A 55081-nucleotide genomic window follows, 5' to 3' on the forward strand; every position below is an offset into this window, starting at 1 on the left:
GGAAGGATCCTCGGGCGTCGACGAGGCGTTCGCCCGCGGGTGGGCGCCCGGGATCGGCGCGGAGATCATGGGGCGCAACAAGTTCGGTCCTCATCGCGGCCCCTGGGAGGACGAGGAATGGAAGGGCTGGTGGGGCGACAACCCCGTCTTCCACACCCCTGTCGTGGTGCTGACCCACCATCCTCGGCCGGTACTCGAGATGGAGGGCGGGACGACCTTTCACTTCGTCGACGCCGATCCAGGGTCCGCGCTCGAGCAGGCGCGCGCCCTGGCGGGCGACCTCGACATCCGGATCGGTGGCGGCGTCAGCACCATCCGACAGTTCCTCGCGGCGGACCTGATCGACTCCATGCACATCGTCGTGGTGCCGATCGTCCTGGGCCGGGGCGAACGGCTCTGGGATGGGCTCGAAGGACTCGAAGACCGCTTCGAGATCGAGGCGACCCCTTCTCCGCGCGGAGTGCTGCATATGGTCTTCACGCGGAGGGCCCGGTAGGGCACAGCGAGCGGTGACCCCTACGAGCGCTCGGGGCACGTCCTTGACTGGTCGATGCACCGGCAGTGACCGCCCGTGCGATGGATCAGTGGTGGTACTGGTGGACGACGGCGTGGCCCTTGCCGCGGCTGATCAGCCACCGGTTCACGGGGGTGGTGATCAGGAAGGCCAGGACCAGCGAGGCGGCAAGGGACATCCAGAACAGGACAGAGGCGATGCCGGCGTCCATGGCGCCCGGGATGGTGAGCATCGCGGTGTTGTCGATGATCTCCATCACCGCGATGGAGATGGTGTCCGCCGCGAGGGCTACCTTCAGTGCGCTGCGCCAGGGCACCCCGGCACGGAGAACTCCGCGCATCGTGAGTGCGTAGCCGAAGACGAACGCCAGTGCGACGGACAGGACGACCGTCACCAGGTCGTGCAGGCCGAGGCTGGTGCCGATCACCATGCCCAGGACCTCACCGATGGCACATCCGGTCAGGCAGTGCAGGGTGGCTGTAGCGGCCATCGACCAGGAGGTCGCCGACGGCCCTCCGTCCTGGCCGTGGTGATCGTGATGGGCGGAATGCAGGTGCTCGCTCATTCTTCCTTCTCCTTCAGCTGGTGCCGTATCCGGCGGCGGCTTGGAATTCCGCCGGCGCCGTCCTATACCCCCACTGGGTATAAGCATAGCGCATACCCCCCGGGGGTACCAGCCCTGCCCTGTCTTCGTCCAAATCCGCCCGGGACGACGCACGCCGGCATCTAACCTCCCGGAGCGCCGGGTGAGGGAAGAGCCTCGAAACGCCGTCGGTATTCCGTGGGCGTGGTCCTGAACGCTGCCGCGAAGTTCTGCCGCATCGTGACAGCGCTGGCGAACCCGCTGGCCGCAGCGACCCGGTCCATCGGCAGGTTCGTCTCCTCGAGCAGCCTGCGACTCTCGTCGAGCCTCCTGCTGCGCACCCATGACGCAGGGGTTGTCCCCGTGCTCGCACGGAAGGTCCGGACGAAGGTACGCCGACTCAGATGCGCCCGTGCCGCCAACTGTTCGATGGTCAGCGGCTCGGCGAGGTTCTGGAGTGCCCACTCGACCACGGCCGAGATCGGGTGCTCGCGACGCTGGGGTGGAAGGGGACGCTCGATGTACTGGGCCTGGCCCCCTTCGCGGTGCGGTGCCACGACAAGCGCACGCGACACCGAGTTGGTCGCCGCCGCGCCGAGATGCCTGCGCACCAGGTGCAGGCAGGCGTCGATGGCCGAAGCGGTCCCGGCCGACGTGATGACGTCCCCGTGATCGATGTACAGGACGGATGCGTCCGTCCGGACGTCCGGACGCCGCTCCGCCAGGGCATCCACGACCTTCCAATGCGTGACCGCCCGCCGCCCGTCGAGCAACCCGGTGTCAGCAACGGGAAGAGCGCCCATGCAGAGCCCCGCGATCGTCGCACCCCGCTCGTGGGCTGCCCTCAGGACATCCTGCAGTCCGTCCCCGGCGACCCTTCCGTCCTCGAACCACGAGGGCACGACGACGATGTCGGCATCACCGGAGACCCGCGGTCCCGCGACGCCGCCGATGAGGTAGCCCTCCGCGGTCCGGACAGCCCCCGCCCTGTCCGAGAACAGGGTCGTCGTCCACTGCTCGTACCCCTGCCGCCTGACCTCGTCGAAGACCATCTGCGGCACCGCGAGATGGAACATCGGCACGCCGTCGAAGGCGTAGATGGCGATGTGCACGGATCCTCCGATCACTGAAGCGCTGCCGTCGAGCGCCTGTCCGGCACGGGGACCGCGTCCCGACCAGGGCTCCCGGGGCCGATGACATGTTGGCGCAAATCCATCGTAGGTCAGCAGTCGTGCCACTCCCACAGGACGGCGGCGGGGCGAAGAATGAAGGAATGCTGTCACCGGACGGCACCGGAAGCCAAGGAGAACCCCTCATGACCGCACCCCGTCGCGCACTCGTCATCGTCGACGTCCAGCAGCAGTACTTCGACGGCCCGCTGGAGATCCAGTACCCGCCGCACACCGAGTCGCTGCCGAACATCGTGCGGGCGATCGACGCCGCCACCGCTGCAGGCATCCCCGTCGTCGCCGTCCAGCACAGTGCGGGAGAAGGCGCTCCCGTCTTCGATCCGGGGTCCCCTGAGTTCGCACTCCACCCCGAGGTGGAGCAGCGCAAGGCAGAGAGCTGGAAGTTGCTCACCAAGCAGTACGGCTCCGTGTATGCCGGCACCGATCTCGCCGACTGGCTGGGAGGGCAGCAAATCGACACGGTCACCCTGGTCGGTTACATGACGAACAACTGCATCCTTGCCTCCTCCGTCGAGGCGGAGTTCCTCGGCATCAGCACGGAGGTCCTGTCGGACGGCACCGGCGCCATCAACCTCGCCAACGAGGCGGGCTTCGCACCCGCACAGGCCGTGCACGAGACGCTGATGGCCCTTCTGAACTCCAACTGGGCCAAGGTCTCCACAACCGGGGCATGGACCGAGGCGCTCGCGGCCGGACAGCCGCTCGCGGGAAGCGACCTGGGCAGCTCCGCTCTGGCCGGCGCCGAGCGCGCTTCGCGGACGGACGCCATGCGGGTATGAGGCAGCGGCGGCGCGCCGGACACCACAGCCGCCGTCAGGGCCTCGGCAGCGGCTCCACGGGATTGGGCTGGTCCAGCACGGCTGCCCGGGGGGCTTCGGCGCTGCGGAGCTCGTCCAGCCGCACGCACACCACGCCTGCGACGATCAGGAGTCCGCCGAGCAGCTGCAGGGCACCGGGCAGCTCGCCGAGGATCAGCCATGCCGCGAGCACGGCGAACATCACCTCGGTGAGCGCCACGAAGCTCGCCACCTTGGACCCGAGGCGCTGGGCGGCGAGGATACCGCTCACGTACGCCGCCACCGTCGCCACGAGGACCAGAACGGCGACGGGCACGATCCAGCTGTAGGTGCCTCCGGCCAGCGAGACGTCCGCGAACACGAACCGGAACGGCATGATCCCCGTCAGCCCGAGGACCAGGATGCTCGCGGCCGCGACCACCATTCCCCCGCCGGCCATCACGAGCGGAGGGAGCGATTCGTCCACCCGCGCGGACATGAGGAAGTACACGACGAGGCACACGGCGGCGGCGATCCCGAAGAGGATGCCGACCGGGTCGAGCCGGGTGTCGCCGGTGAGGTCCAGGACCAGCAGGAGTCCGAGGATGGCCGTGACGGCCCCGACGATCGTGAGGGTCTGCGGCGCCTTCCGCGAGCGCAGCCACAGGAAGCCGACGAGCAGCACGGGCGCCAGGTACTCGAGCAGGAGCGAGACTCCGACGGACATGCGCTGGACGGCGTTGAAGTAGAACAGCTGGCACAGGGCGATGGCGGTGGTGCCGTAGATGGCGATGGTCAGCGCATTGCCGCGGAGCGTGGCCCAGCGTCCGCGCATGGCGATCAGCACCGGGACGAGCAGCACGAGGGCCGCTCCTCCGATCCGGAGGCCGACAGCGGCACCGGGGCTCCAGCCGATCTCGAGGAGGGACTTGGCGAACGGGCCCGAGACGCCGAACGTGGCTGCCGAGACGAGTGCCATCCAGAGGCCGGCGGCGGGGCGCAGGGTCACGTCCACTCCTTCGGATCGATGATTGGTGTCATGGGTGACAAGTAGTTATGGTCGTGACACTAGAGGTGCGCGATGTCAGGAGTCAACATGTCTTTCACCTATGACACGGAAGTGGCGCTCGCGTCAGCCGCCGCACTCATCAACACCGCCAGGGAGGACGCCGACCCGCTCGACACCCTCGAGGGGCTCGACCGCTTCCTCGCCGAGCAGCGCTTCTCCGGTTCCCGGACGCACACGGAGGCCGAACTCCAGGCGGTCCGTGCCCTGCGTGACGAGCTCGAGGTGATCTGGTTCGCGGAGGAGGACGACGCCGTCGGGCTGGTGAACGCGATCCTTCGCCGCACCAACGCACTCCCCCAGCTCGTCCGGCACGACGAGTGGGACTGGCACCTCCACGCCACCGCGCCCGAGGCTCCCCTCGAGGAGCGCATGGCCACGGAGGCCGCCATGGCCCTTGCCGACGTGATCCGCGGACACGAGCTCGACCGCCTCCACTCCTGCGCGGCCGAGGACTGCGACGGCGTGGTGCTGGATCTGAGCCGCAACCGGTCGCGGCGCTTCTGCGACACCGGCAACTGCGCCAACCGGACCCACGTGAAGGCATACCGCGCCCGGAGGGCCCGGAGCGCGTAGGCACGGAAACGTATCACTTCGATAACGTTCTCCTGAAGTCTTGATGAAACGCTTGTCAGTGGATATGTTGTCTTCGCCTACATATTGTCGATGGCAACGTCGACCGGGCGCTACAGCGTTGTTTCAGCTCGATCCAGCCGGAAGGGACACCAGAGGCGACCCGCCGTCATCGCCGGCTCGTTCCTCTGCACACCCCCATCGGTCGGGTCCTTTTCAAAGGCACTACCCATGACCACGATCAAGAATGTCTCGGCCTTCCTGCTGGCAGTCGGTGTCGCAGCGGGAATGTCGGCCTGTGCGCCGGCAGGATCGACCGCCCCCGAAGCCGAGGGCGACGACGCCACCACCACCTGCAACGTCGGTATCTCCATGCCCACCCGAAGCCTCGAGCGCTGGATCAACGACGGCGAGGGACTCAAGGAGAAGCTCGAGGCGGCCGACTGCACCGTCGACCTCCAATACGCCGACAACAAGACGGACCAGCAGATCAGCCAGATCCAGAACCAGGTGGCGGGCGGAGCGAAGATCCTCGTCGTCGCAGCGATCGACGGCCAGACGCTCGGCCCCGCGCTCGAGGACGCCGCATCCCAGGACGTCAAGGTCATCGCCTACGACCGGCTGATCAACGGCACAGAAGCCGTGGACTACTACGCCACGTTCGACAACTACAAGGTCGGCCAGCTCCAGGGCCAGTTCATCGAGGAGAAGCTCGGCCTCGCCGACGGCAAGGGCCCCTTCAACCTCGAGCCCTTCGCCGGCAGCCCCGATGACAACAACGCCGCGTTCTTCTTCGCCGGCGCCTGGGACGTCCTGCTGCCCTACGTCGAGTCCGGCAAGCTGGTCGTCCCCTCCGGGAAGTCCCCCGCCGACAACGACGGCTGGAAGGCCATCGGAATCCTCGGCTGGGGCTCGGATGATGCCCAGGCCGAGATGGACAACCGCCTGCAGTCCTTCTACACCGGCGGCGACAAGGTCGACGTCGTCCTGTCCCCGAACGACAGCCTCGCGCTGGGCATCGAGGCCTCCCTCGACGCCGCAGGCTACAAGCCCGGCACCGACTGGCCCCTCATCACCGGGCAGGACGCGGACGTCGCCAACGTCAAGGCCATCCTGGGAGACCAGCAGTCCATGACCGTCTGGAAGGACACCCGCGAACTCGGGAGCCAGGTCGAGTCGATGATCACGGCGATCGTCGCCGGCGACGAGGTCGAGGTCAATGACACCGAGACCTACGACAACGGCAGCAAGGTCGTCCCGTCCTACCTCCTGGATCCCGTGGTGGTCACGAAGGACGACGTCGAGCCGAAGCTCGTGGAGTCCGGCTTCGTCAAGGCAGCAGACATCGGTCTCTGACCTCCGGGAGCGGGGTGCGGCCATGGCCGTGCCCCGCTCTTCCCCTCCAGCGAAGCGAGAACAGCATGAGTGACGTAATCCTCGAGATGGACGGAATCGTCAAGGAGTTCAGCGGCATCAGGGCCCTCGACGGTGTCTCGGTGAGCGTGGAGCGCGGCGAGGTCCACGCGATCTGCGGCGAGAACGGGGCAGGGAAGTCCACCCTGATGAAGGTGCTCAGCGGCGTCTATCCGCACGGCAGCTTCGACGGGACCATCACGCTCGACGGACGGCCGGTCGCCTACAGCTCCATCAACGACAGCGAGCGCGACGGCGTCGTCATCATCCACCAGGAACTGGCCCTCAGCCCCTACCTGTCCATTGCAGAGAACATCTTCCTGGGCAACGAAGTCCAGCGCGGCGGGGTGATCGACTGGAACAAGACGAACCTCATGGCCGCCGAACTCCTCGCGCGCGTGGGGCTGCAGGAGAATCCCGCGACGAAGGTCCTCGAGCTGGGAGTGGGCAAGCAGCAACTCGTCGAGATCGCGAAGGCGCTGTCGAAGGAGGTCAAGCTCCTCATCCTCGACGAACCGACCGCAGCCCTGAACGACGACGACTCCGCCCACCTGCTGGGCCTGATCGAGCAGCTGCGCACCCAGGGCATCACGTCGATCATCATCTCCCACAAGCTGAAGGAGATCCGCGCCATCGCCGATACGGTCACCGTCATCCGTGACGGGCAGACCATCGAATCCTTCCGGGTCACGGACAGCGACGACATCGAGACCCGCATCATCCGCGCCATGGTAGGGCGGCCGCTGGACCATCAGTTCCCGCCGCGGGAACCGGACATCGGCGAGGAGAAGTTCCGGGTCGAGGAATGGACCGTGCACCACCCCATCGACGTGGAGAGGGTCGTCGTCGACCGCGCGTCGTTCTCCGTGCGCGCCGGGGAGATCGTCGGCTTCGCCGGGCTCATGGGAGCCGGCCGGACGGAACTGGCGATGAGCATCTTCGGACGCTCCTACGGGAGCGGGATCTCCGGGCGGGTCTACAAGGACGGCAGGGAGATCCAGACGCGGACCGTCGGCGAGGCGATCCGGAACGGGATCGCCTATGTGACCGAGGACCGCAAGCGCTACGGCCTGAACCTGATCGGCAGCATCACGGTCAACGTCTCGGCCGCTGCCCTCGGCAAGCTCGCCAAGCTCGGCATCATCGACCGGAACAGGGAGTACGCCGTCGCGGACGAGTACCGCAAGCAGATGAACATCAAGACGCCGAGCGTCTCCGCCGTGGTGGGCAACCTGTCCGGCGGGAACCAGCAGAAAGTCGTGCTCAGCAAGTGGATCTACTCGGGGCCCGACGTGCTGATCCTCGATGAACCGACGCGGGGAATCGACGTCGGCGCCAAGTACGAGATCTACGGAATCATCAACGAGATGGCGGCCCAGGGCAAAGCGGTGATCGTCATCTCCAGCGAGTTGCCCGAACTGATCGGCCTCTCGGACCGCATCTACACCATCGCGGAAGGCAAGCTCACCGGCGAGCTGGACCGCGCCCATGCCAGCCAGGAGGAACTCATGCGCCACATGACCGCCGCCCGGATCCAAGGAGCACAGGCCCCATGACCACCACCACACCCGAGCAGGCCACCGCGCCCGTCCCGCCACGGCCGGAGCTCGCAAAGAAGAAGCGGCGCGGGGTCGACATGCGCCAGTACGGCATCCTCGCCGCCCTCGCCGTCATCATCCTGCTGTTCCAGGTCCTCACCGGCGGCCGCCTGCTGTACCCCGGCAACGTGAGCAACCTGATCCAGCAGAACGCCTACGTGCTCATCCTCGCCATCGGGATGGTGATCGTCATCATCGCCGGCCACATCGACCTGTCGGTGGGATCGATCGTCGCGACGGTCGGTGCGGTCGCTGCACTGTCGATGAACAGCTGGGGGCTCCCGTGGGGTGCCGCCGTCGCGTTGTCACTCCTCGTCGGCGCACTGATCGGCGCGTGGCAGGGCTTCTGGGTCGCCTTCGTGGGCATACCGGCCTTCATCGTCACACTCGCGGGCATGCTCGTCTTCCGCGGCGTCGCCCTCGTCCTGCTGACCGGCGGAACCATCAGCGGACTGCCGCGGGCCTTCAACTCCATCGGCTCCGGCACGCTTCCCGCCACCGGCACCCCGGATCTCATCACGCTCGGCATCGGCGCCCTGGCGTCGCTGGCCCTGGTGGTCCAGCAGCTCAAGGGACGCGCCGACCTGCGCCGCCTGAACCTGCCCCGCGAGCGCACCGTGTCCTTCGTCCTCAAGATCGCGATCGCCGTCGTCGCCATCATGTACCTGTGCTACCTGCTCGCGTACAACCGGGGCACACCGATCATCCTCGTCATCCTCGCGACCCTCGTGCTGCTCTATTCGTTCCTGCTCTCGCGCACGGTGTTCGGGCGGCACGTCTATGCCATGGGAGGAAACCTCTACGCGGCCATGATGTCCGGGGTGAAGACGAAGTGGGTCAACTTCTTCATCTTCGTGAACATGGGCTTCCTCGCCGGCCTTGCCGGCGTGGTCAGCACGGCCCGTGCGGGCAGCGCCGTGGCATCCGCCGGCGGAAGCTTCGAACTCGACGCCATCGCCGCCGTCTTCATCGGTGGAGCCGCGGTGCAGGGCGGCGTCGGGACGGTCGTCGGCGCAGTGATCGGCGGCCTGGTCATGGGCGTCCTCAACCAGGGGCTGTCCATCCTCTCGGTCGACGCGGCCTGGCAGCAGGTCATCAAGGGCCTGGTGCTCCTGCTCGCCGTCGCGTTCGACGTCTACAGCAAGCGCCGGAACGGCCGCTAGGTGTCCTGAGCCGGAGCGCCGGCTGCACGGCGAAAGGATGAAGACCTCCCGGTGATTGCATGCCGATCACCAGGAGGTCTTCATCCTTTTCCACGCATGGGGTGGGTCGGCCAGTTGCAGCGGTGTAGTGGCACGAGCCGATCTTTCGTGACTCGCCCCACGCATGCAGCAGCAGTACGGGCCACGCGGCGACGCCGCCGTGGACGAGACACGGTACCGCTAGGGCACCAGCTCGTAGAAGCGGAAGAACCCGAAGTCCTCGATCGGCAGGATCCTGACGTCGGTGAATCCTGCGTCCAGAGCGTACCGGCGGAGCGTGTCCGGTCGCATGACGGTGCCGGTACCGGCGCTGTCGGGGTGCGCCATCCCGTCGGGCAGGCAGATCAGCAGACTGAAGCCATACATGAGCCGTTCCAGCTCATCGCCCGGAGGAGCGAAGGATTCGGCCTCGGCCTCGTCCATGACAACCACGGTGCCGTCCTGCCGGAGCGCTCGTCGCGCTGCCGCCAGCACCTTGACCGGGTAGGGCATGTCATGGACGCACTCGAAGGCGAAGATCGCGTCGAACCGATCCGAGGGCAGTTCCGTCGCATCGGCGTGCTCGAAACCGGCAGCACTTCCCGTGACGGTCGCATTGGTCCGTGCGAGCCCTATCGACTCGGTGTCGATATCGAATCCGTGCACCCGCGCCCTCGGAAACATCCGGGCAAGCGCGATCGTCGACCAACCGGCGCCACACCCGATGTCGGCGATCCTGGTTCCTTCCGCCTGCAGTCGGGCCATCAGCGACGGCGCTCCGCCCAACGCATCGGCCAGTCTCGACTCGAACCATGGCCGATTCATGTCGGCCTGGGACTCTCGGGCATCAGCGCCGAACTCGGACCACGAGACCCCGGTGCCCGTCCGGTAGGAACGCTGCAACGCCGGAAGCTGGACGGCCGCACCGGCGAGCATCCGAGCCAGCGGTGCGAGATAGTTGAGGCTGCCCGTGTCGGTGAGGACTTCGGCCGAGCCCGGCGGCAGGGTGAAACGACGGCTGTCGTCCCCCGTGACCGTGAGCAGGCCCGTGATGGCCTGTTGCTCGAGCCACTCGCGAACATAGCGCTCGGACGTGCCGGTGCGCTGCGCCAGCTCGGACGACGACGCAGGCCCCTCCCTCGCAAGGCTCCGGTACCAACCGAGCCGGTCGCCGAGGTGGATGGCGAGTATGTCGATCGTGCCGCGCGCCGCATTCAGGATGCGTTCGGCGACAGCTTCAGCATCCGGGTCCGGGCCCATTCTTCCTCCGACGGCGGTGTGTTCGTGGAGCTCAGGATGTACCTGTTGCGGACAGCGTGCAAGGCATGGGCTCCCTCACCTGCCGCGGTGGTTCCGTGGGAGTCCGACGGAACTAGTCCGGGCCCTCCGCCCGGTCGATGCCCTCCACGCCGTCCCCCTGGAAGCCGTCCTCCGAATAGCCCCCATCGGCGAGGCCCTGTTGTACCTGCTCCTCCGAGGATGCGGGAAATGCGGACCCGTACTCCGGCAGGTAGATGCCGGAGTACGGCGCCAGTCCCGGACCTGCGGGGAGTGTTTCCTGCCCTTCGGAGAAGCCATCCTCCGAGGCGGGATAGTTGCTGCCGAGCAGGCTCCTCGTCAGCGACGCCGCGTCCGCCATGAGCTCGTCCACTGCCGCGAGGAGATGGTCGTCCTCCACCGGGACGCCCTGCAGTGCGGCGGCGAGGACCGCGCGCCGCACCAGCTCCCGCGTGAAGGACGCCGTCGTGCCCTCGATGTGCGCTGCGGCAGAGCCGATGACCCCGGGGCTGAACGGGAGGTTCCGGGCGTAGAGCCGCAGCAGCTCCGCCCGCTCGTGCTCGGCAGGCAGGGGCACCTCGACGGCCAGGTCCACGCGGCCCGGGCGTTGTGCGAGCGCGCGCTCGAGCATGTCGACGCGATTGGTGGTGAGGACGAAGGTGACGTCGGCGTCGTCGTCGAGCCCGTCCATCGCATCCAGCACCTCGAACAGCAGCGGCTGGGGGCCGTGACCGAAGCTGCGGTCCTCGGCAATCAGGTCGCAATCCTCGAGCACCACGATCGACGGCTGCAGGGCGCGTGCCATCCGGGCCGCCTCCCCCACGTGGGCGAGGGTGCCGCCGGACAGCAGGATCGCCGTCGTTCCCGTACTCGCGCTCAGCAGGAAGCGGACGGTGTGGGTCTTGCCCGTGCCCGGCGGACCGTACAGGAGGATGCCGCGCTTGAGGTGCTGGCCGGCCGCCACCAGCGCTTGGCGGTGGGCTGCGATGCCGAGAGCATGCTCCGTGACCCTCGCCAGGAGCCCCTCGGGAAGGATGACGTCGTCGGCCGTCAGGGTAGGTCGCGCGTGGAACGTCACGCCGGCGCTGCTCGGGCCGAAGTCCTCCATTGTGAAGGACAGGATCTGGCCCTTCAGGACACTCTCGCTCTGCATCCGCCGCCGGAACTCCGCGAGGAAGTCGGCGGTCACCGCGGGGTCCGGGCAGAGCACCTCGAGGGAGGCGGATTGCCGTCCGTACCGCGGATCCGCCTTGCGCTGCAGGAGCGCGATGGGCACGCCAGCGCGGCGGAAGAGCCGGAGGCCGAGTGCCACCGTCTGCCGTTGCCGGTCCGGCGCGACCGGCAGGTTCGCGTAATCCGGCTGCGCCAGCGGGAAGTTCGGATACAGCGCGGACTGCTGGAGCATGTCGCTCAGCGACATGTGGTGGCGCTGGTCCCCGCCCCCGATGCCGACGAGCCGCCCGTCGGGCCCCGTGAGGGACACGAGGATGATGTCCGCGTCGACGTAGCGGCTGCCCGACACGTCCTCCACGACGACGGGGACGCTGCCCGCTTCCGCACCCAGATGGGCGCTGAGGGTGTCGAGGAGTTCCCTGCCGCGCGCGGTGGAGGGCTGCGCTTCCTGCGCGAGGCGGACCAGAGTGCCGAAGGTGCTGATGAATCCTGCTACGTCATCCTGCATGAGGGGAGGCTAGCAGTAGCGTCAAGAGGGCGTGCGGGTCAGGTGTCCTGCTTCGGCAGGCGCTCCCCGTAGCGGGGCTCCTCGCCGGTCCCCCGCTGGGCGGCGTCGGACCCGGGCTCCGCGGCGGACTGTGCGGGCGGTGCCTGCCGGTCCGGCCTGGCGGACGAGCGGTTGATGCCGGAACCCTTGCTCAGGTGCTCCGAGTTCGGCGTCTCGGCCATCATGAGCATGGCGCAGATGACGAGCGAGGCGATGAACGCGATACCCGCAGCCGTCAGGCCCAGGTCGACGCGCAGTTCCTTGCTGCCGCCGCCGGTGGCGAAGATCGACGTCGCGACCCCGGCCACCACGGCCAGAACCGCGGAGAAGACGAGCGGTGCCTTGATGCCGTGGCGGAATCGTCCCTGCGTGGGCTTCCCCGGCTGGCGCTTGGCCACGGGCACTCCTTCCGGTGGTGCGAGATTTCTACGAGACGTAGAGGCTCTAGTTTACGGGGTCCGGCTCGCCCTCGGCGCCGGAAACGGATGGTGCGCTGAAGGCTGAATCGTGCCGGTAGCCGAGGGCGGCGATACAGAGGACGACGGCGGTCAGCAGCGCACCTCCACCTGTCACGCCGAGCAGGGCATGCGCGCCGAGTTCCTCGACGAACGGGAGGATGGCGCCCGTGGCCAGGCCGACGACTCCAGCCGTGATGAGGTCCCGGGCGGCGACGTGGCCGCGGACCGTGAGCCCCCGTACCAGCTCGGCAGCACCGGCGACGGCCAGTGCGACGGCACCCGCGAAGGCGAAACTGCGGTCATCGCGGAAGACGAGGCTGGCGATGCCCGCGCCGAGGAGCAGGCCACCGCCGATCTCGGTCAGCAACCTGAACCGGGGACCCCAGTGCGTCCTGCGGTGCGTCCACAGGTAGGCCCCGCCGTTCAGCAGGAGATACAGCCCGCCGGCGAAGGACATCACCGGCGTCGACGGGTCGCGCCAGAAGATGGTGACGAGCCCGAAGACTGCGCTCACCACGGCGCGGACCAGGAAGGGCTTCCATACGGAAAGCTGGGCCTCGCCGGCGCCGGGGACAGGCGATGCAGCAGCCATCAGGGGCCCTCCTGGACGGAGTACGGGAGCCGGGGGATCATGTCCAGTTCAGCCCTCCGCCCCCTGGCCCGGACCGCGGGTGGAACGGGTGAACCCGCCGGGACCACCGACCGCCGCCGGCGCGCAATAGCGGCGGGCAGCCAGCTGCACAGCGCCCAGTAGGCAACGCCCACCACGAGCGAACCTCCCACGGCCAGGACCGGGCTGAGCGCGAGCAGTACCGGATAGACGAGCCAGTGGGTGAGGTAGATGTACAGGGACGCCGCGGCCAGCCAACCCACTCCGCGGCGCAGGACCGTCGGCACCGGCAGCGCCGGCACCCAGATGAGCAGCAGGATGCCGGTGGCGACGGTGACCTCGTGGACGGTACTGGTGGCGCTGCTGGAGAAGCCGGGAACACTGAGTAGCGTCAGCACCGAGACCGTCCACCGGTGCAGGCCGGTCCGGGCGCAGGCGAGGGCCCAGCCCAGGGCGAAGAGCCAGAACACGGGCGCCGGCTTCGGCAGCCCCGGGTCCACGATGTCGTAGCGGCTGATCAGCCCCACCGCCACCAAACCCAGTGCGAAGCCGAAGGGAGCCAGGCGCTGGAGCCGGTCGGCCCACGGCACGGCCAGAAGTGCCGTCACGCCGATGAGGATGTAGGTCAGCATCTCCACGAACCAGAAGTGCCACTGGGTCGTGAGTTCCTGCGGTCCCACCATGCCGTTGAGCAGGAAGACGTTCGCGACGCTGTAGTCGTCGGTGAGCAGGTAGGCCACCGCGATGAACGCCACGCAGGGCACCACGATCCGGGTCAGGCTGCGCAGGTGGCGGCGCAGCCGCGGAACGCGTTCGCCGCCCAGCTGGAACCGCGCGAAGTTGTACCCCGCCACGGCGAAGAGGAGGTGGGCCGTCTGGAAGTGGAAGAGATGCACGTGCGTCGCCACGATGCACACGATCGCCACGGCGCGCAGCACGATCGACGTCTCCAGGAAGGACACGACGCGACGCCGGGGCTTCCGGCGGCGCTCCAGCTCACGCACGGACAGCAGGTGCCAGTCGGCCGGAAGCCGTCCGATCACCTGTTCCAGCCGCACCGACACGGCCACATAGGAGAGGGAATCACCGTCGAGGGAGACGAAGGTGTCGCCGCCGTCGATGTCGGTCCGGTCCAGCGCCTCCGCGAAGATGCGCCGCACGTCATCGCGCTCACCGCTCCGGGATTCCGGGGCGGCAGGGGGTGCCTGCGCGGCCAGCCGGCGCACGGCCGGGTAGTCGACCTTGCCGGTGGCCAGCCGTGGCAGGTGCTCCACGGGATGCATCTCGATCACCGCACGCGGCAGGCCTACGCTGCCGGCAAGGACCTTGGTCAGGAGCGAGGAGTCATGCTCGCCCTCGACGGCGACGACGAGGCCGTCGTCGGATCCGGCGGCCCCCGCCGGAACGCCCAGTTCCGCCAGGATGCGCTCGACCTGCCCGAGGTCGATGCGCAGGCCCGCGAGCTTCACGAACCGGCTGCGGCGCCCCACGACTTCGTAGAGTCCGTCGGCGTTCCGGCGGGCGAGGTCGCCCGTGCGCAGTTCATGGATCTCCCGGCCCAGGGCGAGGTCGGCGGGCCGTTCGGCATAGCCGAGCATGACGTTGGGACCGCTGTAGACCAGTTCCCCGTCGTTCAGGTCCTCCACCGGCTCGATGCGGAAGGCACCGCCCGGGACCGGCACCCCGATGGCCCCCGGATGCTCGGCGGCGAGGTCCGGCGGCAGGTAGGCCATGCGGGCGGTCGCCTCCGTGGCCCCGTACATGACGAACAGGTCCCAGCCGCGGCGCCGTCCGGCTCCGGCCCAGTAGCGCACTTTCTCGGGCGCCAGCCTGCCGCCCGCCTGGGTGACGTAGCGCAGGTGCGGCAGGTCCGTGTCCTCGAAGCCCACGCGCTCCAGCAGGTCGAAGGTGTAGGGGACGGCCGCGAAGGACGTCGCCCGGCTGTCCCGGAAGAGGTCCCAGAAGCAGGGGTCGACGACCGAGAGGTCTGTGAGGACCAGCCCGGCCCCGCGCAGCAGGTGGCTGTTGACCACGGACAGGCCGTAGCAGTAGTGCAGGGGCAGGGTTGTCGCGGCACGGTCCTCCGGTTCGATACGGAGGTACTCGGCGATGGAAGCGGCATTCGCCGTGAGGTTGGCGTGCGAGAGCCGCACGAGCTTCGGGGAGCCGGTGGACCCCGAGGTGCTGAGCAGCAGGGCAAGGTCGGGATGCAGCTCGTGCCGCGACCCGGGACGGCGTTCCTCGAGGACCGGGACGCCCTCACCGGGGCGCAGCACCACGTCGGGGTCGTAGGCCGACACGAGGGATTCCAGTGCTGCCGGCTTGTCCGCCGGCACCAGGAGCAGGGGATGGCCGGCCGACAGCGCGGCCAGGTATCCCACGAGGGAGTCCAGGGCGTTGCGGGCGGCCAGCAGCACCAGCCGGCGCTCCGTGCCCAGACGGGCGGCGAAATCGTCGACCCGCCCGGCGAGCTCGCGGTACGTGAGAACGCCGTCGTCGGTGATGACGGCGGGGCGCCCGCCGTGGCGGGCGAGGTCGGTGAAGGCGATCTGGGCGAGTTCGGGCTGCGCGGTCACGGCGCTGCCGTCCCGGAAGGAGTCGACAAGGGGGAAACCTGACGTAGCGGAAGGGGTTCGGACGATGGCCCTGCCAGCGAGCTGCTCGCCGGCGGGGACGTGATGGCCTGGTCGCCCAGGAGCAGCGTGGGGGTGGTGCCTGGGGTGACGGAGACGGCGACCGCCGTTCCCACCGGGTGGCGTACGGTGTGGGGCTGCCACGAACGCAGGGTCCGGCCGGAGGCCAGCCGGACATGGTGGAGAACGAACGCGCCGTGGTACTCGACCGCGCTGACACGTGCGGAGGCGTTCGGGTCCGGCTGCAACGCCACCTCGTGCGGCCGCAGCACGACGTCGACGTCCAGGTCGCTGTTAGCCCAGCCCGGGACCGTCGAGACGATCCCGATCTCGCAGGTCAGCAGGGCCCGGTGCACGTGCGCCGGGAGGAAGTCGGCATCGCCCATGAAGGAGGCGACGAAACGGGTCGCGGGCTGCTCGAACACCTTCTCCGGCGTATCGGCCTGTTCGATCACACCGTTGCGCATGACGACGACGCGGCTGCCCACGGACAGGGCCTCGGTCTGGTCATGGGTCACGAGCACTCCCGTGGTGCCGGTCTCGCGCAGGGTCGCGACGGTGTCGCGGCGTACCTGCGCGCGCAGGGACTCGTCCAGGCTGGAGAAAGGCTCGTCGAGGAGCACGACGGTGGGCCGGGGCGCCAGCGCACGGGCCAGGGCCACCCTCTGCTGCTCGCCGCCGGACAACTCGTGGGGATACCGGTGCGCGAGGTGGGACAGCTGCACGAGGTCCAGGACCTCACCCACCCGCGTCCGTCGTTCGCTCCGGCCCAGCCGGTCGAGGCCGAACTCCACGTTGCGGGCCACGGTCAGGTGCGGGAAGAGGGCGTGGTCCTGGAACACCAGTCCCACCCTGCGTTGCTCGGGTTCCACGAAGCGGCGCCCGTCGGCCATCACCTTGCCTGCGACCCGGATGATGCCGGCGTCCGGCCGTTCCAGTCCCACGGCCAGACGGAGGGTCGTCGACTTGCCGCAGCCCGACGGGCCGATCAGGGTCACGAGTTCGCCGGCCGTAACCGTCAGGTCCAGTGCGTCCACGCCCACGGACCGGCCGTAGTGCCTGGTCACCCCCTCCAGCGACAGGGCGGCAGGGACGCCGTCGGCGGGGGGCCGGGCTTCCGTCGTCGAGGGAGTCATGCGCCCGCCCTCCCGCGGGTCTCGGCCCGGCGGGCCTGGCGGACGAGGACGACGACGGGCAGGATCGCGGCGGTGACGATGACCAGCGCGGGCAACGACGCCTTCTCCCAGAAGTTCTCGCGGGCGAGTTCGTAGACCCACACGGACGCGGTCGTGAAGCCGAAGGGCCGCAGCAGCAGCACGATGGGCAACTCCTTCACGGCATCGATCATCACCAGCATCAGGGCCACGGCCACCCCGGGCCGGGCAAGGGGGGCATGGACGCGGGTCAGGATCCGCCGCGGAGCCGCGCCGAGGCTCAGGGCCGCGAACGTGACGGTCGGGGGTATCTTCGCGAGGCTTGCGTCCACCGCCTGGTAGGCGGGGGCGAGGAATCGGATCACGTAGGCGTAGAGGATGCCGAGGACCGACCCGGTCACGAGGATCCCCGTGCCGCCCGGGACGCCCGCGCGTTCGAGGGCGGTATCGACCGCCGCGAACGCGATCAGGACCCCGATGCCCACGACGGCGCCCGGGACCGCGTAGCCGAAGGTGGTCAGCTGCGCCGCGGAGGCGGCGATCCGCCCGCCGCTGATGCGCCCCGCGTGGCCCACCGCCACGGAGAGCACCACGCAGGCCAGGGCGGTGACCGACGCGACGAGCAGGGTGCTGAGCAGGTACTCGCCGAAACGGGGGTCCGTCAGGACGCCGGACTTCCCTGCCTCGCCGACCGCCCAGACGAGCAGTTGCAGCACGGGGATCAGGAAGCCCGCGGCGAGAGCCGCGATGCACAGCGCGCTCGCCGCACAGCCGCGCGCGCCGCGGAGCCGCTCGGGCTGCAGGCCCTGTCCCCGTCCGCCCTGCTGGTGGTACCGTGCACGGCCGCGCAGCGCCCGCTCACCGGTCAGGACGGCCACGGCGAACAGCAGCACCAGGACCGCCAGCTGCGTCGCGGCATGGAAGTCGAACGTGCCCTTCCAGACGAGGTAGACGCCCACGGAGACGGTCTGGACGTTGAAGTACTGCACCGTCGCGAAGTCGGTCAGGGTCTCCATCATCACCAGGGACAGCCCCGCCGCCAGTGACGGCCGGGCCAGCGGGAGCAGCACCCGGCGCAGCGTGCGCCCCCGCCCGGCACCCAGGGTACGTGCCGCATCGTAGGTGCCGGCGGACTGCTCGATCAGCGCCGCACGCACCAGGAGGTAGACATAGGGGTACAGGGACAGGGACATCACCAGCACCGCGGCCGGCAAGGAGCGCACCTCGGGTACCCAGACGTCGGGGCCCAGCACGGCGCGCAGGGCCGACTGCACCGGTCCCGAGACGTCGAAGACCGAGAGGAAGACGAAGCCGAGGATGTAGGCGGGCACGGCGAGGGGCAGGACGAGCAGCCACACCAGCACGTTCCGCAGCGGAAAACGGTACGCGGTCACCAGCCATGCCAGCCCGCCACCCACCAGGAGTGTGCCCGCTGCCACGCCCACCATCAGGGCCAGGGTGGTGAGCACCATCGCGAGGATCCCCCGCGGCGGGGCGGTGTCCCCCACGCTGCCGACGCCGTCGAGCACGACGGCCAGGACGGGCGTGGCGACGAGCAGTGCCACGACGACGACGAAGGCGGACCACGCCGGGCGGCCGGCCCCGGACGTACGCCCACGCGTCGGGGTCCTCGCCTCGGCGAGGACCCCCGTGCCGGTCACTTGTATCCGGCCTCTGCGAGCAGATCGACGGCCTCGGCGTTGAGGTCACCGTAGGCCTCCGCGTTCAGCGGCATGCGCTTGAAATCGCCGAATTCCGCGATCAGCGGTTCCGGTTCCGCCGCGGGGTTGACCGGGTACTCGTGGTTCCCGTCCACGAAGGGGTTCTGCCCGTCGGTGGCGAGCCATTCGATGAGCCGCTGCGCGTCCTCGGCGTTGTCCGAGCCCTCGACGACGCCGGCACCGGAGATGTTCACGTGGGTTCCGGCCCCCGCCTGGCTCGCCCAGAACAGGTCCACGTTCAGGTCCGGGTTCTCCGCGAGCGTCCGGGCGAGGTAGTAGTGGTTGTTGATGCCCACGTCACAGGATCCGGCATCGATGGCCTCGAGCAGCAGGACGTCGTTGCCCATGATCTCCACGTCATTGGCAACCCAGCCCTGAACGATCTTCAGTGCCTCCTCCCGGCCGTGGAGGTCGATCAGGCTCGCGACGAGGGACTGGGTGTAGGCGGAGGTGGCGTCACGCATGCACAGCCGTCCCTTCCACTTCGGGTCGGCCAGTCCGGCATACGTCTCGGTGGCGTCGAACTCGGCGGGATCCACGGCATCCGGGTTGTAGGTGACCGTGCGGGCGCGCATGGCCAGTCCGTACCACTGGCCCTGCGGGTCTCGGAGGTCCTCGGGTACGGCGTCGTCGAGCACCGGCGAGTCGAGCTCGGCCAGTTCGCCCTGCCGGGCCGCGTTCCAGAGGTTGCCGGCGTCCACGGTCAGGAAGATGTCGGCCGGCGTGTCCGCTCCCTCGGCCTTCAGACGTTCGAGGAGTTCGGCGTCATCACCGCTGATGAACTCCACGGTGATCCCCGTCTCGTCGGTGAACTGCCCGAACGCGCCCTCGAGGTCGTAGTGGCGGGCGGAGTAGATCTGGAGATCGGCCGACTGTCCGCCGATGATGCCGCAGCCGGTCAGTGCGGCCGAGAGGACGGTGAGCCCTGCGGTGGCGGCGATCAGGGGGCGAGGGTGCATCGGGGCTCTTCTCGGCGAGGGGCAGTACGGCGACCCCGGTGGGAATTTGGCAAGGAAAGCCTAACTTAATTCCTCGCCCGGTTCCCCCTCGTGTAGCAGAACGGATCCGCTGCCTCAGGATTGCCGCCGGCCCACCATCTCGCCGATCCACAGCGGGGCGAACGGGGACGTGCAGTTCGGTGGAGTGGGGTAGTCCTTGAGGACCTCCAGTCGCTCCCCGATCGCGAGGGCCCGCTCCCGGTGGCCGGCGTGCTCGATCCCGATCTGCGCCAGCGTGGTGTTCATGGCCCACTGCAGCCGGTCGGGGGCCTCCTTCATCTCCGCCTCGATCTCGTCCAGCAGGCCGTCGAGGTCGAGGCCCTGCGGGTTCTTCACCACCCGTTCGCTCGTCAGCGCCCATCCCGCGCTCGCCACCACGGGATCCGCGTCCGCCCTCCACTCGACCCGGAGCTGCTCGGCGTGCGGGCTCTTCTTCACGACATAGTTCACGAGCCAGTCGTGCACCTTCGGGACGCGGGCCTCGCGCAGCATCGTGTCCAGCTCGTCGTGCCCGAAATCCTTCGGCCGGCAGATCAGCAGCGACAGCAGCCGCGCGGGCGTCTGGCCCGTGGCCCAGAGGTCGCGGGCCAGCTCCTGCTGGGTCTTCAGCCGCCGGGCCAGCGCGCGCAGGGCCGACAGGTTCACGCCGTGGTCGTCGCCGTGCTTCTCGTTCACCGCGCGCATCCGGGGATCCTCGAGCGCGGACAGTTCTGCCAGCAGCTGCTCCACCGTCTCGGACATTCCCTGCCTCCGGTCCTCCTGGACGCCGTTCTGCGGCCCCTCATGACAGCGGCCCCTCATGACAGCGGCCCCTCATGACAATCGTCCCGCCCGCACGGGGATTGCGCCACCGGTCGAGACACGACGGCTATGCGGCGCCCGCGGCCCCGCCGCGCGTCGCACCGGTCACCATCCACCGGTCGTCCCGCACACGCCACCCAAGGGTGGCGGCCCTGGCCAGCATGTAACCGACACCGAAGGCGAGCCACAGCCATACGATCCCCTCCGCGCCCGTGAGGTCCGCCCGGGCGACGAGGACCAGCAGCGGCAGGTAGGCCACGAGGTTCACGACACCGGCGACGGCCAGGTAGCGGGCGTCACCGGCGCCGATGAGGACGCCGTCGAGCACGAAGACGAACCCGCAGACCGGCTGGGCCGCGGCCAGCACCCAGAGCCCGGCGGCGAAGGCTGCCTGCACGGCGGGATCCGGAGTGAAGATCCAGCCCAGGAACGGTGCCACGGCCGCCAGCAGGCCTCCGGTGATTACGCCGAACCCCACCCCCCAGGCGATCATCCGCCGCGTCAGCGCGTGGGCCAGGGGCCGGTTCCCCGAGCCGAGTTCCTTGCCGATGAGCGCCTGCGCGGCGATGGCGAGGGCGTCGAGTGCGAAGGCGAGGAAGGTGAAGACGGTCATGACCAGCTGGTGCGAGGCGAGGCTGAGGGATCCCTGCGACGTCGCGACGAACACGGTGGCGAGGATCGCCACCCGCAGGGACAGGGTGCGCAGCATGAGCCACGAGCCCACGCCCGCCGTGGTGCGGATGCCGCGGAGGGAGGGCCGCAGGGGCACCCGTTCCCTCCGTGCGGCCCGCACGATCAGGACCACGTACACGGCCGCCATGCCCCACTGGGCGAGACTCGTCCCGAGGGCGGAGCCTGCCACCGACATCCCGGCGCCGTACACGAGCACGTAGTTCAGGACGATATTGACGCCGAACCCCGCACCCGCGACGACGAGCGGTGTGCGGGTGTCCTGCAGCCCTCGCAGCACACCCGTTGCGGCGAGCACCACGAGCATGGCGGTGAGGCCGGGCATGGACCAGCGCAGGTAGTCGACGGCGAACGCGTGCACCGCACCGTCGGCACCCATCAGGGAGGCGAGCCGGGGAGCCGTGGCCCAGCCGAGGGCGGACAGCAGGACTCCGAGCACGACGGCGAGGCCCACGCCGTCGCGCCCTGCCGCGAGCGCGTCCGGCAGGCGGCCCGCTCCGAGGAGGCGTGCGACGGCGGGAGTCGTCGAGTAGGCGAGGAAGACCATGAGCCCGACGGCGGTCTGCAGCACCGTGGAGGCGAGCCCTACGCCAGCGAGCTCGGCCACTCCGAGGTGCCCGACGATCGCCGAGTCGGCGAGCAGGAAGAGCGGCTCGGCGATGAGGGCGCCCAGTGCGGGCACGGCGAGGCGGAGGATACTGCGGCTGAGCAGGCGGTTGCCGGGAAGTGTCTCGTGCACCGGTCCAGCCTAGGCGGGGCGGCGGCAGGGCCTAAGCTGGAGGAACCCGAACCGGCCGCACGGACACCAGGGGAGTCATGAAGCTCGGCACCAGGCAGTACCTGGCAGGACTGGTCCTGCTGTTCCTCAGCACGCTCTTCGTCCCCCAGGCAGTGTCCGATTTCGCCCGTGCCGAGTCCACCGGCACGCAGGCGCCGGCGGCTGCACCCCTGCTCCTGGTGATCGGCCTCCTCATCATCCTTGCCGCGGCAGCCTGCATCGGCCGGGGCTATTGGCTCACCCACCGGCACGGTGCCCCGCGGAAGCGCAATCCCGAGGACGATCCCGACGAGCCGCTGTTGCGCCCCGGCTACGGCCCAGCCCCCTCGGAACGGGATGCGTGGCGCGAGCATCCCCTGCGCCGCCCCGACCGGGACGCCGACGGCCACTCGTAGACATGCCCGGAACGGCATGCCGCCGCAGGATGCCTGGGAGGAAGTTCCTCTCCTGTCCAGTCCCGCTGCTCCCTATTTCCTTCTTGTCCACCGGGCGATGCCCTTCGTACGGTCGTAACCAGGAGCGGGCACAGCGTGACGCGGACGTCGCGCCCGGCCCGCTGCCCATCGACGGGGACGTATAGAGGAGGACCACCGCATGATGCCGAATGCCAGCACCCGGACCGCAGCAGTCCCGCTGACCCTCGCCCTGCTGCTCGCCGTCACCGGGTGCACCGACGGCGGCACCACCGACTCGGCGTCGGATGCCCCGGCCCAGGTGCAGGGCACCCCGGACGGCTCGTCGGGCGGGACGGAGTCGGGCGGGACAGAGTCGGGCGGATCGTCGGCGGGTGGGACGGAGTCGGGCGGACAGCAGGTGGACATGAGCATCCCCGATATCGTCGAGACAGTGCAGCCCTCGGTGGTCACCATCTTCACGGAGGACGGCCTCGGCAGTGGCGTGATCTACACCGAGGACGGCCTCATCCTCACCAATGAGCACGTGATCAGGGGCAACGAGGACGTGGAGGTCGCCTTCGCCGACGGACAGCGGGTGTCAGGGACGGTCGAGGCCACCGACGCCGTCTCCGACCTGGCGCTCGTGCGCGCCGACCGCACCGATCTCCCCGCGGCGACCTTCCAGTCCGGCCTGCCGCGGATCGGCGAACTCGCCGTCGTCATCGGATCACCCCTCGGTTTCGAGAACACCGCGACCTCGGGCATCATCTCCGGCCTGCACCGCGAGATCCCGGGGTCCGCGTCGACGAGCCAGTCGCTCGTGGACCTCATCCAGACCGACGCCGCGATCAGCCCGGGCAACTCCGGCGGCGCCGTCGTGAACGGCCGCGGCGAGATCATCGGCATCAGTGAGGCGTATATCCCGCCCTCCCAGGGCGCCGTGGCGCTCGGCTTCGCGATCCCGGCTCCCACCGCCACGGAGGTGGCCGAGGAACTGCGCGAGGACGGCACGGCGGAACACGCGTTCATGGGGCTGACCCCGGGGGCCATCACGCCGCAGATCGCCCAGCAGCTGAACCTCGAGGACACCACGGGTGTGGTGGTCCTGTCGGTGTCGCAGGGCGGACCGGCGGACGACGCCGGGATCCGGCCGGGTGACATCATCACCCGGATCGGTGACGAGGACCTGTCGGCGCCCGAGGATCTTCTCGCGGCGCTGCGGCAGCGCGACCCGGGCGAGACGGTCACCGTCGAGACCCGCCGTGGTGCGGAGACGGAGACCGTGGACGTGCGGCTCGCGGACCGACCCCCCGCGGAAGGCTGACGGGACGTTCAGAGGATGTTCCACGCCTTCCAGCCCGGGAACACCTCGTGCTGCATCTCGTGCGCGAGGAGCTCGAGGTCCAGGAGATCCTGGTCCGTGAACGGGCGGGGGGAGGTCGACATGACGCACAGGGTCCCGATCAGCCAGCCGCCCGGGCCGCGGAGCGGGTAGCTTGCATAGAAGCGGATGTGGGGCTCCCCGGCGACGAAGGGGTGGAACCGGAAGCGCCCGTCCTGCGTCGTGTCCGTCATGACCAGCGGGCCGCAGGAACGGATGGTCGCGTTGCAGAAGGCCTTGGTCCGCTCGAGGTCCTGGTCCGCCTCCCCCACCGCCGACTTGATGAACTGGCGATCGTCCGCGATCAGCGCGAGAGTCGCCAGTTCACACCCGAACCGTTCCGCAGCCCGCCGGGTGATCCGGTCGAACCGGTCCTCGGGAGGGGTGTCCAGGAGGTGGAGCTGCGCCAGCGACCGGAGCCGCTCGTCCTCTGCGGTCTCCGGGTCGAGGAGCACGGAGCCGGCGGCGCCCAGCTGACGGAAGATGTCCGCCGCCGGCTCGGATGACAGCTCCGTCCCGGGCCGGCCGCCCGCATCCGCGCCCTCCCCGGACGCTTCGCGGGCCGCTTCGGCGAGGAGTTCGCACTCGAGGGGTGGAAGCTCCGCCTCTCCGCGGAGGTACGCCTCGATCTCCACCTGCGACCGGGACCCGCCCAACGCGAAGTACTGGATCCACGTTTCGGCGACGGACAGGCAGGCCCGCCGCAACGCGTCGGCGGTGAGTTCGCGCCGGTGTCCTTCGTTCATCGCTCCCCGTTCCCTCCGAGTCCGCCCTACTCGAAATGCGTCTTCGCGGGCCCGTGGCCGAGTGACTGCAGGACGGAGGCCGCCACGTCCCGGAGCTTGATGTTCCTCGCGCTGGAGGCCGCCTTGAGGATCGACATCGCCTTGTCCTGCGAGCACCTGTTCTGCCCCATGATCACCCCCACCGCCAGGTCGATGGTGGTCCTGCTCTCCATGGCGGCACGCATGTCAGCGCTCGAATCCGTCAGTTTGGCGATGCGCACCGCCAGGCGGAGCGACACCGATGCCTCCTCGGCGAACCTCTGCGCGGCGTCGATCGCCTCCTCGCTGAATGCATCCTTCAGGGGCGAGTAGAAGTTCAGTGCCGCCGTCGCCTCGCCCTCGAGCGGGATCGGAACGCCCAGGGCGGACTTGATGCCGTGCCCGCTGATCGCCCTGCTGTATTCGGGGAAACGCTCCTCGGTGTCGAAATCACTGACGTAGTGGATGACGCCCCTGCGGGCCGCGCGCAGGCACGGTCCGTCGTCGTACTCGTACTGGACCTCGTCCATCTTCTGCGCGTCGATGCCGTTGGTCGCGACCGTCGTCTTCGTCCGTGCCCGCAGCAGGGTGACCCCGCACAGGACCTCGTCGTCCTCGGCCGACAGGGTGGAACCCGCGATCTTCACCAGTTTCGTCAGGAAGTCCTCGACATCGTCGCTGTCGAGGACCATGTCCTGGAGCAGGCCCGGAACCGCCGGGCCCCTGTCTCTTGCGTGATCAACCAACGGGAAAACCTTTGCGTCAACCCTTTTCAGCCACGCGCGATGCCGGGCAAGGGAAGGTGGTGAACCGCCTGCTGCTAAACGGTCAAGGAAATATTACCGAATTCCGCAGGCTCCCCGGTGATCGTTGCCGACGTCCCCACCCCGGACGGTCGACTGTCAGCCGAGGCGATCTCGAGGCAGCTCAGCACGGGGCGTGAGGAGCACGGCGCACACTGGAGGCACGCAGCAGATGGCCCGGGCCCGTCCGCGGACCGACGTTGAATACATCGAGGTGCTTGCACGGACATGGGGCCGTCGGTCAGGGGTGAAGCAGCCGGCTTCCGACCGACAGTCCGCCTCACGGCTCCAGACGCAGCCCGAGCGCGGCATGCTGTCCGCGGTAGACGGCGGTGCGGAGTTCGATCGCGTAGGGTTCGAGGGCCGGCATCCCGAGCGCCGCGGCGACAGCGATCTCCGCCTCGATGTCGTAGGGCACGCGCACGAACTGGATGCCGAAAGGCGCCGACCGGCCGCCCTCCGGCTCCCCCTCGAGAATCACATAGGACGCCTGCGGCTCGTCCAGCGGGTTGCCGACGCTCCCGACGTTGACGAGCGTACGGCCGCCGTAGGTCGAGACGAACGCGTCGTGGATGTCGCCGTAGCAGACCGTGTCCGGCCGGGGCCCGTTCCCGGTCAGTTCCGTCATCGCGAACATCCCCTCGAAGTCGTCGTCGGTGTGCCGCGCGTGCACGCGGTGGTAGACGCTCTTCGCCGATGCATGGAACATCCGGATGCGCCGCCCGCTCAGCACGATGTCATGGGAGAGCGGGAGTGACTGCAGCCAGCGGCGGTCCTCGGGCGTCAACTCGTTGTGCCACCACCAGCCGGCGTCGTCGCGCCACTCGGGTGCCTCACCGGGCAGGAAATCGTCCCAGTTGCCGCGCACCGTGACGACGCAGTGCAGGCGGCTCAGGCGCACGCACTCGGAACCTCGGGGCCCCTTGCCCGCGACGTCGCCGAGGTTGTAGACGGTGCTGATGCCACGGTGCCGGAGATCCTCCAGCACGGCCGTGAAGGCTGTGACGTTCCCGTGGAGATCGGAGATCACCGCAACGCGTTCCATGCTGCTCAGGCTATCCGCAGCCCGCCTGCCGCCGCACCCGCCGTCCTGGAGGAGGGAGGAGCAACTGTCCCACGGCGAGCCCGGCGTGACGCTCGCCGGCTTCCTGCTGACGGGCGACGGGCACGTCGCGGTTCTGGTTCGAGTCCTTCCAGAACTGGCAGAGCGAATTCATGGTCATCGCCCTGATGATCGGGGCGTCCGTGTACCTGCGTGAACGCGGGAGTGTGGAGTCCAAGCCGGTGGCCATGGCCCACAGCGACACGGATACCTGATCGCCGCTATCCTCGTGGTGCCACGCCGCCTCCGCCGAAGGGCCGTTCGATGCCGCACCACCAGCAGGGCCCTCCTGCCGCCCTCCGCCTCACGGAGGCGGAGCTGGCGGTACGGCTCCGTGCCGCGGGCTGCGTGTTCGCCGAGGACGAGGCCCGCCTGCTCGCCGCGAGCGGCGCCACGGATGAGGCCCTGGCTGCGATGCTCGAGAGCCGCGTCGACGGGTTTCCGCTCGAACACATCCTGGGCTGGGTGGATTTCCGCGGGCTGAGGCTCGAGGTGGGGCCAGGAGTGTTCGTACCGCGCCAGAGGTCGGCATTCCTCGTCGCCTGCGCCGCGGACCTGACGACGGCGGGCTCGACCGTGCTGGACCTCTGCTGCGGCTGCGGAGCGCTCGGAGTGGCGCTCGCGGACGTCGTGCAGGACCTGCGGCTGCACGCCTCGGACATCTCCGGGGCCGCCGTCGCCCTGGCGCGGCACAACGTCGCCGGCCTCCACGCGGAGCTCTACGAGGGCGATCTGTTCGACCCGTTACCCGTGTCCCTCAAGGGGACGGTGGACACGCTGCTCTGCAACACGCCGTACGTACCCTCCGCGCGCGTGCAGACCCTTCCGGCCGAGGCGAGGGTGCACGAGCCCCTGATCAGCCTCGACGGCGGGGAGGACGGACTGGAGGTGCAGCGCAGGGTGGTACGCGAGGCACCCGACTGGCTGGTCCCGGGTGGGCACATCCTGTTCGAGGTGGGAGAGGACCAGGAGCAGGAGTGCCTCCGGCTCCTCCGGGAGGGGGGCTTCCAGGCATGGTCCCGGACCCTCGAGGACGAGGGTGCGACGGTGGTGATCGGGCGTCGTCCGGCATGATCCGGGCACGCCCGAGAAACCGGCAGCGGCTCCGGACGGGACAAGCCCGCGTCACCGCTCCCGGCGCACCGCCCGACGGGCGGGCAGCTGCGGTTGTTGGACCCGGCACGCTGCGGTCCCGGACGGACCGTCCGGCCTCGTGACGGCCGCGGGACGGCCATGGCCTGCTGCGGTGCAGGTGCTGAAGGTGGAAACGCTCCCCGACCCGCCAGCCGCGGCGCCGCTGTACGGGGCGCGGCAGCAGGCGCGGGGGCCCACCCTGGCGCGGTCGTCGAGGAGTTCGTTCACGGCCTGCGCCACGCAGTCCCGGTCGGCGTCGGGGAGGGTCATCATCCCGTGGAGGTAGGCATCGACCTCGAACTGTCCGATGGACCCTCCCATGTTCAGGAAGTGGTCCCAGACGAGCATCAGGGGCAGGTCCGCGTGCCTCATCGCGGTATAGGTGAGCAAGCCTTGCATTGGCGGATTCCTTTGGGCGGCCCGGACGGGGGCAGGAAGCCGCTCGGTAGCCGCCACCCGGCGGGCAGCGCGGCAAGGTATCCCCGGCGGCCGGCTTCCTGACTGCCCGGGGAAGCACCGGCGCGTGCCGGGAACCCTTGTTCTCTTCATTCTGGCAGCAGCACTGCACCCTCTGCAGGACTTTTCTCCGACTGGACGAGCCGGCAATCAGCGGGTATTCCCGTTCATGCCAGCGGACGCAGAGCGGACAGTACGACGACGACGCCGACGCCGTAGTCCGCGTCCCAACGCTCCTGGAGGGAGCCGTCGTCGTACACCACCGTGACCGTGAGGTACCCGTCACCCGGCACTGCGCTGAGCGGCAGATCGTCCCCGACCCCGGAGAAGATCTCCTGCTGGATGCGTTCGAGCTCCTGCCGGCTCGCCGGGCCCCGCCTCCCCTCGTGAAGGCGGGGATCCTCGAAAGGCAGGGCGTCGTAGAGGGACAGCGGGACCGGCGCACCGGTCCTCGTGAAGATCGTGCCGTCCCACGTGCCCGTCACCGCGTAGGCGCCCCAGGTGACGCCGGATGCCGTCTCGGACTGCCCGGCGAGTGCCCAGTCCCAGTTGCCGATCGGAGGTCCGCTGCACTGCGGCGGATAGGACTCCATCACACCACCCAGGCAGAACCGGGGCAGGGCGTCTCCGACCTGCAGCACGGTACCCTGTCCGATCAGTTCGCCCTCGGCGGCCCGGGCCGCGGGTGCCGAGGCGGAGGCCGGCTCGGCGGACGCAGGCTCGGCCTGCGGGGCGACGCCGGGCTCGGGAACGGGGACGGGCTCGGCACCGGGGTATCCCGGTGTCGCGCAGGCAGCGAGGACGACCGCCGCAAGGGCGGCCATGCCCCGTCCGGCCGGCCATGTCATGCTCCCATGATCGACCCCTGGCGGCAGCAGGGAGCGCCGCTGCCGGAATCGGCGCCCAACCGTGACCGGGAGCACCGGGGATGGCGGCCGTTCCGGTCCAGGGGACGCCGGCTTCCGTCCTCGATGCAGGCACAGGTCCGCTCAGCCGGTGATCTCGAGGCTCCTTCGACGTACTATCTCCCGCACAACGGCGTCGGGCAGCGGGTGCCGCCGAGAACCGGATGGTCCCCCTCGACAGGGAGAAACCACCGAGCGACGGCGCGACGGCGTCGATCACGTCATCGACCGAGCCCATGCGCCGATGCTAGACCCCTGCTGGATCCGGGAAAAGAACCGGGGCCATCCTGCCGCGCTATCGGTTTTCAGGATGGCCCCGGAGTTCATGGTGCCGGTTGGTGCCGGCAGGTACCGTCAGCGTGCGGAATCACTCGTCGCCTTGACGGCGAGGACGGGTCGGTCGACCTGGAGCAGGATCCGCTGGGCATGGCTGCCCATGATGAATTTCCCGACCTGGCTCCGCTTCCGCAGCCCGATGACGATGAGGGAGGCGTCGATCTCTTCGGCGAGTCCGATGAACTCGTCGGTGAGGTCATCCGTGTGCCCGGGCTGCCGGACGACCGCCTCCACGCCGGCGGCCCTGGCCCGTCGGACCAGTTCGGCGACCTGGTCCTCCGGTACGAGGACGGGATCCACGGGGGCTCCCTTGCGGGGCGAGTTGAGGATGACGGCGTTGGTGTCCCTGAGCTGCGCCTCCTTCAGGCCGGCTTCGAGGGCGGCCTCTCCCTCGGGAGTGGGGACATAGCCGATGAGGATGCTCATACCGATTCCTTGTGCTTGGTGGGGATGGTCGTGGCCTTGGCCGCCCGGTTCTTCCGAGCCTTCTGGAGGACCGGAAGGAGGATGACGACGAGAAAGACGAGGAGGAGGACGGCGGTGATGGGCCGGCCGGCGAACTGGGTCGCGTCGCCACCGAAGAGGAGGAGCGACCGACGGAGGCTCTCCTCGAGCAGTGCCCCGAGGACGAACGCCAGGACGAGCGGTCCGGGTTCGAATCCGAACTTCTTCATCAGGTACCCGACCACGCCGAAGAAGATGACCAGCCAGATGTCGAAGATGCTGTTGTTGATCGTGTACACGCCGATGAGGGTGATGAGCACGGTGACCGGGGCGAGGATCGCGGGGCGGACCCGGAGGATCCGCACGAAGATACCGACGAGGGGGATGCTCATGATCAGCAGCAGGATGTTGCCGATGTACATCGAGTTGACGACGCCCCAGAAGAGTTCCGGGTCGTTCTGCACGAGTTGTGGGCCCGGCGTGACGCCCTGGATGAGCAGGGCACCGAAGATGATGGCCATGGTCGCGTTCGCCGGGATACCCAGCGTGAGCAGGGGGATGAAGGACGACGTCGCTGCCGCGTTGTTCGCGGTCTCGGGTCCGGCGACGCCTTCGATGGCGCCCTTTCCGAAGCGTGACGGGTCCTTGGCCCGCTTCTTCTCCATCGCGTAGGCCGCCAGGGATGAGAGGGTGGCGCCGCCGCCGGGGAGGATGCCCAGGAAGAATCCGAGCACGGACCCGCGGCCGATGGCCCCGGATGCCTGCTTCAGGTCCTTGCGGGAGGGCCAGACATTCGCCACCTTCGCGGGGGCGGAGACCGTGTTGTGGCGTTCCTCGAGGTTGTAGAGAATCTCGCCGAGCCCGAAGATGCCCATGGCGATCGGCACGAAGTCGAGCCCGTCGGCGAGTTCCAGGCTTCCGAGCGTGAATCGCGCCTCGCCGGTGAAGCCGTCGCGGCCCACGGTGGCGAGCAGGAGGCCGATGGCGGCTGCGATGAGCGATTTGAGCCGGCCACCGTTGCTGACGGTGGCGACCAGGAGGATACCGAGCAGGGCCAGGGCCGTGTACTCCGGCGGGCCGAAGTCCAGGGCGAAGCCGGCGACGAGGGGAGCCAGGAACGTCAGTCCGACGATGGCCACGGTGCCGCCGACGAAAGATCCGATGGCGGCTACCCCGAGTGCGGTCCCTGCCCGGCCCTGCTTGGTCAGCGCGTAGCCGTCGAAGACGGTGACCACGGAGGATGCTTCGCCGGGGAGCCGGAGCAGGACGGAGGTGATGGTGCCGCCGTACTGGGCGCCGTAGAAGATGCCGGAGAGCATGATGATCGCAGTGACGGGTTCGATGCCGTAGGTCAACGGCAACAGGATCGCGATGGTCGCCGCCGGGCCGAGGCCGGGCAGGACGCCAATCAGCATGCCGATGACGACGCCGAGCAGGCAGTACAGGAGGTTCGTCGGCTCGAGGACGACGCCGAAACCGTTCAGTACCGGTTCAAAAAATTCCATGGGGGTTCCCTAGAACAGATGCGGGATGGGCACGTTGAGTGCGGAGACGAAGAGCAGGTAGAACGCGACGGTGATGCCCACGCTCAGCACGGCTGTCATCCGCCAGGTCTCCCGGCCCAGGAAGCGCAGCCAGACCACGTTCAGGAGCAGTGCCGGGATCTCGAAGCCGATGCGTCCGATCAGGAGGGTGAAGACGACGAGGCTGACGAGGCCGGCCGCAACCTGGAGGCTGGAGCGGGAGAACTTCTCCGCGTCCAGGACGTTCCGTCCGAACAGGGCGAGGGCTATGCCGAGGACCATCAGCAGGACGCTGATCAGAAAGGGCCACAGGCCCGGTTCCGGGTCGGCAGGGGACCCCAGCCCCATTTTCAGTGAGCCGAGGGTGCCGGCGGCCCCGATGGCGGTGACGACGATCGCGGAGGCGATGTTCGCCCCTGGTCCGGCGGCGGGGGGTTTCTCCTGCTCCCACTGCGCGGCGAGGTCCTCCGGCGTCAGGTCGTCGACGAGATGGTGCCCGTGGTCGGGAGCCTGGTGTTCGGGCTCCGGGTGGAGGGCGTGCGAACCGCCGGTTGCCCGGCGGTCCGCGTCAGGCGACGATGTCACTTCTCGCCGCCGAGGTCGATCTCGTACTTCTCCACGAGCTCCTTGTACTTGGCAGCGTTGGCCGTCCACTCCTCGGTGACCTGCTCACCATCGATCTCGTGCGGAGTAAAGAGGTTCTCCTCGTTGAACTCCTTGTACTCCTCGCTCTCGAACGCGGCCGAAACGGCTTCGCGGAGCTTCTCCAGCGCCGGCTCCGGGGTGCCCTTGGGCGCCGCGATGGCACGGTACTGCGACACGGGGACGTCGTACCCTGCCTCGAGGGCGGTGGGCACGTCCGGAAGGTACTGGTTGCGCTCCTCGGAGAACGTCACGATCGGCCTCAGGGTGCCGGCGTCGATCTGCGGCATCGCCTCGCCCAGCTGGATGGTGGCGAAGTCGACCTGGTTCCCGAGGATCGCCGTCATGGCCGGAGAACCGCCGTCGAAGGGAACATCGGTTCCGTCGACACCTGCCTGCTTGAAGAGCAGCGCCTGCGCCAGCTGACTACCCGTGCCGACGCCCGTGGTGGCGAAGTTGAACGACTTGCCCGCTGCCACGATGTCCTCGACGGTCTTGTACTCGGACTCGGCATTGGCCACCAGCACGTAGTCGTCCTGTGAAATACCGCTGATGATTTCGAGGTCATCGAGGCTCACCGCTTCGTCCTCGCTCACGGCCAGGGGCGTGATGGCGATCAGGGACGCGTTGAGCAGGATCAGGGTCTGCCCGTCCGGCTTCGCGTTGGCGACTTCCTGCGTGGCCAGTGCGCCATTCGCACCGGGCTTGTTGACCACGGGAATCGGAACGCCGAGGGGGTCCGAGGCGTTCTCGGCGATGGCCCGACCGATCAGGTCGGTGCTGCCTCCGGGATCCTGTCCGATGGTCAGTGTCACCGGACCGGAGGGGAAGTCGCTTCCGTCGTCGCTTCCGCCGGAAGTGGCGACATTGCCACCGCAGGCGGAGAGGGTCAGTGCCAGGACAGCTGCTACACCCATGGTCGACGCTGAGCGACGGGCGAACTTCGTGGAAAACATGAGAATCTCCTTTGATGGAGGTCTAGGAGTGACCGTCTGTGATGACGCTCACCCTGAGCCTGTACAGAAAGCTTAGAAATGCTCGTCATGCATGTCTAAGCCCAATAAAGTATGAGCTGATACCCTCTGTGCATCATGTACTCCCTCGATCAGTTACGCGGATTCGTCGCGGTGGCCGAAGAACTGCACTTCGGCAGGGCCGCCGAACGCCTGCGCATGACCCAGCCCCCGCTGAGCCGGCAGATCCAGAAGCTGGAAAAGGCGATCGCAGTCCAGCTGTTCGAGCGGGACAGTCGTGGCGTCACCCTCACGGCCGCCGGCACCGCGTTCCTCGGGGAGGCGCAGCGGCTCCTGGCGCTTGCCGAGAGCGCCCCGGACCTGGCCCGGCGCATCTCGAGGGGATCGGCGGGATCCATCCGGCTCGGTTTCACGGCGGCGTCGACCTTCGGCATCCTGGGCGCCCTGCTCAACGAGATCTCCAGCGAGCTGCCCGAAGTCGACCTCGAGCTGCGGGAGATGGTCACGCGTGAGCAGATCGACGCCCTCCGGGACGGGGACATCGACCTGGGGCTCGCCCGTCCCCCCTTCGACGAGGACGTCTTCGGATCCCGGTTGCTGTACCGCGAGCCCCTCGTCGCAGCGGTGCCGCACGGCCACCGCCTCGCCTACGTCGGGCGCCCCCTGACGATCGAGGACCTGAGGGGCGAAGCGCTCATCATGCACTCCCCCACCCAGGCGAAGTATTTCTACGACCTCATCGTCCGCCTGGCCCCGGCCGGCCAGCTGCACTACGTCCATACGGTGGCCCAGATCCTCACGATGGTGTCGCTGGTGGCAGCCCACCGCGGCATCGCCCTGGTGCCCCACTCGACCACGGTCCTCGGCATCGACGGCGTGCAGTACTGCGACCTCGACGGCTTCGGATCGGATCCCGTCGAGCTCTTCGCCATCTGGCTCAAGGAATCCAAGAACCCCGCCCTGCACCGCGTCCTCGACGCCATCACCGAGCGCCACGACTAGGACGGGCGATACCGGGAAGGTATCGATCCATTCTAAAACAGTCTTAGACACGTATCGCCGCGGTTCATACGCTGGGTTCTATCGAACCTCTCTGGCGCTCCCGACGGTCGCGCCACCTCTACCGAAGGGTCTCCCCGTGGCTCACCTGAATCCCTCCGAGCTGGCGCAACGCATCAAGTCGGGCCTCCTCTCCTTCCCCGTCACGCACTTCGACGAGGAGTTGCAGTTCGACGAGGGCCGGTACCGCGACCACCTGGCATGGCAGTCCGACTTCGACGTCGCTGGCCTGTTCGCCGCCGGCGGTACGGGCGAGGGCTTCTCACTCACGACGGCCGAGATGGACCGGGTCGTCCGCGTCGCCGTGGACGAGATCGGCGGCAAGGTGCCCGTCATCGCGTCGGCCACCGGTGGAACGTTCTCCGCCATCGAGCACGTCCGCGCCGCCGAGGACGCGGGAGCCGACGGGATCCTCCTCATGCCCCCCTACCTGACCGAGGCGGACCAGGAAGGCCTGATCGAGCACGTGAGCGCTGTCTGCGCGGCAACCTCGCTGGGAGTCATCGTCTACAGCCGTGCCAACGCCGTGCTCAACGACCATTCGGTCGCCGTCCTGGCCGACCGGAACCCGAACCTGATCGGGTTCAAGGACGGCATCGGCAACATCGAGCAGATGACCCGCATCTACGCCCGGGTGGGCGAGCGCCTCACCTACATCGGTGGCCTGCCCACCGCGGAGACCTTCGCGCTGCCCCTGCTGCAGCTCGGCGTCAGCACCTACTCGTCCGCGATGTTCAACTTCGTCCCCGAGTTCGCCCTCGGTTTCTACCGCGACGTCATCGCCCAGGACAGCACGGCGGTCTACGAGAAGCTCAACGACTTCGTCATCCCCTACCTGGACATCCGCGACCGGGTGAAGGGATACGGCGTGAGCATCATCAAGGGTGGACTCGATGCGGTGGGCCGCAACGGCGGCCTCGTGCGTCCGCCCCTGCAGAACCTGACCGAAGCCGACCAGTTCGAACTGTCCACCCTGATCAAGAAGATCAGCTAGGAGTCCCGACATGACCACCACGTTCAGCCCCACCGTCACCGGGCAGTCGCTCATCGCCGGGCGCGCGGTCCGGGGATCCGCCGGCGTCACGCACGCCGTCAACCCGGCCACCAATGAGAAGCTCGAACCGGCCGTCACCCTGATCGACGGGGACCAGCTCGCCGAGGCGACCGCCGCAGCGGCTGCCGCCTTCGACACCTATCGCGCGACGACACCTGCCGAACGTGCCGCTTTCCTGGAGCGCATCGCCGACAACATCGACGCCCTCGGCGCCGAGCTCACCGAGCGGGCCGTCCTCGAGACCGGTCTGCCCGCTGCGCGCATCGACGGCGAACGAGCCCGAACAGTTGGCCAGATGCGCCTCTTCGCAGGCGTCGTCCGCCAGGGTGATCACGTGCAGGCCCGGATCGACCCCGCCCTCCCCGAACGTGCTCCCCTACCCCGACTGGACATCCGCCAGCGCCACATCGGACTCGGTCCCGTCGCGGTCTTCGGCGCGAGCAACTTCCCCCTCGCGTTCTCCACGGGGGGAGGAGATACGGCGTCGGCCCTCGCCGCCGGTTGCCCCGTCATCGTCAAGGCCCACAACGCGCACCCCGGCACCGCGGAACTCGTCGGCCACGCCATCACGCGGGCCGTCGAGGAATCCGGACTGCCCGCTGGAGTGTTCTCGCTCGTCTTCGGTGCCGGCTCCTCCATCGGCCAGGCCCTCGTCGCCGACCCGCACATCAAGGCCGTCGGCTTCACGGGCTCCCGCAGCGGCGGCACCGCCATCATGGCGACCGCCGCAGCCCGGCCCGAACCGATCCCCGTCTATGCGGAGATGTCCTCGATCAACCCGGTCTTCGTCTTCCCCGGAGCCATCAGCGACGACGTCGACACCCTCGCCTCCGGCCTCGTCGGCTCGCTCACCATGGGCGCCGGTCAGTTCTGCACCAACCCCGGCCTGGTCTTCGTTCCGGTCGGCACCCAGGGAGACCGGTTCGTCGCGGTGGCGTCCGAGGCACTCCGGCAAACCCAGGGCTCCACCATGCTCACCCGTGGCATCGCCGAGGCATGCGCGGCAGGAGTGTCGAAGTTGCGCAACGAATCCGACGTCGACGTCGTCGCGGAAGGCCGGCCCGGCCCCACGGAGAACGCCCCCGGCGCGGTCCTGTTCAGCACCACCACGGACACCTTTCGGGACAACATCAGACTTCAGGAGGAAGTCTTCGGTGCCGCCGGGATCTTCGTCCGCTACGGCAGCGAGGACGAGCTCCTCGCCTCCGCTGAGGCACTCGAGGGCCAGCTCACCGCGACGATCCACGCGACCCCGTCCGACACCACCGCGATCGCACCCCTGCTGCCGGTCCTGGAGCGCAGGGTCGGGCGGATCCTGTTCAACAGCTGGCCGACGGGCGTCGAAGTGGGCCACGCCATGGTCCACGGCGGCCCCTACCCCGCCACCTCGGACTCCCGCTCCACCTCGGTCGGATCGCTGGCCATCCTGCGGTTCCAGCGCCCGGTCAGCTACCAGAACATCCCCGACGAGCTGCTCCCGGCGCCGCTGCAGGACGCCAACCCCTGGAAGCTCAACCGCCGCGTCGACGGCACCGTCGTCAGTGCGGAGGAGAACCAGTGACCTCCTCCACACCGACCATCGCCTCCGTCGACGTCGTCCCTGTCGCCGGACACGACAGCATGCTCCTGAACCTCAGTGGCGCCCACGGGCCCTACTTCACCCGCAACATCGCCATCATCACCGACTCGACCGGCAATACCGGCCTGGGTGAGGTCCCCGGAGGCGAAGCCATCCGCTCGACGATCCAGGAAGCCGGTGACCTGCTGGTCGGCCGGCCCATCGCGCTCTACCGCCAGCTGCTGCGCCAGGTGTCCGAGCGCTTCGCCGACCGCGACGCCGGCGGCCGGGGCTCCCAGACGTTCGACCTCCGCACGACGATCCACGCGGTGACCGCCATCGAATCGGCGCTCCTGGACCTGATGGGCCAGCACCTCGAGGTCCCCGTCGCGGAACTCCTGGGCGAAGGGCAGCAGCGCGACCGGGTCCAGATGCTCGGCTACCTCTTCTACGTCGGCGACCGCACCAGCACGGACCTGCCCTACCTCAGCGGCGATGACACCTCGGACGCCTGGGGACGCCTCCGCCGGGACGAGGCCATGACCCCCGAAGCCATCGTCGCCCTCGCGGAAGCCGCCCAGGAGAGGTACGGGTTCCAGGACTTCAAGCTCAAGGGCGGGGTGCTCCCGGGAGCGGAGGAGGTAGAGGCCGTCAAGGCGCTGGCCGCCCGCTTCCCGGAAGCCCGGATCACGCTCGACCCCAACGGCGGCTGGCTCCTCAAGGACGCCATCGAGCTCTGCTCGGAACTGCACGGCGTCCTCGCCTATGCGGAGGACCCCTGCGGGGCGGAAGGAGGATTCTCGGGCAGGGAGACCATGGCCGAGTTCAAGCGAGCCACGGGGCTCCCTACCGCCACCAACATGGTCGCCACCGACTGGCGCCAGATGGCACACGCCATCCGCTCCAACGCGGTGGACATCCCCCTCGCCGACCCGCACTTCTGGACCATGCAGGGCTCTGTCCGCGTGGCGCAGCTCTGCAACGACTTCGGCCTGACCTGGGGGTCCCACTCCAACAACCACTTCGACATCTCCCTTGCCATGTTCACGCATGTCGGGGCGGCTGCTCCGGGGAACATCACGGCACTGGACACGCACTGGATCTGGCAGGACGGGCAGCCCCTCACCAAGAAGCCCCTCGCCATCGAGGGTGGGTTCATCACGGTCCCCCAGCGGCCGGGCCTCGGCATCGACCTGGACCGCGATGCGCTCCAGGCGGCACACGAGCTGTACCTGGAACACGGGCTCGGTTCCCGCGACGACGCTGCCGCCATGCAGTACCTCGTGCCGGACTGGACCTTCGACCCGAAGAGGCCCTGCCTCGTCCGATGACCGATCTGACCTCCCGACCCCAGACGAAGGATGCTCACATGAATTCCGGTACTACTCTGACCAGTCCTGCAGCCATCCCGGCCGGCACCGACGCGGCAACCGATCGGATCCGCCACGTCAAGCTGTCGACCCTGACACTTCCGCTGGACACACCCATCAGTGATGCGAAGGTCCTGACCGGCAGGCAACGGCCCATGACCGAGATCGTCTTCCTCTTCGCGGAGATCACCACGGAGGACGGCCACTCCGGGATCGGGTTCAGCTACTCGAAGCGCGCAGGCGGACCGGCCCAGTACGCGCACGCACGGGAGATCGCCGACAACCTGCTGGGCGAGGACCCCAACGACATCGGCCGCGTGTACCAGAAACTGCTGTGGGCCGGCGCGTCGGTGGGACGCAGTGGAGTCGCAACCCAGGCCATCGCAGCGCTGGATATAGCCCTCTACGACCTGAAAGCCAAGCGGGCGGGCCTTCCCCTGGCGAAGTTGCTGGGCTCGTACCGCGACTCCGTGCAGACGTACAACACGTCGGGTGGATTCCTCCAGGCGTCCATCGAGGAAGTGAAGGCCCGCGCCACCCAGTCGCTCGCCGACGGGATCGGAGGCATCAAGATCAAGGTGGGCCACCCCGATTCCCGCGTCGACCTGGCGCGGGTCGCTGCTGTCCGGGAACACCTGGGCGCTGACGTCCCCTTCATGGTGGACGCCAACCAGCAATGGGACCGGCCCACAGCCATGCGGATGGGCCGCACGCTGGAACAGTTCAACCTCGTATGGATCGAGGAGCCCCTCGACGCCTACGACGCCGAAGGGCATGCCCAGCTCGCGCAGGCTCTGGACACCTCCATCGCAACGGGTGAGATGCTGTCCAGCGTCAGCGAACACATCGATCTCATCACCCATCGGTCCGTCGACATCATCCAGCCCGACGCACCGCGGATCGGGGGCATCACGCCCTTCCTCCGTCTGGCCGCACTGGCCGACCAGGCGGGACTGCAGCTCGCTCCCCACTTCGCCATGGAGATCCACCTGCACCTGGCGGCCGCCTATCCGAGGGAACCGTGGGTCGAGCACTTCGAGTGGCTCAACCCCCTGTTCAACGAACGCCTCGAAACGCGTCAGGGGCGGATGGTCGTCCCGAACCGGCCCGGACTGGGCTTCACCCTGAGCGACCAGGCCAACGCCTGGGTGACGGACTCCGTGGAGTTCGGCCGGAAATGACCGCCCCGGGTCCGTCGATCCGGCGGACCCGGAGCCATACCTCCTCGTCAGGGCCGGGCGAACGAGGCGAGTTCCTGCGCCAGATTGCTGCCGGCCCGCTCTGCCCACAACGCCCGTGCGCGCTCGGTGCGGTAGAGCGGGTCGAGCGCGATCAGCCGCCGCAGGACACTCACCCGGCCAGCGGTGAATGCTTCATCCGGAATATGCGAATATTCCGCGCGTACCGCTGCGGCGTAGCGCGCGTAGTCCTCGGGTGATCCGCCGAGAACCGAGAGGTCGGCGTCGCACAGGAGCTGCCCCGCCCTGTCCCCGGACCGAGGATCGTGGCCCACCGTGAGGAGCACGAGGCGCTCGACCTCCCCTACCACGGCGTTGTCCACGCGGCCCGTCAACCGCTCGACGGCGAGCGCCGCGGAGGCCTGTTCGTCCTTCCCGGCCGCGCCCTCGTAGACGGCGTCGTGGAACCAGGCGGAGAGGAGGACGGCCATCCGCTGCGGCTCGTCCGCGGGTTCGAGGAGCTGGTCCAGGGCCTCCAGGACGGCGAGCAGGTGCACCGGGGTGTGGTACTTCCGGTGGGGTTCGCCCCACCGATCCAGCAGCTCTCCGCCCAGGCCGGGATCCTCGGGCAGGATAGACGCCCACCGCGACAGAAGGGCAGCGCGGAGTTTCGGCCCCCGCCGTCGGGCAGGGACCCGGAGGCCGCTGGCGATCAGGGCCCGCACAAGCTCGGTCCCGCTGACCTCGAGGGCGCCCTGCTCCACCAGCTCCCGGTAGCGCCGGGCCGGCACGTCGTAATGGTCCTCGTCGAAGGCCCGGTGCGGGATCCCCGCAGCCGCCGCGAAGGCGTGGAGTTCCTCGAGTGACGACGTCGACACCAGGTGGGAGAACACGGTTCCGTGTGCGGGCCAGGACGGCGGATCGATGAGGACGGCCATGACCAGCAGTCTAGGGTTCAGCCATCTTCGCTGCGGAGTCCGTAGGACGCCAGGACGTTGCCCTTGCTCGTGGTGGTCGTCTCCTGCAGTTCCAGCCGTGTCACCGGGTCCGTGGGCGCGAAGAGGTGGCGTCCCGAACCCGCGACCACCGGGTGGATCATCAGGAGGAGTGAGTCCAGCAGCCCTGCGAACAGGAGCTGGCGCACCAGCGAGATGCTGGCACAGATCGCGATGTCCCCGCCCTCGGTCTGCTTCAGCGCCCGGACGAACTCCTCCAGGGGCGCGTCCATGAGGGACGCGTTGGTCCAGCCCAGCTCCCCGCTGAGCGTGCGCGAGGCCACGAACTTCCGTACCGGGTTGATGAAGCTGCCGAAGGGGTCGGCGGACTCGGCGGAGGGCCAGTAGCCGGCCCACTCCTCGTACCCGTGGCGGCCCAGCAGGACGGTATCCACCCGGCTGATCATCGCCCCCATTCCCGCGCCGAGTTCCGCGTCGAAGCTGTCGAACTGCCAGAGGTGCGGTGATTCGACCACTCCGTCGACGGAGGAGAAGAGGCCTGCTGTGAGTTTGCGCATGGGTGCTCCCGGTATCGGTTGGCGGCTTTCCACACAATAGACGGAGCGGGGTCGGTCCGATCATCGGCGGAGGAGGAAATTTTCGGGCCACCTCCTCCCACCCCGGGACCGCCGTCGCTACGCTCGATGCATGCAGCCCGAGATCGCCACTCCGCCCCGGAGATCCCTGCCCGGAACGGAAGCGGAGACGGAGCCCTTCGAACGACTCCTGGAAGCCTCCCGACGTGAGTTGACCGGGTACTGCTACCGGATGCTCGGTGCAGCGTCCGAGGCCGAGGATGCCGTGCAGGAGACCATGATCAAGGCCTGGTCGCGGCGCGAGACGTTCGCCGGCGAATCCTCCCTGCGGACCTGGCTCTTCCGGATCGCGCACAACGTCTGCGTGGACATGCTCCGCAGCCCGCAGCGCCGCGCCCGCCCCATGGACCTCGGTCCGTCCACCCGCACCGCGGATGCCGTGCTCGGTGCGCCCCTCACCGAAGGCGTGTTCGTGCAGCCGATCCCCGACGAGCGCGTCATCGACCCCTCGGGAGATCCGGCGGCGATCGCCGAGGCCCGCGATACCATCCGCCTGGCCTTCATCGCCGCCCTGCAGTACCTGCCCCCACTCCAGCGCAGCGCGCTGATCCTGTGTGAGGTGCTGCGCTGGTCGGCGGCGGAGGTCGCCGCCCTGCTCGAGGTCACCACGGCCTCGATCAACAGCGCACTCCAGCGTGCGCGCAGAACGATGGCCCACCAGGAGCCCGCCGCGCCCATGCCCCTCGAGGACCCGGCGCACAAGGACCTGCTCGCCAAGTACCTGCGTGCTTTCGAGTCCTACGACATGGACGTGCTCGTCTCGCTCCTGCGGGACGACGTCGTCCTCTCCATGCCGCCCTTCGACCTCTGGCTCCGTGGTCCGGCCGATCTGCGTGCCTGGTTCCTCGGCGAGGGCAGCGTCTGCGAGGGTGGGCGGCTCATCCCCCTGACCATCAACGGAGCGGGTGGTTTCGCCAATTACCACCTCGTCGAACCCGGCCTGTGGGAACCGTTCGCGATCCAGGTCATCGAGACGGATGGCGAGCAGATCGTGGGCCACCACAACTTCCTGTACCCGGAGATGTTCGAGGCATTCGGCCTGCCGCTGGTCATCGATGAACGCGGGACGGTCACCAAGGACTAGCTCCATCGCCCGCACGATGGCTGCAGGTGCCGACAGCAGGTCACACGACGGAGGATTTCCGCGCCGAGCGGCGTCGATAAAGCCCTGGCCGTCCCCATTCCCGAAAATCCCGATACTTTCCGGGGATTGCAGGATAAGGTCGGGAACCGGGGGCTGATGAATTCATTCGCACGACACAGGAGAATGTGATGGCACAGCGCGTACAGGTGCAATTGGTCGACGACCTCAGTGGCGAAGAGGCACAGGAAACAGTGCGGTTCGCACTCGACGGCACGAATTACGAGATCGACCTCACCCAGGACAATGCAAATTCCCTGCGTTCCGCCCTCTCCGCCTACGTGGACAAGGGCCGCAAGGCGGGGGCCGGCCGGCAGTCGGCAGCGAGCCCGAAAGCCTCCTCCCGGTCGAAGCGCGAGGACACGCAGCAGATCCGCCAGTGGGCCCAGGAGAACGGCTTCAATCCGAGTTCGCGCGGCCGCATCACGCAGTCGATCATCGACGCCTACAACGAGAGCCGCTAACCGCGCGCCGGCTCCTCCGAGCCAATTGGGCGGACGTTTCGGACGATATGTCCGGTAATGGTTCTGTCGGGGAAGAAGGCGGGAACCAGGAATGGTCCCGCCTCCTTCCGTTCCGGACCGGAGAAGGACGGAACCCTACCGCTAATCCCCACCCCCGGCCTCGCGTGCCCATGCCTCGGCCTTGGCGGGACATTCGAAATAGCGGGATTCCGAGAGGGACTGTTCCACGAAGGCGGCGATTACCTGGTCCACGGGACCCGTGCCGACAAAGCTTACCCGTGAGGTGAGGTCGCACTCCAGGATCGCGGTGCGGGCGTTCGCAGTGATCCCGACCATGCCCTGCAGATGGATCACGAGGGGCAGCAGGTAGCCGTCGGACAGCTCGCGGATACTCTCGTACGACTCGAGGATGTCGGCGACAGTGAGCAGCGAGCCGGGCGCCCACCAGAGCACGAGCAGGCCGGAGCGGACTTCGATGCAATGCTTGCCGGCGCAATGCCGGCGGGTGCCGGGAGTGTGGCCGGGACCGGGACAGGGCCGCGCGGGCGCGGCGTTCCCGAGGACGATCTGATGCAACGGTGCCTCCAGGTGAACGGGTGATCCGCTCCCCAGCGATCGAATACGCCAACTCTGGCAGGCTCCGCTGGTGATTTCATGCATGCGGACAGAAGCGGGTAGCGGCACCTGTACAAAACGGGTGGTGCGTGGCATCGTCCCAAGTGATCTGCATCATCGGGCCGGGGTGGAAACCGGAACACGCCAACGGGGGCAGCCATGTCAGCAGCAGGAACAACCCTTCTCGCCATCGGTACGAAGAAGGGCCTGTGGCTCGCTTCGAGTACCGACCGGGAGACCTGGACGGTGTCGGAGCCCAAGTTCCTCATGGAGGAGATTCCCAGCGTCGGCATCGACACCCGGGGCGGCAGGACCCGCCTCTTCGCCGGGCGTATGTCCTGGCACTTCGGCCCCTGCATCGCGCATTCGGACGACCTCGGGGAGACCTGGGCGGAACCCCAGGAGGGCGGTATCCGCTTCGGAGCGGACGACGGCGCTGCGCTCGAGCGGGTCTGGCAGATCCAGCCCGATGCGGAGAGCCGGCCCGGAGTGGTCTGGGCGGGATGCCAGCCGATCTCCGTCTGGAAGTCCACGGACCACGGTGAGACGTTCGAACTGAACCGCGGCCTCTGGGACCACCCGCACCGCAGTGAGTGGGGCGCCGGTTTCGGCGGCGCAGCCGCACACACGGTCCTACCGAGTCCCGCGGATGACACCGTCCACGTCGCCATGAGCACGGGCGGCGTCTACCGGTCCGACGACGGCGGGGGTACCTGGCAGCCCCGTAACCACGGCATCAGTGCCTACTTCCTGCCGGACCCTGCACCGGAGTTCGGCCAGTGCGTGCACAAGGTGGCCCGCGACGCCGTCGACCCCGACCGCCTGTTCGCGCAGAACCACCACGGCGTGTACACGAGCCACGACCGCGGCGACTCCTGGCAGTCCATCGCGGAGGGCCTGCCGGCCGACTTCGGCTTCGTGATGCTCACCCACCCCCACCGCAGCAGCACCGCCTGGGTCATCCCGCTGAAGGCCGACGGTGAGCGGATCCCACCCGACGGGCACCTCATGGTGCACAGGACGGACGACGCCGGTGCGACCTGGCAGGCCAGTGACGCCGGACTGCCGCGCGCTGAGTACAACGCCGTGCTGCGTGACGCGGCCTGCGTCGACACGGCAGAGGTCCCGGGCGTCTACTTCGGGACGCGCGGGGGGACCGTCTACGCGAGCGCCGACGAGGGCCGCACCTTCCGGGAAGTGGCGAGCCACCTGCCGGACGTGCTCTCGGTGCGTGCCGCCGTCGTTCCCGCCTGACCAGGAGCCTGTCCACCATGGCCTCCGTGACCGTCCTGATCCCCACGCTCCTCCGCCCGTACGTCGACGGACGCAGCGAGATCAGCATGAGCGTGCCCGACGACGGCGACGTGTCATCGCTACTGGACGACCTCGGCGCGGGGCGCCCCCTGCTCGACCAGCGCATCCGCGAGGAGACCGGTGCGCTGAGGCGCTACGTGAACATCTACATCGACGGCGAGGACGTGCGCCGGCTGGACGGGCTGGGAACCCCGGTTCCACCAGGTGCGACCGTGATGATCATCCAGTCGGTCGCGGGAGGCTAGGGCCGGGACGAGGCGTAACACAAAGTTAACCGCGCCCGCGGCGGACCGAAACGTGCCGCTGTCTACCATTGCTCAGCGCGGTGTGCCATCCCGGTTCCGCACCCACCCCCAGTGCGACCCCGGGCTCTGTCCCCTCGGGCACACGAAAGCGCTGTCACGGAAATGGACTTCCCATGGATTCTGGAAACGTCGCTTGGATTCTCGCCAGCGCCGCGCTCGTCTGTCTGATGATCCCGGCACTGGCCCTGTTCTACGGAGGAATGGTGGGCTCCCGCCGCATCCTCAACATGATGATGATGTGCTTCGGCGGGGCGAGCCTCGTCGCCGTGCTGTGGGCGCTCTTCGGGTACTCGATGGCCTTCGGCAACTCGGTAGGCGGCTTCGGACTGATCGGTGACGTCGCCGAGTACGCCGGCCTGGGCCAGCTGCTGGCCGAGGACCCGGATGCATCCATCCCGCCCATCCTGTTCGCCGCCTTCCAGCTCTTTTTCGCCTGCGTCACCACGGCGCTGGTTGCCGGCGCTGCAGCGGGCCGCATGAAGTTCGGCGCGTGGATGATCTTCGCCGGTGTCTGGGCGACCCTGGTCTACTTCCCGATCGCTCACTGGGTGTTCGCCTTCAGTTCGGAGGACGGCTCGGTGGTCGGCGGCTGGATCGCGAACAACCTCGGCGCCATCGACTTCGCCGGTGGTCTCGCAGTGCACATGAATGCCGGTATCGCAGCGCTCGCCCTGTCGCTCGTGCTCGGGCGCAGCCACGGCTGGCCGAAGGTGGACCACGCCAAGCCGCACAGCCGGCCCCTCGTCCTCGTGGGAGCCGGGCTCCTGTGGGTCGGCTGGTTCGGTTTCAACGCAGGCTCCGCCCTCTCCGCGGGACAGGCCGCCTCGGTGGTCTTCCTCAATACCGCCGTCGCCGCCGCTGCAGGCCTTCTCGCGTGGGCCCTCGTGGAACGGATCCGCAACGGGGCCGCCACCAGCATGGGAGCCGCCTCGGGCCTGATCTCCGCGCTCGTCGCCATCACCCCGGCCTGTGGAGCCGTCAGCCCCATGGGAGCCCTGGCCATCGGCGCCATCGCCGGAGCCGTCTGCTCACTCGCGATCGAGCTGAAGTTCCGGCTGGGCTTCGACGACTCGCTCGACGTCGTCGGCGTACACCTCATCGGCGGCATCCTGGGGACCCTGCTCATCGGGTTCTTCGCCACCGAGGATGCCCCCAACGGCGTCGCCGGGCTGTTCTACGGCGGCGGTGCCGGCCTGCTGGGCATCCAGACCGTCGCGACCGTGGCCGTCCTGGTCTACTCCTTCGTCGTCACCTGGGTGATCGCACAGGTCATCCAGCGCACCGTCGGGCTCCGCATCGAGCAGGAGGACGAGCTGCGCGGCATCGACATCGCCGCCCACTCCGAGTTCGCCTACCTGACCGACGAGGATCCCGTGGACCTCGGCGCACCGCGCAAGTAGTTCCCGCAGGACGTATCCGGGTCGTCGAACGGCCCGGACACGTCAGCGGAGAGACGGCGAGCAGGAACAACCTGAAGCAGTGCGTCCCGCACGGGGCGCACTGCTTCCTTGTGGTGGGGCTGTTGCTTATTCCCCTGGCGTTATATACAGTGCGCCCGGCTTCGCCCGGCAATCGCGGTCCAGCCCGAAGTTCGCACTCCGGGGGGCCGCCCGAACTCCGGACTCCGGGGGGGGCGGGCACGGCGGCCCGGCGGGTCGGCCGGCTCAGCGCCTCAGAGCCGCAGGGCGTTGAGCTGCGCGAGGGCTTCGTCCGGGCCGACGGCCGTGATGCCGTGCACGCGCGCCCAGGACGTGAGTTCCTCGGTGATGATCTGGGACACCCCGGACCAGCGGGCGTAGGGCAGGACGTAGATGGAATCGATGTCGGCGTGCGTGGGGCCGAGGAGCCGCAGGCCGCCGCAACCGACCGGCTGCCCCGTGGCGAGTTCGTAGGCGATGAGGAAGACCGCGATGTCGTCTCCGTCGTCGGCCCGCACGGGAAGGGCGCTCGGCCCCCGTCCCCGCTCGTTCTCGGCACGCAGCGCTTCCCGCAGCCCTGTGGCTACGGGATTGGCCCAGGGGACCTGTCGAACCCTCAGCGTCTGCATTGCCGCCTCCTGGAGAAGTGTTGTGCTCCCTACCCTACGGAGCGGCGGTTTCGGCCGCATTTCCGTCCGTGAAACTCCATGTGCACGTTGTCTCACCTGCCACCCGGGGGCCGCCGGGGCTTCTGGTGGGACAGCCCCGTGTCCACCTCTGGCTTTCCCGAAGAAAGTAGCGTACGGTCGCCCGCATGCCCCTGAGATCCGATTGGTCCGACAGCCAGTGCCCCCTTGCTCGGGGACTCGAGGTCCTGGGCGATCCGTGGAGCCTGCTCGTCCTGCGCGAGGTCTTCTTCGGCCACGCCCGGTTCGAGGACATCAAGGCCTCCACCGGCATCGCGGACAGCGTCCTCAGCAAGCGGCTCTCCGCCCTCACCGCGCACGGCCTGCTGGCCCGGAGGCCGTACCACGACGAATCCGGCAGGACACGCCACGAGTATGTGCTGACGCCGAAGGGCGACGGTACGCTGCCGGTCCTCAATGCCATGATCCACTTCGCCGAGGAGCATCTCGGTGCACCCTCGGACTCGGCGCACATGCAGATCATCCACTCACCCTGCGGACGCAGGACCACCAGCGCGGACAGGTGCGACGCCTGCCGCGAGGAACTCACCGCCGACACGACGACGTGGGTGAGCTTCGCCCGCGCGGGCGGACCGGTCCAGCTCGCGGGTTCGCAATGAGCCGCGCCACCCGGGAGCGGCGGGGCCGGAGGATCCATCCGGCGTGGATCGTGGCCGCCGTCGCCTTCCTGACCCTCGTCGGAGCAGCGGGCTTCCGTGCCGCTCCGTCCGTGCTGATGGTCCCCCTCGAGCAGGAGTTCGGGTGGTCCCGCGGCATCCTGTCCCTGGCCGTCAGCATCAACCTCGTCCTCTTCGGGCTCACTGCGCCCTTCGCCGCCGCCCTCATGGAGAGGTTCGGCGTCCGCAGGGTCACCTCCTTCGCCCTCCTGGTCATCGGCGCCGGGAGCGCCCTGACCGTCTTCGTCCGGGAACCCTGGCAGATCCTCCTCACGTGGGGCATCCTGATCGGCATCGGGACCGGAAGCATCGCCCTCGTCTTCGCGGCGACCATCGCCTCCACCTGGTTCGTCCGCCGTCGCGGCCTCGTGGTCGGGATCCTGACCGCGGGCAGTGCGGCAGGGCAGCTCGTGTTCCTCCCGGTGATGGCCGTACTGGTCGAGGCGGCGAACTGGCGGACGGCATCGCTGGTCATCGCGGCGGGCGCACTCGTGGTGATACCCCTCGTGCTCCTTTGGGTACACGACTCCCCTGCGGACATCGGCGTCCGCCCCTACGGCGCGCCTCCGGGCGCCGACGGGGCGGAGGAACCCGCCGCACCGCGAGCGGCCGGCTCGACCAATGCCGCGGTGCGGGCACTGCGGGCGCTCCGCGCGGCGTCCCACCACCGCACGTTCTGGGCGCTGGCCCTCGGTTTCGCCATCTGCGGGGCGACGACGAACGGCCTCATCGGCACCCACTTCATCCCGTCCGCCCACGACCACGGCATGCCGACGACGACGGCCGCGGGGCTCCTCGCCGTCGTCGGGATCTTCGACATCGTGGGGACCATCGCCTCCGGCTGGCTGACCGACCGCTACAACCCCAAGGTGCTCCTCGCTGCCTACTACCTCTTCCGCGGCGTGAGCCTCTTCGTGCTGCCCGCGCTGCTGGCCGCGACGGTCCGGCCGCCGATGGTGATCTTCATCGTCATCTACGGGCTGGACTGGGTGGCGACGGTACCTCCGACGGTCGCCCTCTGCCGGAGTGCGTTCGGCGCCGACGGGCCCCTCGTGTTCGGCTGGGTGTTCGCCGCGCACCAGCTCGGTGCGGCGGCCGCAGCCGTGGGAGCGGGACTCATCCGGGACACGACGGGCGAGTACACGATCGCCTGGTTCGGGGCGGCCGTCCTGTGCGTCGTGGCGGTGCTGCTCACCGTCCTGGTCCGTCGGGACACGGAGGCCGCGCCACGGCGGGACGCGGTCACCAGGGCCCTCGTGCCGGCCGACGACTGACACCAACGGCACACCAACGACCGACGCCGCCCGCGTCCGTCGCCCGCCGCCGTCGTCCCAGGTCCGTAGGGCCCGGCGGCCGGTGGACCGCAGGCAGGTCCACCGCGGGAGGTCAGGTCCGGAACCGGACCACGGCGCCCGGCGGCAGTTGTGCAGCACGGTCCAGATCCGCCGAGGCGACGACGGCGATCACCGGATAGCCTCCCGTGACCGGATGGTCGGCCAGGAACAGTACCGGCAGGCCCGACGGCGGTACCTGCAGGGCTCCGCGCACCGTACCCTCACTCGGCAGTTCTCCTTCGCGAGTACGCCTCAGGGACGGGCCGTGGAGCCGCAGGCCGATCCGGTTGGACTGCGGCGTGACCGTCCAGTCCGTTCCGCACAGCCGGGCGAGCGCGTCGTCGTCGAACCAGTCGTCCCGGGGACCCGGGACCACCCGCAGGATCTCCGGAGCCTCGGGCTGCCGCGGAACTTCCGCGGAACCCACCGTCGACCGCTCCGGCGGTCCTACCGGCAGGGCCATCCCCCTCGCCAGGGGGGGAGGACCGAGTCCCGACATCGAATCCGTCGACCGGCTGCCGAGCACCTCCTCTGCGGCGAAGCCACCCCGCACTGCCGTGTAGGCACGCAGGCCCGACACCGGAGGGGACTGCCGCAGCACCTCGCCGTCGCGCAGCAGGAAGGGCGTGCAGAGGGACGCCTCGCGCTCGCTGCCGTCGGGCAGGGCAATGGTCACCGCCACGTGAGCGCCGGTCACCGCGAGTACCTGGTCCTCCCCGGCCCGGAGGGCAAGTCCTCCGTTGAGGCTCTCGATGACCGCCGAGCCGGCGGCATTTCCCACGAGCCTGTTCGCCTGCCGGAGCGCGGCGCGATCCAGCGCCCCTGCCCCGGCGACGCCGAGTGCCATGCGGCCGGGCCTCCCGAGGTCCTGCAGGGTGCTGTAGAGGCCGGGGTCGACGACGGTGAGGCCTCCCTGCCCGGATGGAGGGGCGGGAGCCGTCCCGGCCGGCACCGCCGCCACCTCGACCAGTTCGCGGACCGCAGCGAACCGGACGCGGTTGCCGGGCCGGATGAGGGCAGGCTGCTCGCGGCGGGCGTCCCACAGAACGGCGGCAGTACGGCCGATGAGTTGCCAGCCGCCGGGCGACTCGCGCGGGTACACCGCCGAGAAGGTGCCGGCGAGCGCAACGGATCCTGCCGGGACCGCCGTGCGGGGCGAGTGCCTCCGCGGCACCTCCAGGCGGGGATCCCCACCCGTGAGGTAGGCGAAACCCGGGGCGAAACCACCGAAAGCCGCACTCCATGGCGTCGCCGTGTGGGCCGTGATGACAGCATCCTCGCTCAGGCCCGTCAGCCGGGCCACCTCGGTGAGGTCGGCACCGACGTACTGCACGTCGATGGTGACGAGCGTGTCGTCCCGCTCGGCGGGCAGGGACGGATCCATCGCACGAAGGCGGTCCGCGAGCGCCCTCACCTGACGGGCTTCCCGCACCGTGACCAGGACCGTGCAGGCCGCCGCCACCACGTCCACCTGGCCCTCGACCGGGTCTTCCTGGAGCTGCGCCTGCACGCTCAGCACCTCCGGCAGGCCGGGCAGTTCGATGAGCAGTCCTCGGTCCCCGACGGGCCGCAGCGTCCTGCCGGCCTGCCGGAGGCCGGCCGTGTCAGGCGAAGGCACCGACCGTCACGCCCGCGGAGGTGAGTGCACGACGTACCGCTGCCGCCATCGCGACGGCGCCCGGCATGTCCCCATGGACGCAGATGCTCTCGGCGTCGATGCGGATGCGGGAACCGTCGATCGCCACCACCTCCCGCTCCGCTGCGATGCGCAGCACGTGCTCGACGACGTCGGACTCGTTCCTGAGCACGGAGCCGGGCTCCCGCCGGGAGACGAGCGCGCCATCGGGCAGGTAGGCCCTGTCCGCGAAGGCCTCGACGACGGTGCGGAGCCCGGCAGAGCGCGCCTCCGCCTCGATGACGGAGTTCGGCAGCACCAGGAGCGGCAGGGCGTCATCCACCTCGCGGACCGCCTGCACCACGGCGCGGGCCTGGCTCTCATGCACGGCGATCGTGTTGTACAGCGCGCCGTGCGGCTTCACGTACTTCACCGCCGTGCCTGCCGCGCGTGCCAGGGCCTGCAGTGCCCCGATCTGGTACACCACGTCGTCGGTCAGTTCGGAGGGGTCGACGTCCATGAACCGCCGGCCGAAGCCCGCCAGGTCCCGGTAGCCGGGGTGCGCACCGACGGTGACCCCGGCCGAAGCGGCCGCCGCACACGTGGCCCGGATCCCGGCCGGGTCTCCGGCATGGAACCCGCAGGCCACATTGGCGCTGGAGACCGACTCGATGATGCGGGCGTCGTCCCCGAACGTCCAGTTGCCGAACGATTCTCCGACATCACTGTTCAGGTCCATTGCCGCCATGTGGCCTCCGTTCAGGCGTTCCGTCCCACGTTCCCGTCCAGCATGCCCGACGGACGGCCTCCACCGCGGACGCCGGGCGGCTGTCAGGGCTCGGTCTTGAACCCGGTGAGCTTGTGCGAGCCGTCGCAGTAGGGCTTCAGCACGGACGCGCCGCACCGGCAGAGCGCCACCGTCCGCCGGGTGCGCGGCAGCTCCTTGCCGTCCGCACCGACGAGTTCGAAGTCGCCGCGGATGAGGAGCGGACCGTTGGGACACGCGACGACGGACACCGGGGTCCTGCCGGAGTTCAGCGGGCGCTCCGGTGCCGGCTCGGACACATCGGACGCCCCGCTCACGAAGCCATCGATTCCGAGGCCCGCAGCGAGGAGCGGCCCGACTCCCAGGCATCCATGATGTGGACGGTCATGAGGGTGTCGACGGCGAGTCCGGCGGCCGCTCCGAACAGGACGTCCTGCAGCAGCCGCGGATCGGATTCGACGAGTCCGCCGGCCATGTCCCGCCCGGCGATCTGCTCGTGGACGGCGTCGGCCTCGACGTGTTCGTCGAAGTACTCAAGCGCGTCCTCGCCGTACCCGAGGCGCTTGAAGCCCCGCGAATACAGGCGGTTCGGCTGCGACGACGTCATCTCGTAGGCAGCCAGGTGTCCGACGATGGCCCCTCGAAGCCGGCGGTTGAGGCCGAACAGCGACATGAGGTTGTTCACCGCCAGTGTGATGGCGGGAGTGGCATCGAGGTAGGCCCCGTACGCGTCGTCCATGCCGAGCTCACGCATGGTGCGGGCGAAGAGCGCGGAGTGCATCCGCGCGGGCAGGCCGTTCCCGTACTCGTCGGCCTGGATCTCCACGAGGGCTGCCTTGGACCGGCCGGCCAGGCGCGGGATCGCCCACGTGTGCGGGTCGGCTTCCTTGAGCTGATAGATGGACTTGTGCACGAGGAACTCGCGGACCTGCTCGTTAGTCGCGGACTTCGCCACGTAACGGGACATGCTCGGACCGGAATCCTCGCCGGTCATGCGGAACAGCTCCGCGCACACTGCCTCGCTTGTCGCCTCCGGCAGGTCACCGAGGACGACTTCGTCCCGTACCCTGCGCTCGAAGGCCACCTCGAGCTGCTGCCGTACGCGAAGGAGGTCCGGGTTCCATTCCCAGTCGTCGCCCGCGCCATCGATTCCGCTGTAGTGCAACTCGTACAGGCAGAAGAGCGCGAGCTGGAGGTCGTCGTCGTGCAGGATGTCCGCCGTCTCGGCGAGCGCGGCCTCGACGAGCGCGCCGAGCCGCCCGAGCGCGTCCTGCTGCGACTCGATCGTTCCGGCAATGATGGCCAGGACTAGCGCGCTGACTTCTCCGCGCGGGGAGGGCTGCTTCATCAAGGACCTCTCTGTCGACAGGGCTGCCCCATGGGGCCGGGGCGTCAATGCTAAGCGTACTTCGCTTTCGTGCGTCGTGGTGCCCGTCGCCGGGACGGCCGCTCACGACGACGCCGGACCGATGGACACCCGGAGGTGCCCTCGATCCGGCGTCGTGCGGCACTCGATGTGCCGTATCCGTAGTGCTGATTCCAGGCGTGGAGTCACGGTGCCGCACACCGGACTCCCGCCCGCGGGGCGGGTGTCCGGGTCAGACGCGGCGCGTGGCGGAGCGGTCGCGGCGACCGAGCGCGAGGGCCAGGCCGATCATGCCCACCGCCAGCAGGAAGTGCAGCCAGTCGTCCGCGGTGTTCACCGGGACGAAGTTGGCCGACGACTCCTGGCCGATCACCAGTCCGTAGAGCCACAGGATGGCGTAGATGATCCCGCCACCGAGGAGGTACGAGCGCGCCCCCGACTGCGTCCTCGACATGGCCACGCCGGCGATGCCGAACAGCAGGTGGACGATGTTGTGGAGGATCGAGACCTGGAAGATCCCGAGCAGCATCGCCTCCGACTGGTGTCCGGCGAACATCATGGTGTTGTAGTTCGAGGTGATTCCGGGAATGAACCCCAGGATTCCAACCAGCAGGAAGACGATGCCCACTGCCTGCGCAGCGCGTTGCAGGGTGGTGCGGCCACTCTCCACCGTGCGGTCATTCGTATTTGTCATGACAGTCTCCTTCTCCTCGGTAGTGCGATGGTTATTCGCGGTTCAGCTTGTCCTGCACGGTGCCGGCCATCTTCTCGACGGTGTTCGGGATCTCCGTGGTGCCGTAGAAACGGGAGTCCGGATGGGTAACCGCCGGCATGGGAGCACTCGTGGTGGGGCCTTCGTGGTAGGTGAACTCACCCTTCCCGTCCGGGCTCGGTCCGGAGGCCCAGCGACCCTCGGCCGCCGCCTTGCCGTCCGAGAAGTTGAGGTACTGGTAGGAGACCTCCGTGGCTTCCTTCTTCTGCGGGAAGTTGCTCGGCACGGGCATCTCCTCGAGCTTCGATTCCTGCAGCTCCCTGGCGGCCGCCACCCACTGGTTCTGGTGCATGGTGTCCCGTGCCAGCAGGAAGGACAGCATGTCCCGGACCCCGTGGTCATCCGTCATGTGGTACAGGCGGGCCACCTGCAGCCTGCCCTGCATCTCGGCGTTCGCATTGGCTGTGAAGTCCGCGAGCAGGTTGCCGCTCGCTGTCACGTAGCTGCCCTGCCAGGGGTTGCCCATGCTGTCCACGGGTCGGGCGCCTGCTCCGGCCACGATGGCGTGCTGGAGGTCGGTGCCACCGACCACGGCGGCGATGGCGGGATCGGACTGTACGGCGTCCTCGGTGATCCCGAGCGGCGCCTTCTCGAGCAGCTGCGCGATCATCGTCGCCAGCATCTCGACGTGCCCCATCTCCTCGGCGCCGATCCCGAAGAGCAGGTCACGGTACTTGCCCGGGATGTGGGCGTTCCAGGCCTGGAAGCTGTACTGCAGGGCCACGGTGATCTCGCCGTACTGGCCGCCGAGGACTTCCTGCAGCTTGCGCGCATAGATCGCGTCGGGCTTGTCCGGGCTGGCCTTGTACTGCAGCTCTTGCTTGTGGAAAAACACAGGGTGCTACCTCCCACCTTGGGTCCTCGCAGGCTTGGACCCGCTCCTCCTGGAAGCGGCCGCGGAGGTCCTCTTGATTCGACGCTAAGGGCGCCACTAGGATTTTTGGAAGATACTAAGTCTACTTATTTAGATGTTGCGGGATCTTGCGAAAGAGCTTGCAAAAGTTAAGGTAAGCATGCTTAGCTTCAGTGATAAGTCCAGCACGAGATGCCGGACCATCACATCGAGAACACGATGGAGCGTCCGCGTTAACGGCAATATCAACGTTAGGAAGAACCATGACTACGCAGAATTGGCCGCAGGATCCCCTGGTTCCCTCCACCACAGGTCCCGAATCGTCCACGTCGGACCTCGGTGCCCACGAGCTCGGCACCACCGGGTCCACCGGCGGTAACTCCGGATCGAAGACTTCCGCTGCCAAGCACCAGGCCCAGCAGGTCGGCCAGGAAGGCAAGGAAGCAGCCAAGAACGTAGCCGGCACCGCCGCCTCCGAGGCGAAGAGCGTGGCTGCCGAAGCCGGCTCACAGGCCAAGAACCTGCTGGGCACGGTGACCTCCGAGGTCAAGAGCCAGGCCGGCACGCAGCAGCAGAAGATCACCGAAGGTATCCGCAGCATTTCCGATGAGCTGAAGTCCATCGCGGAGAAGTCGGACAACCACGTGGTGTCCAGCGTCGTCCAGCAGGCCGCCCAGCGCACCAACTCGGCTGCTTCCTGGCTCGAGGGCCGCGACGCCACCGACATCCTCGAGGACGTCAAGGCCTTCGCCCGCCGCAAGCCCGGAGTATTCCTTGCCATTGCAGCGGGATCGGGACTCGTCGCCGGCCGCCTGACGCGTGGGTTCACCGGCAACCGGGAGTCCGACACGTCCGGTTCCGCCCGGAACTTCGCATCGACCGGCACCGCGACCGGAACCTACCCCGGTTACACCGAGACGGGAACCGACCTCTACACCGGTACCCCCGCTACTGCAGGCTTCGGTGAGACGACCCACGGCCAGCACGTCGCAGGGTCCAACCCCGCTTTCGTCGACCCCACGGACGACTACCCCACCATCCCGCCGGGAACCCCGCCCGTGGGCACCCTGCCGAATGACGGGAGTCTGCGCTGATGGCTGAGGCATACACCGGCGGTGCCCACCAGGCCGCCGCCCCCCTGCCGACGGAGGCCGAGCAGCGCTCCGCCAACGCGTCGGTAGGCGAACTCCTCGGGGAGGTGACGAAGGACCTCTCCAAGCTCATGCGCCAGGAAGTGGCTCTGGCGAAGGCCGAAGCCACGGAATCGGCGAAAATCGCAGGCAAGGGCGCCGGCATGTTCGCCGGCGCAGCGGTCGGAGGTCACTTCGTCCTCCTGTTCCTGTCCATCGCC

57 protein-coding genes (2 of these 57 only partly in view) are annotated in these 55081 nt (G+C 68.8%); 24 read left to right on the forward strand and 33 right to left on the reverse strand.

Annotation, left to right across the window (positions count from 1 at the left end):
- Nucleotides 1-496, forward strand: the 3' portion of a protein-coding gene (locus ACX80J_RS05365; protein ID WP_459344038.1) for a dihydrofolate reductase family protein. Its footprint begins 161 nt before the window's first position; only the last 496 of its 657 coding nucleotides appear in the window; its start codon lies off the left edge, out of view; the stop codon is at nucleotides 494-496.
- An 85-nt stretch (nucleotides 497-581) separates the two neighbouring features.
- On the opposite strand, the gene ACX80J_RS05370 is transcribed toward ACX80J_RS05365, so the two are convergent.
- Together ACX80J_RS05370 and ACX80J_RS05375 are read right to left on the reverse strand one after the other, a co-directional pair.
- Nucleotides 582-1079: a DUF4396 domain-containing protein gene (locus ACX80J_RS05370; RefSeq protein ID WP_459344039.1), complete on the reverse strand. Its 498-nt coding sequence runs from the start codon at nucleotides 1077-1079 to the stop codon at nucleotides 582-584.
- Nucleotides 1080-1240: 161 nt separating this feature from the next.
- Nucleotides 1241-2209: a GlxA family transcriptional regulator gene (locus ACX80J_RS05375; RefSeq protein ID WP_459347109.1), complete on the reverse strand. Its 969-nt coding sequence runs from the start codon at nucleotides 2207-2209 to the stop codon at nucleotides 1241-1243.
- A gap of 203 nt (nucleotides 2210-2412) precedes the next feature.
- Here ACX80J_RS05375 and ACX80J_RS05380 point away from each other — a divergent pair, with 203 nt between their 5' ends.
- The gene (locus tag ACX80J_RS05380; protein WP_459344041.1) at nucleotides 2413-3066 is read left to right on the forward strand and encodes an isochorismatase family protein; all 654 of its coding nucleotides are present in this window, start codon (nucleotides 2413-2415) and stop codon (nucleotides 3064-3066) included.
- 34 nt (nucleotides 3067-3100) lie between these two features.
- On the opposite strand, the gene ACX80J_RS05385 is transcribed toward ACX80J_RS05380, so the two are convergent.
- Nucleotides 3101-4072 (reverse strand): EamA family transporter, encoded by a 972-nt coding sequence (locus ACX80J_RS05385; protein ID WP_459344042.1) that lies wholly within the window; start codon nucleotides 4070-4072, stop codon nucleotides 3101-3103.
- A gap of 87 nt (nucleotides 4073-4159) precedes the next feature.
- Here ACX80J_RS05385 and ACX80J_RS05390 point away from each other — a divergent pair, with 87 nt between their 5' ends.
- From ACX80J_RS05390 to mmsB, 4 genes are all read left to right on the forward strand, one after another.
- Nucleotides 4160-4705: a CGNR zinc finger domain-containing protein gene (locus ACX80J_RS05390; protein ID WP_459344043.1), complete on the forward strand. Its 546-nt coding sequence runs from the start codon at nucleotides 4160-4162 to the stop codon at nucleotides 4703-4705.
- Between the two features lie 228 nt (nucleotides 4706-4933).
- Nucleotides 4934-6058, forward strand: a complete 1125-nt coding sequence (gene chvE, locus ACX80J_RS05395) for a multiple monosaccharide ABC transporter substrate-binding protein (protein WP_459347110.1) — start codon at nucleotides 4934-4936, stop codon at nucleotides 6056-6058.
- A 65-nt stretch (nucleotides 6059-6123) separates the two neighbouring features.
- A complete protein-coding gene (mmsA, locus tag ACX80J_RS05400; protein WP_459344045.1) occupies nucleotides 6124-7671 on the forward strand; it encodes a multiple monosaccharide ABC transporter ATP-binding protein in 1548 nt (515 codons plus the stop codon).
- Nucleotides 7668-8876, forward strand: coding sequence for a multiple monosaccharide ABC transporter permease (mmsB, locus tag ACX80J_RS05405; protein ID WP_459344046.1), 1209 nt, complete (start codon nucleotides 7668-7670; stop codon nucleotides 8874-8876). The genes mmsA and mmsB overlap by 4 nt, the downstream gene beginning before the upstream one ends.
- A gap of 219 nt (nucleotides 8877-9095) precedes the next feature.
- Here mmsB and ACX80J_RS05410 read toward each other — a convergent pair whose 3' ends face one another.
- The 10 genes from ACX80J_RS05410 to ACX80J_RS05455 form a co-directional block, all read right to left on the reverse strand.
- Nucleotides 9096-10154, reverse strand: coding sequence for a class I SAM-dependent methyltransferase (locus ACX80J_RS05410; protein ID WP_459347111.1), 1059 nt, complete (start codon nucleotides 10152-10154; stop codon nucleotides 9096-9098).
- Nucleotides 10155-10266: 112 nt separating this feature from the next.
- Nucleotides 10267-11853, reverse strand: a complete 1587-nt coding sequence (locus ACX80J_RS05415; RefSeq protein WP_459347112.1) for an AAA family ATPase — start codon at nucleotides 11851-11853, stop codon at nucleotides 10267-10269.
- A gap of 38 nt (nucleotides 11854-11891) precedes the next feature.
- Nucleotides 11892-12290, reverse strand: a complete 399-nt coding sequence (locus ACX80J_RS05420; RefSeq protein ID WP_459344049.1) for a hypothetical protein — start codon at nucleotides 12288-12290, stop codon at nucleotides 11892-11894.
- A 46-nt stretch (nucleotides 12291-12336) separates the two neighbouring features.
- Complete coding sequence (locus tag ACX80J_RS05425) at nucleotides 12337-12942, reverse strand: hypothetical protein (protein ID WP_459347113.1); 606 nt, start codon at nucleotides 12940-12942, stop codon at nucleotides 12337-12339.
- Nucleotides 12942-15536 (reverse strand): AMP-binding protein, encoded by a 2595-nt coding sequence (locus ACX80J_RS05430; RefSeq protein ID WP_459347114.1) that lies wholly within the window; start codon nucleotides 15534-15536, stop codon nucleotides 12942-12944. Before ACX80J_RS05430 ends, ACX80J_RS05425 begins: the two co-directional genes overlap by 1 nt.
- Nucleotides 15533-16729 carry an ABC transporter ATP-binding protein gene (locus ACX80J_RS05435; protein ID WP_459344052.1) on the reverse strand — a complete coding sequence of 399 codons (1197 nt, stop codon included), beginning with the start codon at nucleotides 16727-16729 and terminating at the stop codon, nucleotides 15533-15535. Before ACX80J_RS05435 ends, ACX80J_RS05430 begins: the two co-directional genes overlap by 4 nt.
- Nucleotides 16726-18408: an ABC transporter permease gene (locus ACX80J_RS05440; RefSeq protein ID WP_459347115.1), complete on the reverse strand. Its 1683-nt coding sequence runs from the start codon at nucleotides 18406-18408 to the stop codon at nucleotides 16726-16728. The genes ACX80J_RS05435 and ACX80J_RS05440 overlap by 4 nt, the downstream gene beginning before the upstream one ends.
- Nucleotides 18405-19427, reverse strand: coding sequence for an extracellular solute-binding protein (locus ACX80J_RS05445; protein ID WP_459344054.1), 1023 nt, complete (start codon nucleotides 19425-19427; stop codon nucleotides 18405-18407). Before ACX80J_RS05445 ends, ACX80J_RS05440 begins: the two co-directional genes overlap by 4 nt.
- 114 nt (nucleotides 19428-19541) lie before the next feature.
- Nucleotides 19542-20207 carry a DNA alkylation repair protein gene (locus tag ACX80J_RS05450; RefSeq protein ID WP_459347116.1) on the reverse strand — a complete coding sequence of 222 codons (666 nt, stop codon included), beginning with the start codon at nucleotides 20205-20207 and terminating at the stop codon, nucleotides 19542-19544.
- A 127-nt stretch (nucleotides 20208-20334) separates the two neighbouring features.
- Nucleotides 20335-21696 carry an MATE family efflux transporter gene (locus tag ACX80J_RS05455; protein ID WP_459344056.1) on the reverse strand — a complete coding sequence of 454 codons (1362 nt, stop codon included), beginning with the start codon at nucleotides 21694-21696 and terminating at the stop codon, nucleotides 20335-20337.
- Nucleotides 21697-21773: 77 nt separating this feature from the next.
- On the opposite strand from ACX80J_RS05455, the gene ACX80J_RS05460 reads away from it, so the two are divergent.
- Together ACX80J_RS05460 and ACX80J_RS05465 are read left to right on the forward strand one after the other, a co-directional pair.
- Entirely contained in the window at nucleotides 21774-22130 is a 357-nt protein-coding gene (locus tag ACX80J_RS05460; protein WP_459344057.1) for a hypothetical protein, read from the forward strand.
- A gap of 199 nt (nucleotides 22131-22329) precedes the next feature.
- Complete coding sequence (locus ACX80J_RS05465; RefSeq protein WP_459347117.1) at nucleotides 22330-23454, forward strand: S1C family serine protease; 1125 nt, start codon at nucleotides 22330-22332, stop codon at nucleotides 23452-23454.
- A gap of 8 nt (nucleotides 23455-23462) precedes the next feature.
- Here ACX80J_RS05465 and ACX80J_RS05470 read toward each other — a convergent pair whose 3' ends face one another.
- The 4 genes from ACX80J_RS05470 to ACX80J_RS05485 all read right to left on the reverse strand — a co-directional run bounded on the left by ACX80J_RS05470 (nucleotide 23463) and on the right by ACX80J_RS05485 (nucleotide 26295).
- Nucleotides 23463-24257, reverse strand: coding sequence for a GAF domain-containing protein (locus tag ACX80J_RS05470; RefSeq protein WP_459347118.1), 795 nt, complete (start codon nucleotides 24255-24257; stop codon nucleotides 23463-23465).
- 26 nt (nucleotides 24258-24283) lie between these two features.
- Nucleotides 24284-25021, reverse strand: a complete 738-nt coding sequence (locus tag ACX80J_RS05475; RefSeq protein ID WP_459347119.1) for an ANTAR domain-containing protein — start codon at nucleotides 25019-25021, stop codon at nucleotides 24284-24286.
- Nucleotides 25022-25358: 337 nt separating this feature from the next.
- Nucleotides 25359-26123, reverse strand: coding sequence for a metallophosphoesterase family protein (locus tag ACX80J_RS05480; RefSeq protein ID WP_459347120.1), 765 nt, complete (start codon nucleotides 26121-26123; stop codon nucleotides 25359-25361).
- Between the two features lie 10 nt (nucleotides 26124-26133).
- Complete coding sequence (locus ACX80J_RS05485) at nucleotides 26134-26295, reverse strand: hypothetical protein (RefSeq protein ID WP_459347121.1); 162 nt, start codon at nucleotides 26293-26295, stop codon at nucleotides 26134-26136.
- On the opposite strand from ACX80J_RS05485, the gene ACX80J_RS05490 reads away from it, so the two are divergent.
- Nucleotides 26294-26395, forward strand: a complete 102-nt coding sequence (locus ACX80J_RS05490) for a DUF6766 family protein (protein WP_459347122.1) — start codon at nucleotides 26294-26296, stop codon at nucleotides 26393-26395. The two genes, ACX80J_RS05485 and ACX80J_RS05490, sit on opposite strands and share 2 nt — an antisense overlap.
- 49 nt (nucleotides 26396-26444) lie before the next feature.
- Nucleotides 26445-27254 carry a putative protein N(5)-glutamine methyltransferase gene (locus ACX80J_RS05495; protein ID WP_459347123.1) on the forward strand — a complete coding sequence of 270 codons (810 nt, stop codon included), beginning with the start codon at nucleotides 26445-26447 and terminating at the stop codon, nucleotides 27252-27254.
- Nucleotides 27255-27305: 51 nt separating this feature from the next.
- On the opposite strand, the gene ACX80J_RS05500 is transcribed toward ACX80J_RS05495, so the two are convergent.
- The 6 genes from ACX80J_RS05500 to ACX80J_RS05525 all read right to left on the reverse strand — a co-directional run bounded on the left by ACX80J_RS05500 (nucleotide 27306) and on the right by ACX80J_RS05525 (nucleotide 32576).
- Nucleotides 27306-27713 carry a hypothetical protein gene (locus ACX80J_RS05500; RefSeq protein ID WP_459344063.1) on the reverse strand — a complete coding sequence of 136 codons (408 nt, stop codon included), beginning with the start codon at nucleotides 27711-27713 and terminating at the stop codon, nucleotides 27306-27308.
- A 224-nt stretch (nucleotides 27714-27937) separates the two neighbouring features.
- Nucleotides 27938-28618, reverse strand: coding sequence for a hypothetical protein (locus ACX80J_RS05505; protein WP_459344064.1), 681 nt, complete (start codon nucleotides 28616-28618; stop codon nucleotides 27938-27940).
- A gap of 411 nt (nucleotides 28619-29029) precedes the next feature.
- Entirely contained in the window at nucleotides 29030-29437 is a 408-nt protein-coding gene (locus tag ACX80J_RS05510; protein WP_459344065.1) for a universal stress protein, read from the reverse strand.
- Nucleotides 29434-30960 (reverse strand): tripartite tricarboxylate transporter permease, encoded by a 1527-nt coding sequence (locus ACX80J_RS05515; RefSeq protein WP_459344066.1) that lies wholly within the window; start codon nucleotides 30958-30960, stop codon nucleotides 29434-29436. The genes ACX80J_RS05510 and ACX80J_RS05515 overlap by 4 nt, the downstream gene beginning before the upstream one ends.
- A 9-nt stretch (nucleotides 30961-30969) precedes the next feature.
- Nucleotides 30970-31563: a tripartite tricarboxylate transporter TctB family protein gene (locus ACX80J_RS05520; protein WP_459344067.1), complete on the reverse strand. Its 594-nt coding sequence runs from the start codon at nucleotides 31561-31563 to the stop codon at nucleotides 30970-30972.
- The gene (locus ACX80J_RS05525; RefSeq protein ID WP_459347124.1) at nucleotides 31560-32576 is read right to left on the reverse strand and encodes a Bug family tripartite tricarboxylate transporter substrate binding protein; all 1017 of its coding nucleotides are present in this window, start codon (nucleotides 32574-32576) and stop codon (nucleotides 31560-31562) included. The genes ACX80J_RS05520 and ACX80J_RS05525 overlap by 4 nt, the downstream gene beginning before the upstream one ends.
- A 135-nt stretch (nucleotides 32577-32711) precedes the next feature.
- Between ACX80J_RS05525 and ACX80J_RS05530 the strand changes: the two genes are divergently transcribed.
- From ACX80J_RS05530 to ACX80J_RS05550, 5 genes are all read left to right on the forward strand, one after another.
- On the forward strand, nucleotides 32712-33596 hold the full coding sequence (locus tag ACX80J_RS05530) for a LysR family transcriptional regulator (RefSeq protein WP_459347125.1): 885 nt from the start codon (nucleotides 32712-32714) through the stop codon (nucleotides 33594-33596).
- Nucleotides 33597-33732: 136 nt separating this feature from the next.
- Complete coding sequence (gene kdgD, locus ACX80J_RS05535; protein ID WP_459347126.1) at nucleotides 33733-34647, forward strand: 5-dehydro-4-deoxyglucarate dehydratase; 915 nt, start codon at nucleotides 33733-33735, stop codon at nucleotides 34645-34647.
- A gap of 10 nt (nucleotides 34648-34657) precedes the next feature.
- Nucleotides 34658-36268, forward strand: coding sequence for an aldehyde dehydrogenase (NADP(+)) (locus ACX80J_RS05540; protein ID WP_459347127.1), 1611 nt, complete (start codon nucleotides 34658-34660; stop codon nucleotides 36266-36268).
- A gap of 59 nt (nucleotides 36269-36327) precedes the next feature.
- The gene (locus tag ACX80J_RS05545) at nucleotides 36328-37596 is read left to right on the forward strand and encodes an enolase C-terminal domain-like protein (RefSeq protein WP_459347443.1); all 1269 of its coding nucleotides are present in this window, start codon (nucleotides 36328-36330) and stop codon (nucleotides 37594-37596) included.
- Nucleotides 37597-37634: 38 nt separating this feature from the next.
- Nucleotides 37635-38816 (forward strand): L-talarate/galactarate dehydratase, encoded by a 1182-nt coding sequence (locus tag ACX80J_RS05550; RefSeq protein WP_459347128.1) that lies wholly within the window; start codon nucleotides 37635-37637, stop codon nucleotides 38814-38816.
- 47 nt (nucleotides 38817-38863) lie between these two features.
- On the opposite strand, the gene ACX80J_RS05555 is transcribed toward ACX80J_RS05550, so the two are convergent.
- On the reverse strand, nucleotides 38864-39751 hold the full coding sequence (locus ACX80J_RS05555; protein ID WP_459347129.1) for a DUF4031 domain-containing protein: 888 nt from the start codon (nucleotides 39749-39751) through the stop codon (nucleotides 38864-38866).
- 17 nt (nucleotides 39752-39768) lie between these two features.
- On the reverse strand, nucleotides 39769-40326 hold the full coding sequence (locus ACX80J_RS05560; protein ID WP_459347130.1) for a dihydrofolate reductase family protein: 558 nt from the start codon (nucleotides 40324-40326) through the stop codon (nucleotides 39769-39771).
- 130 nt (nucleotides 40327-40456) lie between these two features.
- On the opposite strand from ACX80J_RS05560, the gene ACX80J_RS05565 reads away from it, so the two are divergent.
- Both ACX80J_RS05565 and ACX80J_RS05570 read left to right on the forward strand, forming a co-directional pair.
- Nucleotides 40457-41488 (forward strand): sigma-70 family RNA polymerase sigma factor, encoded by a 1032-nt coding sequence (locus tag ACX80J_RS05565; protein ID WP_459347131.1) that lies wholly within the window; start codon nucleotides 40457-40459, stop codon nucleotides 41486-41488.
- A gap of 188 nt (nucleotides 41489-41676) precedes the next feature.
- Nucleotides 41677-42009 carry a histone-like nucleoid-structuring protein Lsr2 gene (locus tag ACX80J_RS05570; RefSeq protein ID WP_087071895.1) on the forward strand — a complete coding sequence of 111 codons (333 nt, stop codon included), beginning with the start codon at nucleotides 41677-41679 and terminating at the stop codon, nucleotides 42007-42009.
- A 141-nt stretch (nucleotides 42010-42150) separates the two neighbouring features.
- On the opposite strand, the gene ACX80J_RS05575 is transcribed toward ACX80J_RS05570, so the two are convergent.
- Complete coding sequence (locus tag ACX80J_RS05575; protein ID WP_459347132.1) at nucleotides 42151-42585, reverse strand: hypothetical protein; 435 nt, start codon at nucleotides 42583-42585, stop codon at nucleotides 42151-42153.
- Nucleotides 42586-42783: 198 nt separating this feature from the next.
- Between ACX80J_RS05575 and ACX80J_RS05580 the strand changes: the two genes are divergently transcribed.
- The 3 genes from ACX80J_RS05580 to ACX80J_RS05590 all read left to right on the forward strand — a co-directional run bounded on the left by ACX80J_RS05580 (nucleotide 42784) and on the right by ACX80J_RS05590 (nucleotide 45643).
- Nucleotides 42784-43878, forward strand: a complete 1095-nt coding sequence (locus ACX80J_RS05580; RefSeq protein WP_459344077.1) for a WD40/YVTN/BNR-like repeat-containing protein — start codon at nucleotides 42784-42786, stop codon at nucleotides 43876-43878.
- A 17-nt stretch (nucleotides 43879-43895) separates the two neighbouring features.
- Nucleotides 43896-44183, forward strand: a complete 288-nt coding sequence (locus tag ACX80J_RS05585) for a MoaD/ThiS family protein (RefSeq protein WP_459344078.1) — start codon at nucleotides 43896-43898, stop codon at nucleotides 44181-44183.
- Nucleotides 44184-44356: 173 nt separating this feature from the next.
- The gene (locus tag ACX80J_RS05590) at nucleotides 44357-45643 is read left to right on the forward strand and encodes an ammonium transporter (RefSeq protein WP_459344079.1); all 1287 of its coding nucleotides are present in this window, start codon (nucleotides 44357-44359) and stop codon (nucleotides 45641-45643) included.
- Nucleotides 45644-45915: 272 nt separating this feature from the next.
- On the opposite strand, the gene ACX80J_RS05595 is transcribed toward ACX80J_RS05590, so the two are convergent.
- Nucleotides 45916-46290: a GNAT family N-acetyltransferase gene (locus ACX80J_RS05595; protein ID WP_459347133.1), complete on the reverse strand. Its 375-nt coding sequence runs from the start codon at nucleotides 46288-46290 to the stop codon at nucleotides 45916-45918.
- A gap of 185 nt (nucleotides 46291-46475) precedes the next feature.
- Between ACX80J_RS05595 and ACX80J_RS05600 the strand changes: the two genes are divergently transcribed.
- Both ACX80J_RS05600 and ACX80J_RS05605 read left to right on the forward strand, forming a co-directional pair.
- Nucleotides 46476-46967 (forward strand): winged helix-turn-helix transcriptional regulator, encoded by a 492-nt coding sequence (locus ACX80J_RS05600; protein WP_459347134.1) that lies wholly within the window; start codon nucleotides 46476-46478, stop codon nucleotides 46965-46967.
- Nucleotides 46964-48298 (forward strand): MFS transporter, encoded by a 1335-nt coding sequence (locus tag ACX80J_RS05605; RefSeq protein WP_459347135.1) that lies wholly within the window; start codon nucleotides 46964-46966, stop codon nucleotides 48296-48298. Before ACX80J_RS05600 ends, ACX80J_RS05605 begins: the two co-directional genes overlap by 4 nt.
- Nucleotides 48299-48410: 112 nt before the next feature.
- Here ACX80J_RS05605 and ACX80J_RS05610 read toward each other — a convergent pair whose 3' ends face one another.
- From ACX80J_RS05610 to ACX80J_RS05635, 6 genes are all read right to left on the reverse strand, one after another.
- The gene (locus ACX80J_RS05610; RefSeq protein ID WP_459347136.1) at nucleotides 48411-49976 is read right to left on the reverse strand and encodes a 5-oxoprolinase subunit B/C family protein; all 1566 of its coding nucleotides are present in this window, start codon (nucleotides 49974-49976) and stop codon (nucleotides 48411-48413) included.
- On the reverse strand, nucleotides 49963-50721 hold the full coding sequence (locus tag ACX80J_RS05615) for a LamB/YcsF family protein (protein ID WP_459347137.1): 759 nt from the start codon (nucleotides 50719-50721) through the stop codon (nucleotides 49963-49965). Before ACX80J_RS05615 ends, ACX80J_RS05610 begins: the two co-directional genes overlap by 14 nt.
- An 83-nt stretch (nucleotides 50722-50804) precedes the next feature.
- A complete protein-coding gene (locus tag ACX80J_RS05620) occupies nucleotides 50805-51056 on the reverse strand; it encodes a CDGSH iron-sulfur domain-containing protein (protein WP_459344085.1) in 252 nt (83 codons plus the stop codon).
- Nucleotides 51053-52087 carry an iron-containing redox enzyme family protein gene (locus ACX80J_RS05625; protein ID WP_459347138.1) on the reverse strand — a complete coding sequence of 345 codons (1035 nt, stop codon included), beginning with the start codon at nucleotides 52085-52087 and terminating at the stop codon, nucleotides 51053-51055. Before ACX80J_RS05625 ends, ACX80J_RS05620 begins: the two co-directional genes overlap by 4 nt.
- Before the next feature lie 250 nt (nucleotides 52088-52337).
- Complete coding sequence (locus tag ACX80J_RS05630; RefSeq protein ID WP_459344087.1) at nucleotides 52338-52799, reverse strand: DUF4383 domain-containing protein; 462 nt, start codon at nucleotides 52797-52799, stop codon at nucleotides 52338-52340.
- Nucleotides 52800-52830: 31 nt separating this feature from the next.
- A complete protein-coding gene (locus ACX80J_RS05635) occupies nucleotides 52831-53712 on the reverse strand; it encodes a manganese catalase (RefSeq protein WP_459344088.1) in 882 nt (293 codons plus the stop codon).
- A 281-nt stretch (nucleotides 53713-53993) separates the two neighbouring features.
- Here ACX80J_RS05635 and ACX80J_RS05640 point away from each other — a divergent pair, with 281 nt between their 5' ends.
- Together ACX80J_RS05640 and ACX80J_RS05645 are read left to right on the forward strand one after the other, a co-directional pair.
- Nucleotides 53994-54824: a hypothetical protein gene (locus ACX80J_RS05640; protein WP_459344089.1), complete on the forward strand. Its 831-nt coding sequence runs from the start codon at nucleotides 53994-53996 to the stop codon at nucleotides 54822-54824.
- Nucleotides 54824-55081 carry the 5' portion of a phage holin family protein gene (locus ACX80J_RS05645; protein ID WP_459344090.1) on the forward strand. It continues 195 nt past the right edge of the window, so 258 of the gene's 453 nt are visible here — the first part of the coding sequence; it begins with the start codon at nucleotides 54824-54826; its stop codon lies beyond the right edge, outside the window. Before ACX80J_RS05640 ends, ACX80J_RS05645 begins: the two co-directional genes overlap by 1 nt.

This window comes from Arthrobacter rhamnosi (genome assembly GCF_054510975.1).

What these genes read in the sequence shown, in the direction of transcription:
- ACX80J_RS05370 (WP_459344039.1), bottom strand. Translation starts at nt 1,079, where the DNA reads ATGAGCGAGCACCTGCATTCCGCCCATCACGATCACCACGGCCAGGAC.
- ACX80J_RS05380 (WP_459344041.1), top strand. Translation starts at nt 2,413, where the DNA reads ATGACCGCACCCCGTCGCGCACTCGTCATCGTCGACGTCCAGCAGCAG.
- ACX80J_RS05390 (WP_459344043.1), top strand. Translation starts at nt 4,160, where the DNA reads ATGTCTTTCACCTATGACACGGAAGTGGCGCTCGCGTCAGCCGCCGCA.
- chvE (WP_459347110.1), top strand. Translation starts at nt 4,934, where the DNA reads ATGACCACGATCAAGAATGTCTCGGCCTTCCTGCTGGCAGTCGGTGTC.
- mmsA (WP_459344045.1), top strand. Translation starts at nt 6,124, where the DNA reads ATGAGTGACGTAATCCTCGAGATGGACGGAATCGTCAAGGAGTTCAGC.
- mmsB (WP_459344046.1), top strand. Translation starts at nt 7,668, where the DNA reads ATGACCACCACCACACCCGAGCAGGCCACCGCGCCCGTCCCGCCACGG.
- ACX80J_RS05410 (WP_459347111.1), bottom strand. Translation starts at nt 10,154, where the DNA reads ATGGGCCCGGACCCGGATGCTGAAGCTGTCGCCGAACGCATCCTGAAT.
- ACX80J_RS05415 (WP_459347112.1), bottom strand. Translation starts at nt 11,853, where the DNA reads ATGCAGGATGACGTAGCAGGATTCATCAGCACCTTCGGCACTCTGGTC.
- ACX80J_RS05425 (WP_459347113.1), bottom strand. Translation starts at nt 12,942, where the DNA reads ATGGCTGCTGCATCGCCTGTCCCCGGCGCCGGCGAGGCCCAGCTTTCC.
- ACX80J_RS05435 (WP_459344052.1), bottom strand. Translation starts at nt 16,729, where the DNA reads ATGACTCCCTCGACGACGGAAGCCCGGCCCCCCGCCGACGGCGTCCCT.
- ACX80J_RS05445 (WP_459344054.1), bottom strand. Translation starts at nt 19,427, where the DNA reads ATGCACCCTCGCCCCCTGATCGCCGCCACCGCAGGGCTCACCGTCCTC.
- ACX80J_RS05450 (WP_459347116.1), bottom strand. Translation starts at nt 20,207, where the DNA reads ATGTCCGAGACGGTGGAGCAGCTGCTGGCAGAACTGTCCGCGCTCGAG.
- ACX80J_RS05460 (WP_459344057.1), top strand. Translation starts at nt 21,774, where the DNA reads ATGAAGCTCGGCACCAGGCAGTACCTGGCAGGACTGGTCCTGCTGTTC.
- ACX80J_RS05465 (WP_459347117.1), top strand. Translation starts at nt 22,330, where the DNA reads ATGATGCCGAATGCCAGCACCCGGACCGCAGCAGTCCCGCTGACCCTC.
- ACX80J_RS05470 (WP_459347118.1), bottom strand. Translation starts at nt 24,257, where the DNA reads ATGAACGAAGGACACCGGCGCGAACTCACCGCCGACGCGTTGCGGCGG.
- ACX80J_RS05480 (WP_459347120.1), bottom strand. Translation starts at nt 26,123, where the DNA reads ATGGAACGCGTTGCGGTGATCTCCGATCTCCACGGGAACGTCACAGCC.
- ACX80J_RS05490 (WP_459347122.1), top strand. Translation starts at nt 26,294, where the DNA reads ATGGTCATCGCCCTGATGATCGGGGCGTCCGTGTACCTGCGTGAACGC.
- ACX80J_RS05485 (WP_459347121.1), bottom strand. Translation starts at nt 26,295, where the DNA reads ATGAATTCGCTCTGCCAGTTCTGGAAGGACTCGAACCAGAACCGCGAC.
- ACX80J_RS05495 (WP_459347123.1), top strand. Translation starts at nt 26,445, where the DNA reads ATGCCGCACCACCAGCAGGGCCCTCCTGCCGCCCTCCGCCTCACGGAG.
- ACX80J_RS05500 (WP_459344063.1), bottom strand. Translation starts at nt 27,713, where the DNA reads ATGCAAGGCTTGCTCACCTATACCGCGATGAGGCACGCGGACCTGCCC.
- ACX80J_RS05505 (WP_459344064.1), bottom strand. Translation starts at nt 28,618, where the DNA reads ATGACATGGCCGGCCGGACGGGGCATGGCCGCCCTTGCGGCGGTCGTC.
- ACX80J_RS05510 (WP_459344065.1), bottom strand. Translation starts at nt 29,437, where the DNA reads ATGAGCATCCTCATCGGCTATGTCCCCACTCCCGAGGGAGAGGCCGCC.
- ACX80J_RS05515 (WP_459344066.1), bottom strand. Translation starts at nt 30,960, where the DNA reads ATGGAATTTTTTGAACCGGTACTGAACGGTTTCGGCGTCGTCCTCGAG.
- ACX80J_RS05525 (WP_459347124.1), bottom strand. Translation starts at nt 32,576, where the DNA reads ATGTTTTCCACGAAGTTCGCCCGTCGCTCAGCGTCGACCATGGGTGTA.
- ACX80J_RS05530 (WP_459347125.1), top strand. Translation starts at nt 32,712, where the DNA reads ATGTACTCCCTCGATCAGTTACGCGGATTCGTCGCGGTGGCCGAAGAA.
- ACX80J_RS05540 (WP_459347127.1), top strand. Translation starts at nt 34,658, where the DNA reads ATGACCACCACGTTCAGCCCCACCGTCACCGGGCAGTCGCTCATCGCC.
- ACX80J_RS05545 (WP_459347443.1), top strand. Translation starts at nt 36,328, where the DNA reads ATGCTCCTGAACCTCAGTGGCGCCCACGGGCCCTACTTCACCCGCAAC.
- ACX80J_RS05550 (WP_459347128.1), top strand. Translation starts at nt 37,635, where the DNA reads ATGAATTCCGGTACTACTCTGACCAGTCCTGCAGCCATCCCGGCCGGC.
- ACX80J_RS05555 (WP_459347129.1), bottom strand. Translation starts at nt 39,751, where the DNA reads ATGGCCGTCCTCATCGATCCGCCGTCCTGGCCCGCACACGGAACCGTG.
- ACX80J_RS05560 (WP_459347130.1), bottom strand. Translation starts at nt 40,326, where the DNA reads ATGCGCAAACTCACAGCAGGCCTCTTCTCCTCCGTCGACGGAGTGGTC.
- ACX80J_RS05565 (WP_459347131.1), top strand. Translation starts at nt 40,457, where the DNA reads ATGCAGCCCGAGATCGCCACTCCGCCCCGGAGATCCCTGCCCGGAACG.
- ACX80J_RS05570 (WP_087071895.1), top strand. Translation starts at nt 41,677, where the DNA reads ATGGCACAGCGCGTACAGGTGCAATTGGTCGACGACCTCAGTGGCGAA.
- ACX80J_RS05580 (WP_459344077.1), top strand. Translation starts at nt 42,784, where the DNA reads ATGTCAGCAGCAGGAACAACCCTTCTCGCCATCGGTACGAAGAAGGGC.
- ACX80J_RS05585 (WP_459344078.1), top strand. Translation starts at nt 43,896, where the DNA reads ATGGCCTCCGTGACCGTCCTGATCCCCACGCTCCTCCGCCCGTACGTC.
- ACX80J_RS05590 (WP_459344079.1), top strand. Translation starts at nt 44,357, where the DNA reads ATGGATTCTGGAAACGTCGCTTGGATTCTCGCCAGCGCCGCGCTCGTC.
- ACX80J_RS05595 (WP_459347133.1), bottom strand. Translation starts at nt 46,290, where the DNA reads ATGCAGACGCTGAGGGTTCGACAGGTCCCCTGGGCCAATCCCGTAGCC.
- ACX80J_RS05600 (WP_459347134.1), top strand. Translation starts at nt 46,476, where the DNA reads ATGCCCCTGAGATCCGATTGGTCCGACAGCCAGTGCCCCCTTGCTCGG.
- ACX80J_RS05605 (WP_459347135.1), top strand. Translation starts at nt 46,964, where the DNA reads ATGAGCCGCGCCACCCGGGAGCGGCGGGGCCGGAGGATCCATCCGGCG.
- ACX80J_RS05615 (WP_459347137.1), bottom strand. Translation starts at nt 50,721, where the DNA reads ATGGCGGCAATGGACCTGAACAGTGATGTCGGAGAATCGTTCGGCAAC.
- ACX80J_RS05625 (WP_459347138.1), bottom strand. Translation starts at nt 52,087, where the DNA reads ATGAAGCAGCCCTCCCCGCGCGGAGAAGTCAGCGCGCTAGTCCTGGCC.
- ACX80J_RS05630 (WP_459344087.1), bottom strand. Translation starts at nt 52,799, where the DNA reads ATGACAAATACGAATGACCGCACGGTGGAGAGTGGCCGCACCACCCTG.
- ACX80J_RS05640 (WP_459344089.1), top strand. Translation starts at nt 53,994, where the DNA reads ATGACTACGCAGAATTGGCCGCAGGATCCCCTGGTTCCCTCCACCACA.